Origin of the sequence: Micromonospora sp. NRRL B-16802 (assembly GCF_001279555.1) — a bacterium.
Classification (GTDB): Bacteria; Actinomycetota; Actinomycetes; order Mycobacteriales; family Micromonosporaceae; genus Micromonospora; species Micromonospora profundi.
On record NZ_LGEB01000065.1, the window covers coordinates 1 to 56,606 of the forward strand.

Consider the following 56,606-nt stretch of genomic DNA (forward strand, 5'->3'; position numbering starts at 1 on the left):
CCATCGCCGACTCCGCCAACCCCAACACCGCCTCCTACGACATCACCGTCGAGCACCTCGCCGACTGGATCGCCACCCGCGGCTACGCCACCAGCTGACACCACCCAACACGCACCACGCACCACGCACGACCGAAGGGCCGGACCCCACCAGGGGCCCGGCCCTTCGCCATGCCACCGGCGGTCCAGTGGTGCGCGTCCCGATACGAGAGCCTCGGGGCGTGATCAGGCGGGGCTGGTTTCGGCGGTGAGGACGGTCAGGATCTGGTCGCCGTACTTGGCGAGCTTGTTCTCACCAACCCCGCTGACCCGTGACAGCTCGGCCAGTGAGGCGGGCGCGTCGCTGGCGATCTGTCGCAGGGTGGCGTCGTGGAAGACCACGTACGCGGGCACGCCCTGCTCCTTGGCGGTCGCGGCCCGCCAGGCGCGCAGCCGTTCGAAGAGCGACGTGGCGGCCGGCGTCAGGTCGGCGACCACGGTGGCAGCGCCGCGCGGCTTCGACGAGCGACTCGACGTCGGCCGTTCCGGCTCGCGGCGCATTGTCACGACCCGTCGGCGGCCGAGTACGTCGGCGCTGGCCTCGGTGAGGGCCAGCGTGCCGTAGTCGCCCTCCACGGCGAGCAGCCCTTCGGCGAGCAGCTGCCGGACGACGCCGCGCCACTCGGCCTCGCTCAGTTCGGTGCCGATGCCGAAGACGGTGAGGGAGTCGTGACCGTACTGGCTGATCTTGTCGGTCTGTTTGCCGAGCAGGATGTCGATGCAGTGCCCGGCGCCGAACCGCTGGTTGCGTTCGCGGTCGAGGCGGAAGACCGTGGAGAGCAGCTTCTGGGCGGCGACCGTGCCGTCCCAGGACTCCGGTGGGTTGAGGCAGGTGTCGCAGTTGCCGCAGGCGGCCGTCGTGGTCTCGCCGAAGTATTCGAGCAGTTGGACGCGCCGGCAGCGCACCGTCTCGCAGAGCGCGAGCATCGCGTCCAGGTGTGCGGCGAGGTTGCGGCGATGGGCGAGGTCACCATCGGATGTCTCGATCATCTTGCGTTGCTGGACGACGTCCTGGAGCCCGTACGCCAGCCAGGCGGTGGACGGCAGACCGTCGCGGCCGGCGCGGCCGGTCTCCTGGTAGTAGCCCTCGACCGACTTGGGCAGGTCGAGGTGGGCGACGAAGCGGACGTCGGGCTTGTCGATGCCCATGCCGAAGGCGATGGTGGCCACCATGACCAGCCCGTCCTCGCGGAGGAAACGCTGCTGGTTGGTGGCGCGGGTGGCCGCGTCCAGCCCAGCGTGGTAGGGCAGGGCGGCGATGCCGTTGGCGGTGAGGAACTCCGCAGTCTTGTCGACCGAGGCGCGGGACAGGCAGTAGACGATGCCGGCGTCGCCGGGGTGCTCGTCGCGCAGCAGGGCCAGGATCTGCTTGCGGGGCTCCCGCTTCGGCACGATCCGGTACTGGATGTTGGGCCGGTCGAAGCTGGCCACGAAGTGCCGGGCGTCGTCGAGCTTGAGCCGGGTGGCGATCTCGGTGCGGGTGGCGCTCGTCGCGGTGGCGGTCAGCGCGATCCGGGGGACCTGCGGCCAACGCTCGTGCAGCATCGACAGCGCCAGGTAGTCGGGCCGGAAGTCGTGCCCCCACTGGGACACGCAGTGCGCCTCGTCGATCGCGAACAGGGAGATGCGACCCCGGTCCAGCAGAGCGAGGGTGGAGCGGACGCCGAGCGCCTCGGGTGCCAGGTAGAGCAGGTCCAACTCGCCGTTGACGAAGGCGGCCTCGACCCGACGCCGGGCGTCGAGGGTCTGGGTCGAGTTGAGGAATCCGGCCCGGACGCCGACGGCGGTGAGCGCGTCCACCTGGTCCTGCATGAGCGCGATCAGCGGGGAGACGACGACGGCGACACCGTCGCGGACCAGGGCCGGGATCTGGTAGCACAGTGACTTGCCGCCACCGGTGGGCATGAGCACCAGCGCGTCGCCTCCGGCGACGACATGGTCGATGACCTCCTGCTGGAAGCCGCGGAAGGCGTCGTAGCCGAACACCCGGCGCAGCGCGTCCAGCGCGGCCTCGGCTCGCACGTCGGTGGGGGAAGCCATCCGCGGAGTCTACGAGCCCACCCCGACACCGCCCGTCCGCCGCACCCGGTGGAGCGTCGGGCGGGCGGTTCCGCGGCCACCTGGGTGCAGACGACGTGGGTGAGCTGCTTGGCGAGCGGGCCAGATCACCCGCGTTGACAAGGGGCGGTTTTGTCGGGAGGGCGACCTGCTGCCCGGTGCCACCGCACGACCCGGCAGCGCGTGCCCGTCCGACCCCGGTCGGGGAGATAGAGTCGCTGATTGACCATTCGCGGCCGATGGCGGCCGCGGCGCCACGGCTTGGGGGTACGGGTGAGCGAGGGGCGCACAGTCGGTGACCGGATCGAGGACCCGGCGGTCACCGACGAGCAGTCGACAGCCGAGTCGGAAACCACCCTTGTGGTGGTCACTGGGCTCTCGGGCGGCGGCCGGAGCACCGTCGCGCGGGCGCTGGAGAACGTCGGCTACTACGTGGTGGACAACCTGCCGCAGGCGTTGATGCTGGACATGGCCGAGTTGGCGTTCAAGGCCGGTGGCGCGGCCCGGCGTACCGCGATGGTGCTTGACGTGCGCTCGCGGGCGTTCTCCACGGACCTTGTCGGGGCGATCCGTGAGCTCAAGGAGCGCGGCTTCTCGCCCCGGGTGGTGTTCGTCGACGCCGACGACGAGGTGCTGATCCGGCGGTTCGAGAGCGTCCGGCGTTCGCACCCGTTGCAGGGCGACGGGCGGCTTGCCGACGGCATCGCCGTGGAGCGTGGGCTGCTCGAGGAGGCCCGCGACCAGGCCGACGTGATCATCGACACGAGCCACCTCAACGTCAACCAGCTCCGTCGGCGCATCGAGGAGCTGTTCGGCGGCGAGGACGCCCGCCGGCTGCGGCTCACGGTGCTGTCGTTCGGCTTCAAGTACGGCCTGCCGCCGGACGCCGACTTCGTGTTGGACGCCCGGTTCCTGCCGAATCCGTACTGGGTGCCGGAGTTGCGGGAGCACACCGGGCGGGAGGAGGCGGTCAGCGCGTACGTGCTGGGTCAGGAGGGCGCGGACGCGTTCGTCGCCTCGTACGCCGACCTGGTCAACGCCACCACCACCGGCTTCGAGCGGGAGGGCAAGCGGTACCTCACTGTGGCGGTGGGCTGCACCGGCGGCAAGCACCGCAGCGTGGCCATCGCCGAGGAACTGGCCAGCCGGTTGCGCGACTCCGGGCTGGCGGCGAACGCCCAGCACCGCGACCTGGGGCGCGAATGACGGCGCGCCGGGTGGTGGCGTTCGGCGGTGGTCACGGGCTCTCCGCGTCTCTGCGCGCGTTGCGCCACTGCGCCCCCGAACTGGACCTGGACATCACCGCGGTGGTGACCGTCGGCGACGACGGTGGGTCCAGTGGTCGACTGCGCGCCGAACGGGGCGGCCTGCCTCCGGGTGACCTGCGGCAGGCGCTTGTCGCGCTGGCCGGCGACCATCCGGCCACCCGCCGCAGCGCCGGGCTGTTCCAGCACCGCTTCGCGGCCGCTCCGGCTGCGGGCGTACCCCAGACGGGCGGCACCGACCGGAACCCGGCGGCGGCGACTGACGGCCCTGAGCCCGACGGCCTGTCCGGGCACGCGGTGGGCAACCTGGTGCTCTGCGGCCTGATGGAGCTGCTCGGGGATCCGGTGGCGGCTCTGGAGCACGCCGGAGCGATGCTCGGCGCGGTCGGGCGGGTGCTGCCGATGTCCCGCCAGCCGGTCGGCATCGAGGCGCGGGTACGCGGCGCGGACCCGTCCGCTCCGGACGAGGTGTGCACCGTACGCGGCCAGCACCAGGTGGCGGTCACCACCGGCCGGGTCGAGTCGCTGCGGCTCACTCCGGCGGCCCCGGCGGCCTGCGCCGAGGCTCTCGCGGCGATCGGCGCGGCGGACTGGTTGATCTTCGGGCCGGGCAGTTGGTACACGAGTGTCCTGCCGCACCTGCTGGTGCCGCAGTTGGCCGATGCGATCGTGTCCAGCTCGGCCCGGCGGCTGGTCACCCTGAACCTGGCGGCGGAGAAGGAGACCCTCGGGCTGTCCGTCGCTGATCATCTGGCGGCGCTGCACTGGTACCTTCCCGAGCTCAAGGTGGATCTCGTGCTCGCCGACGCCAAGGCGGTGGGTGACCCCGAACCGGTCGAACGTGCGGCAGAATCGCTTGGTGCCCGCCTGGTCCTCGCTCCCGTCGCCGTCACCGACGGCACTCCCCGCCATGATCCGGCTGCCCTGGGCGCCGCGCTGGTGCCTGTCCTGGGTGCCGATCGTTAGACACGTACGTAATCTCCGGCGACACGCCGGAACAGGTCCGTGAGGGGACGCACAATGGCGATGACGGCCGCGGTCAAGGACGAGCTGAGTCGGGTCGACGTGCCCAAGCCCTGCTGCCGGCGGGCGGAGATGGCCGCCCTGCTGCGCTTCGCCGGTGGGCTGCACATCGTCTCCGGCCGTGTGGTGGTGGAGGCTGAGCTGGACACCGGGGCGGTGGCGCGCCGGTTGCGCCGGGAGGTCGCGGAGGTCTACGGCTATCCCAGCGAGATCCACGTGCTGGCCTCCGGCGGGCTGCGCAAGGGCAGTCACTTCATCGTCCGGGTGGTCAAGGACGGTGAGGCCCTCGCCCGGCAGACCGGCCTGTTGGACGTCCGTGGCCGGCCGGTGCGTGGGCTCCCCCCGCACGTGGTGGCGGCGAACGTCTGCTGCGCGGTGTCCGCGTGGCGGGGCGCGTTCATGGCGCACGGCTCGCTCACCGAGCCCGGTCGCTCCAGCGCCCTGGAGATCACCTGCCCCGGCCCGGAGTCGGCGCTGGCTCTCGTCGGGGCTGCCCGCCGGATCGGCATCACCGCGAAGAACCGCGAGGTACGCGGTGTGGACCGGGTGGTGGTGAAAGACGGCGACGCGATCGCGGCGCTGCTCACCCGCATCGGCGCGCACTCCAGCGTGCTGGCGTGGGAGGAGCGTCGGGTGCGCCGCGAGGTGCGAGCCACCGCCAACCGGCTGGCCAACTTCGACGACGCGAACCTGCGCCGCTCGGCGCGGGCGGCGGTTGCCGCGGCGGCCCGGGTGACGCGGGCGTTGGAGATCCTCGCCGACGAGGCGCCCAACCACCTGACCGACGCGGGCCGGCTGCGCCTGGAGCACCGGCAGGCGTCGCTGGAGGAGTTGGGGGCGCTTGCCGAGCCGCCGTTGACCAAGGACGCCATCGCCGGACGGATCCGCCGACTGCTGGCGCTTGCCGACAAGCGGGCCCGCGACCTGGGCATCCCGGATACCGAAGCTGCCGTCACGCCCGACATGCTCGTGGTCTGATAGGACGGTAGGGCCGCACGGTGCGCCCGGGAGCACGACCCGGCGCAGCGTGGTCCCGCACGCTCGGATATGGTCGCTGAGTACGGCAAGGGGGCCGACACAGGCACTCCTCGTCGTGCTCACCGCCTCGGGCGGTCAGGTCCTCAGACCGCGGCGGGGTGGCCGAGATGAACCGTCAACGGCCGGCTCCAGCGGTCGGCGCACACCACTTCGCCGGCCCGTTGTCGCAGCCGGCGGACCAGAACGCGAGGAGATGGGCCTGTGACCATCCGGGTTGGCATCAACGGCTTCGGCCGGATCGGCCGTAACTTCTTCCGGGCAGTACTGGCGTCGGGCGCCGACGTCGAGGTCGTGGCGGTGAACGACCTGACCGACAACGCCACGCTCGCCCACCTGCTCAAGTACGACAGCATCCTCGGTCGCCTGCCGCACGAGGTCAAGGCCACCGCCGACGAGATCACCGTCGGTGGCAAGACCATCAAGGCGTACGCCGAGCGGGACCCGTCGAAGCTCCCGTGGGGCGACCTCGGTGTCGACGTCGTCATCGAGTCGACAGGCTTCTTCACCGACGCCACCAAGGCCAAGGCGCACGTCGACGGCGGCGCCAAGAAGGTCATCATCTCCGCTCCGGCGAAGAACGAGGACGTCACCGTCGTCATGGGTGTCAACCAGGACACCTACGACCCGGCGAAGCACACCATCATCTCCAACGCTTCGTGCACCACGAACTGCCTCGCCCCGATGGCGAAGGTCCTGCACGACACGTTCGGCATCCAGCACGGTCTGATGACGACGATCCACGCGTACACCCAGGACCAGAACCTTCAGGACGCGCCGCACTCGGACCTGCGTCGTGCCCGGGCCGCCGCGCTGAACATCGTCCCGACCTCGACCGGCGCCGCGAAGGCCATCGGCCTGGTGCTGCCGGACCTGAAGGGCAAGCTCGACGGGTACGCGCTGCGGGTGCCGATCCCGACCGGCTCCGTCACCGACCTGACCGTCAACGTGGGTCGCGAGACCACCGTGGACGAGGTCAACGCCGCGCTGAAGGCCGCCGCGGACGGCCCGCTCAAGGGCATCCTGGTCTACAACGAGGACCCGATCGTCTCCAGCGACATCGTCACCGACCCGGCGTCGTGCATCTTCGACGCGCCGCTGACCAAGGTCGTCGGCAACCAGGTGAAGGTCGTCGGCTGGTACGACAACGAGTGGGGCTACTCCAACCGGCTCGTCGACCTGGTCAAGTTGGTCGGTAGCTCGCTGTGAGCATCCGGACCCTCGACGACCTGCTCGCCGAGGGGGTGTCGGGTCGGCGCGTGCTCGTGCGCGCCGACCTGAACGTCCCGCTCGACAAGCAGACCGGTGACATCACTGACGATGGACGCATCCGCGCGGTGCTGCCGACGCTCGGTGCGCTTGTCGAGGCCGGCGCGAAGGTGGTCGTCTGCTCGCACCTGGGCCGCCCGAAGGGCAAGCCGGACGCGCAGTTCAGCCTCCGCCCGGTCGCCGGGCGGCTCGGTGAGCTGCTCGGCGCGCCAGTGCACTTCGCCACCGACACGGTCGGCGACTCCGCACGCTCCACGGTGGAGGGCCTGGTCGACGGCCAGGTCGCCCTGCTGGAGAACCTGCGCTTCAACGCGGGGGAGACCAGCAAGGACGAGGCCGAGCGGGGCGCGTTCGCCGACCAGCTCGCCGCGTTCGGCGACGCGTACGTCGACGACGCGTTCGGCGCCGTGCACCGCAAGCACGCAAGCGTCTACGACGTGCCGGCGCGGCTGCCGCACGTCGCGGGTCGACTGGTGCTGCGCGAGGTCGAGGTGCTCTCCAAGCTCACCAGCGAGCCCGAGCGGCCGTACGTGGTGGTGCTCGGTGGGTCGAAGGTCTCCGACAAGCTGGCGGTGATCGAGGCGCTGCTGCCGACTGTCGACCGGCTGCTCATCGGCGGCGGGATGTGCTTCACCTTCCTCAAGGCCCAGGGCCTGGAGGTGGGCACCTCGCTGCTGGAGGAGGACATGGTCGAGACCTGCCGCAACCTGCTGGAGCGGTCCTCGGGCAAGATCATGCTTCCGGTCGACGTGGTTGTCGCTGACGCGTTCGCGCCGGACGCCGCGCACGACACGGTCCGCGTCGACGGCATCCCGAGCCACCGGCTCGGCCTGGACGTCGGCCCGGAGACGGTGGCCGGGTTCTCCGCCGCGCTGTCGCAGGCGAAGACCATCTTCTGGAACGGCCCGATGGGCGTGTTCGAGATGGCGGCGTTCGCGGCCGGCACCCGGGGCATCGCCGAGGCGATCACCAAGGCCGACGCCTTCAGCGTCGTCGGTGGCGGTGACTCGGCGGCGGCCGTGCGTGCCCTCGGGCTGGACGAGTCGAGTTTCAACCACATCTCCACCGGAGGCGGCGCCTCCCTGGAGTATCTCGAGGGCAAGGCCCTCCCCGGCATCGCGGCCCTGGAGAACTGAATGGCGAGCACGACCCGCCGGCCGTTGATGGCCGGCAACTGGAAGATGAACCTCAACCACCTCGAGGCCAACCTGCTGGTGCAGAAGCTGGCCGCGAGCCTCAACGAGAAGCAGCTCACCGAGGTCGAGACGGTGGTCCTGCCGCCGTTCACCGACCTGCGCACCGTGCAGACCGCGGTGGACGGTGACAAGCTGCTGATCGGCTACGGCGGGCAGGACCTGTCCCCGCACGCCGGGGGCGCGTACACCGGGGACATCTCCGGCTCGATGCTCGCCAAGCTCGGCTGCACGTACGTGGTGGTCGGGCACTCGGAGCGGCGGGCGTACCACCACGAGGACGACTCGGTGGTCAACGCCAAGGTCAAGGCGGCGCTCACGCACGGTCTGACCCCGATCCTGTGTGTGGGGGAGGGGCTGGACATCCGGGAGCAGGGCACCCACGTGGCGCACTGCTCGCAGCAGCTCGACGGGGGCCTCGCCGGGCTCACCGCCGAGCAGGTCCGCCAGGTCGTGATCGCGTACGAGCCGGTGTGGGCGATCGGCACCGGCAAGACGGCGACCCCGGAGGACGCCCAGGAGGTCTGCGCGGCGGTCCGTCAGCGGGTGGCGGAGCGCTTCGACCAGGAGACCGCCGACCAGGTCCGGGTCCTCTACGGTGGCTCGGTCAAGGCCTCGAACGTCGCCTCGATCATGGCCCAGCCGGACGTGGACGGGGGCCTGGTGGGTGGCGCCAGCCTGGACGCCGAGGAATTCGCTCAGATCTGCAGGTTCCCGGAGCACATCGCTCGCTGATCGCTCGGTATCCTGGACACCGCCCGTCCACCGGTCGGTGCCGCCGTGCCCGATCAGACCGGGCGAGGATCGCTACGAGAGGACTTCCCCCAGTCATGCCGACCTGGTTCGCATACGTGTTGATCGTGTTGCTGACGATCACCAGCTTCCTGCAAATCATGCTGATCCTGCTGCACCGCGGCAAGGGTGGCGGCCTGTCGAGCATGTTCGGCGGGGGTGTCAGTTCCAGCCTCGCCGGGTCCTCGGTGGCCGAGAAGAACCTTGATCGCTACACCGTTCTGGTGGGGATCATCTGGTTCGCCTGCATCGTCGGGCTCGGGCTCTGGCTCCGCCTTCAGATGAGCGGCGTTGCCTGAGCAGGCTCGCGAAGTCGTACAATCTGCGCGCGGTCCGTCACTCGACGGGCCGCGCGCAGGCTTTTCTCCGCTGCACACCGCGTCGCCCGCCGCCCATCCCTGACGGCTGCGGGTCCCCTCCGACGACAGGAGCGAGCAGCCGTGCCGAATGGCAACGTCATCCGAGGAGCCCGGGTCGGGTCCGCACCGATCCGCCCGGACGAGCGACACCATCCCGCCCCGCGCCGGGACGTCACCTACTGGTGCCGCAACGATCACCGTACCGACATCCGGATCGCGGCGGAGGCTGCGGCGCCGCCCCTGTGGGACTGCCCGCGCTGTGGGCTCCCCGCCGGCCAGGACGAACAGAACCCGCCCGGTCGGGTCCGCGCTGAGCCGTACAAGAGTCACCTGGCGTACGTGAAGGAGCGGCGTACCGCCGAGGAGGGTGAGGCGTTGCTGGCCGAGGCCCTCGCCGCGCTGCGTCGCCGTCGAGGCGAGTGAAAGGAAGGGCCCCTTGTTAGCGTCCAGACGCTAACAAGGGGCCCTTCCTTTCACTTAGCGCAGGCTGCGGAGGCGGGCCGGCACGTCGGCGGCTGCCGCCCGGTCGAGCAGCCAGCGGGTCCGGTGCACGCCGTGCACACCGGCGGCCGGCAGCTGCACCGGCCCGGCGCCGGCCAGCGCCATGCCCACCGCGCGTGCCTTGTCCGCGCCACCTGCCACCAGCCAGACCTCCTCGGCCGTGTTGATCGCCGGCAGGGTGAGCGTGGTCCGCACCGGCGGCGGCTTCGGGCTGCCCCGCACCGCGCTGCACGGCCGGGTCTCGTAGTGCACGGGATGCCCCGGAAAGACCGAGGCGACGTGGCCGTCCTCCCCGACGCCGAGCATCAACACGTCGAAGTGCGGCAGAGTGGCGTGCCCCGGCCGGGCGGCGCGGGCCAGCTCCTCGGCGTACCCGGCGGCGGCGGCCTCCGGGTCGTTGCCGGCCGGGCCGTCGGACGCCGGCATGGGATGCACCCGGGCCGGGTCCAGCGGAACCACGTCCAGCAGCGCGGCGCGGGCCTGCGTCTCGTTGCGCTCCGGGTCGCCGGCCGGCAGGAACCGCTCGTCGCCCCACCACACGTCGACCCGTGACCAGTCGACCGCGTCGCGGGCCGGCAGCTGCCCGACTGCCCGGTACACGGCCGCCGCGATCCGGCCACCGGTGAGCACCACAGCGGCCTCACCCCTGTCGGCCTGGGCGTCGAGCAGCTTCACCAGCAGCCGGGCCGCCACGGCCTGCGCCAGCATGTCGGCGTCGGCGTGGACGGCGACACTCGCCTCACTCATCGGTTGTGCCTTCGTTTCCCGACCGCGCACGGCGGTCGCTGTCGCATCGTGCCGGGGCGGGCTGCCCCGGAAGTGCCGCGGCGGGTGCCGGGGAAACGCCCCGGCCCCGCCCCGCTGACGTGACCCGGCTCAGCGCTCGCTCGTGCCGCTGTGCGCGGTCACACCGGCCTCGGCGCGCCGGGCGGTGGCCGGATCCTTCCAGACGTGCACCCGCTGCGGAGAACGCTGCTCCAGCCCATGCAGCCCCACAGTGGCGCCCAGCGCCTCCGCGTACACCTGGTCGGCGTCCAGCCGGCGCAGCTCCTCGGCCAGTTCGTCACCGAGCGGCCGACGGACGAGAGGCAGCGTCCGGTCGTCCTGGCCGGTCCGCCGGAACACCGCCATGCTGTCCTCGCGGGTGAGCGTCAGGCGGTCACCGTTGGCGCAGGTCAACTGCACCTCCCGCATCCGGGGGAACTCGTTGGTGTCCACCCGGACCGGCTGAATGCCGAGCCGGCTGGACAGCCAGCCCGCCATCAGCTCCGCGGTCGGGTCGGTCGGCGGCGCGACAACAGTCGCCTCGGTGACCTTCGCCTGGGTGGTGTCGAACGCCCCGGCGACGAGGGTCCGCCACGGGGTGATCCGCGTCCACGCCAGGTCGGTGTCACCCGGTGCGTAGTCGTGGGCCCGCTGCCGCAGGGCGGCGATCGGATCCGCGGCCTGTGCGCTGTCGGTGATCCGCCGGTCGGCGACCACGCCGAGGAAGTCGGTGGCGATCTCCGCCGGAGGCGGACCGTGCCACCAGGTCACCACAGGTACGTCAGGCACCAGCAGGGGCATCACCACCGACTCGGCGTGCAGGGCGAGCCGCCCGTACATCCGGGTGACGACAGCCTCGCACGGGCCGAGCCGGCCGCCGACCACGATCTCCGCGTCCAGCCGGTTGCGTTCCCGCTCGATGTCGGAGCGGACCACCACCAGCAGCCGGCACGGGTGGGCAGCGGCGGCGATCGTCGCCGCCGCCTCCGCCTCCCGTACCCGCTTCTCGTCGACCACCACGATGAGGGTGAGCGCCATACCACTGGCCACACCGCCGGCGCTGCGCCGCTCGGCGGCGAGCGCCTTGACCACCTCGTTGCCGGTGGTGTCCCACAGCCCGATCACTGGAGCCTCCTGGTCTGCTCGCTCACGCGCGTCGCCATGCCCGACCCTCGCGGGCCAACATCTCGTCGGCTGCCCGCGGCCCCCACTCACCAGCGCGGTACGGCTCCGGCGTCGTGCCCGCCCAGGCGTGCTCCAGCGGGTCGATGACCTGCCAGCTCTGCTCGACCTCGGCGGCGTCCGGGAACAGCGTGCGGTCGCCGATCAGCACGTCCAGCACCAGCCGCTCGTACGCCTCGGGGCTGGACTCGGTGAACGCCTCGCCGTACTGGAAGTCCATCGCGATGTCGCGGACCTCCATCGTCGTGCCGGGAACCTTCGAGCCGAACTTGAGCACCACACCCTCGTCGGGCTGCACCCGGATCACCAGCTGGTTGTTGCCCAGCGACTCCATGTCGGCGTCGTTGAACGGCAGGTGCGGCGCCTTCTTGAACATGATGGCGACCTCGGTGACGCGCCGGGGCAGTCGCTTGCCGGCCCGGATGTAGAACGGCACCTCGGCCCACCGGCGGTTCTGGATGCCCAGCCGCACTGCCACGTACGTCTCCGTGGTGGAGTCGCTGGGGACGTCCTGCTCCTCCAGGTAGCCGACAGCGCGTTCGCCGCCCACCCAGCCCGGCAGGTACTGGCCGCGCACGGTGTCCCGGGCCACGTCCTTCGGCAGGGTGATCGCCTTGAGCACCTTCAGCTTCTCGGCCCGGATCTCGTCGGCGTCGAAGCTCGTCGGCTCCTCCATGGCCACCAGGGCCAGAAGTTGGAGCAGGTGGTTCTGCAGCACGTCACGGGCGGTGCCGACGGTGTCGTAGAAGCCGGCGCGGGTGCCGATGCCGACGTCCTCGGCCATTGTGATCTGCACCGAGTCGACGTACTTGGAATTCCACAGCGGCTCGAACAGGTTGTTGGCGAACCGCAGGGCGAGGATGTTCTGGACCGTCTCCTTGCCCAGGTAGTGGTCGATCCGGAAGACGTCCTGCCTGGTGAACACGTCGTCGACCAGGTCGTTGAGCGCCTTGGCCGACGGCAGGTCGTTGCCGAACGGCTTCTCCACCACCACGCGGCGCCAGCCGCCGGACTTGTCGTTGTCGGCCATTCCGGTGCGGGCCAGCTGCTTGAGCACGACGGGGAACGCGGCAGGGGGGATGGAGAAGTAGAACGCCGCGTTGCCGGTGATGCCGTGGGTCTGCCGCAGACCGTCAAGCGTGGACGCCAGCTGGTCGAAGGCGGCGTCGTCGTCGAACGAACCGCCCACGAACTTGATGTTGCCGGCCAGCCGCGCCCACACCTCGTCCCGCCACGGCGTACGGGCGTGCTTGCGGGCCGCCTCGCACGCGAGGGTCTCGAAGTCGCCGTCACCCCAGTCGCGCCGGGCGAAGCCGAGCACCACGAAGCCGGGCGGCAGCAGACCCCGGTTGGCGAGGTCGTAGACGGCCGGAAGCAGCTTCTTGCGGGCCAGGTCGCCGGTCACCCCGAAGATCACCAGAGCGCATGGCTCGGGGATCCGGGGCAACCGGCGGTCCTGCGGGTCGCGCAGCGGGTTCACGCCGCCTTCTCGCTCCGCGTCTGTCACAGCGTCCATCCTCACGTCCGCAGCTCACCGGCCGCGTCGAGCAGTTGGGCGACGCCGGCCGCCCGGTCGGTCAGGTGCAGCCGCAGCACCGGGCGCTCCCGGCCCGCGAGGGCCTCCCGGTCGCCGGCGGCCTGCGCCGCCTGCAACTCCCCGAAGGTGTACGGCTTGCCGGGCACCGCCAGGTCCTCGGCGACAGCGCCGGTCACCTGCAGGTAGCTGCCCACCTGCGGGCCGCCCTTGTGGTACTGGCCGGTGGAGTGCAGGAACCGCGGCCCCCAACCGAAGGTGACCGGCCGGCCGGCAGCCTCGGCCAGCAGCGGCCGCAGCCGGGCCGCGTCGGCGTCGGCGAAGCGGTCCAGGTACGCCATCACGGCCAGGTAGCCGTCCTCGCCCAGCCCGTCCAGCAGCCAGCGCAGCACGCCGGCCAGGTCACCGGGGGCGCCCTGCGGCGCGTACACCTCGATCGCGCCCTCGGTGAACGACGGCGTCTCCGCCGGCAGACCCGAGGCCAGGATCTTGTTGGTGTTCTCCTTGGACTCGGTGACGTTCGGCTGGTTGAACGGGTCGATGCCGAGCACCACGCCCGCCACCGCCGTGGCGTACTCCCAGGCCAGGAACTGCGCGCCGAGCGGGCCGTTGACGGCCACGTCCGGGTTGGCGCCGCCGCCGGGCATGTCACCGGCGGCAAGCGCGCCGCCGTAGCTCACCGTCAGCACGTCCGGCCCGGTGGCGCCGGGGCTCTGCGGCGACTCCACCACCACCGGCAGGATGCCCACGCCGGCCTTGCCCGTCGACTCGGCGATCAGCTGCTCGGCCCAGTCGCCGAGCCCGTCGATGCCGGTGCCGTCGGACACCAGGGCGACCTTGTCGCGGGCCAGCGTCGCCGCGGCGCCCAGCGCGGCGCCCAGCGCCAGCGCCGGGTTGTCGCGGTCCCCGTCGAGCGACTGCGCCAGCGCGTCGGCCTGGTCGAGGAGTTCGGCGACCTCGACCCCGGCCAGCGCGGAGGGGACCAGCCCGAACGCGGTGAGCGCCGAGTACCGGCCGCCCACGTTCGGGTCGGCGAGCACCGTGAACGCGCCCATCTCGCTGGCGGTGGTCGCCAGCGGGGAACCCGGGTCGGTGACGATGACGAAGTGCCTGCCGGCCTCCGCCTCGCTCATCCCGGCGTCCAGGAACGCCTGCCAGTAGGCACGACGGTGGCTGTCGGTCTCCACGGTCGAGCCGGACTTGCTGGCCACCACCACGACGGTGCGCTCCAGGCGGTCACCGAGGGCCGCCCGGACCTGGCCCGGGTCGGTGGTGTCGAGCACTGTCAGCGGCCGGCCCAGCGTCCGGGTGATCACCTCGGGGGCCAGTGACGAGCCACCCATGCCGGCGAGGACCACGTGGTCCAGGTCGGCAAGCTCCGCGGTCAGCTCGGCCAGCTGCGCCAGCAACTCCCGGCTGTGCCGGTGGGTGTCCACCCAACCGAGCCGGATCTTCGCCTCGGCCTCGGCGTCCGGACCCCACAGGCCGGCGTCCTTTGCCGCCAACCTGCCCGGGACGCCCGCCTTGACCAGCGCGTCACGGGTCGAGGCGGGGGCGGACTTGTCCACGGCGTCCGCGCCGTACACGGCGAGACCACCGGCGGCCTCCACGGGCCCATCGAGAAGGTCGCTCATGCCGCCACTCCGCTTCGCTGCGTGCCGTCATGAGGCACATTTGCACCGAGCCTGCTGATTCGCTCGCTCCGCTCGCTCATGCGTTCCCACCGGCCTTCTCGGCGGCCTTGGCGTTGCCCTTGGCGGCCTTGTTCGGCGCGCCCTTGCCCTTGGCCGCTGCCTCCAGCGACTTGCGGACGCCGTCGAGCAGCTCCTGCCAGCTGGCCTCGAACTTCTCCACGCCCTCGGTCTCCAGGGTGGCGATCACGTCGGCCATGTCCACCCCCACCGACTCCAGGTCCGCGAAGACGGCGCGGGCCGCGTCGTAGGCGCCGGTGATGGTGTCCGCGCGGGTCTCGCCATGATCGGCGTACGCGTGGATGACCGGCTCCGGCATGGTGTTGACGGTGCCGGGGGCGATCAGCTCCTCGACGTAGATGACGTCGCGGTAGTCCGGGTTCTTCGTCGAGGTGGACGCCCACAGGGGGCGCTGCGGGTGCGCGCCGGCGTCCGCGAGGGCCTTCCACCGGTCGGAGGAGAACACCTTGGTGTAGCGCTCGTACGCCAGCTGGGCGTTCGCCACAGCGGCCTTGCCCCGCAGGGCCTTGGCCTGCTCGGAGCCGATCTTCTCCAGCCGCTTGTCGACCTCGGAGTCGACGCGGGATACGAAGAACGACGCCACCGAGCCGATGGTGGACAGGTCGTGGCCGTTGGCCTTGGCCTGCTCCAGACCGTCCAGGAACGCCTCCATCACCGCCGAGTAACGGTCCAGGCCGAAGATCAGCGTGACGTTGACGCTGATGCCCTCGGCGAGCGTGGCGGTGATCGCCGGCAGCCCGGCCTCGGTGGCAGGGATCTTGATGAAGAGGTTGGGGCGGTCGACAAGCCACCACAGCGCCTTCGCCTCGGCGACGGTCTTGTCGCTGTCGTGCGCCAGCCGGGGGTCCACCTCGATGGAGACCCGGCCGTCGACACCGTCGCTCGCGTCGTAGGACGGGTGCATCACGTCGCACGCCCACCGCACGTCGTACGTGGTGAGCATGCGTACCGATTCCTCGACGTCCACGCCACGGACGGCGAGGTCGTGCAACTGCCAGTTGTACTCGTCGGCGTCGCTCAACGCCTTCGCGAAGATCGTCGGGTTGGTGGTCACCCCGGCGACGTGCTGCTCCCGCCGGAGCTTGTCCAGCCCGCCGGAGCTGAGTCGTACCCGGGACAGATCATCGAGCCACACCGCCACACCGGCGGCGGTGAGTTCACTCAATTTGTCGGTCATGCCGTCCACGCTCCCTCAGTTGCCGGTCGTGAAACCGGTGATGTCGCCCACCCGGGCCAGCGAGGCGTGAGCCGCCGCCACGATCCGGTCGGGGGTGAACCCGAATTGCTCGAAGAGCACGGTGTGCGGGGCGCTCGCGCCGTAGTGCTCCAGGCTGACGCTCTCGCCGAGGTCACCGACGACGCCGCGCCAGGACATGGCGATGCCCGCCTCCACGCTCACCCGTGCCTTTACCCCGCGGGGGAGGACCGACTCCCGGTAGGCCTCATCCTGCTCGTAGAACCACTCCTGGCAGGGCATCGACACGACCCGGGTGGGGGTGCCGTCGGCCTCCAGCCGCTCCCGGGCGGTCAGGCAGAGCTGCACCTCGGAACCGGTGCCGACGATGATCACCTGCGGCTTGCCGTTGGACGCCTCGGCCAGCACGTAGCCGCCCTTGGCCACGCCGTCCACGCTGCCCAGGACGTCGCGGTCCAGGGTCGGCAGCGGCTGGCGGCTCAGCGCCAGGGCGGTCGGCCGGTCGGTGTGCTCAAGCGCCATCCGCCACGCCCAGGCGGTCTCGTTGGCGTCCGCCGGGCGGACCACGTCCAGGCCGGGGATGGCGCGCAGCGCGGTCAGGTGCTCCACCGGCTGGTGGGTCGGGCCGTCCTCGCCCAGGCCGATCGAGTCGTGCGTCCAGACGTACGTCACCGGCAGCTTCATCAACGCGGCCAGCCGCACCGACGGGCGCATGTAGTCGCTGAACACCAGGAACGTGCCGCCGTACGGACGGGTGCCGCCGTGCAGGGCGATGCCGTTGAGGATCGCGCCCATGGCGTGCTCACGGATGCCGAAGTGCAGCGTGCGGCCGTACTCGTGGCCCGGGAAGTCCTTGGTGGCGTGCGCGGCCGGAATGAACGACGGCTCGCCCTTCATCGTGGTGTTGTTGCTCTCGGCCAGGTCGGCCGAACCGCCCCAGAGCTCCGGCAGCACCGGCGCGAGGGCCTCCAGCACCTTGCCGGACGCCGCCCGGGTGGCCACGCCCTTGGCGTCGGCGGGGAAGGTGGGCAGCGCGTCGGTCCAGCCGTCGGGCAGCACCCGGCCGGCCATCCGCTCGTAGAGTGCCGCGCGCTCCGGGTTGGCCTTCTTCCAGGCGTCGAACGCGGTGGTCCACTCCTGCTGGGCGTCGGAGCCGCGGCCCATCACCTGCCGGGCGTGGCCGAGCACCTCCTCGTCGACCTGGAAAGTCTGCTCCGCGTCGAAGCCGAGGATCTCCTTGGTGGCCTTCACCTCGTCGGCACCGAGCGCCGAGCCGTGGATCTTGCCGGTGTTCTGCTTGTTGGGCGCCGGCCAGCCGATGATCGTGCGCAGCGCGATGAAGGAGGGGCGCCCGGTCTCGGCCTTCGCCGCCACCAGCGCCCGGTGCAGGGCCTCGGCGTCCTCGTGGTACTCACCCTGGTCGGCGTCACCGCTGCGCCAGTCGACGGTCTGCACGTGCCAGCCGTACGCCTCGTAGCGGGCGGCCACGTCCTCGCTCTTGGCGATCCGGGTGTCGTCCTCGATCGAGATCTCGTTGTCGTCGTAGATCACCGTGAGGTTGCCCAGCTGCTGGTGCCCGGCCAGGGCGCTGGCCTCGTGGCTGATGCCCTCCTCGATGTCACCGTCGGAGACGATGCACCAGATGTCGTGGTCGAAGACCGACGCGCCGGGCTCGGCCTCCGGGTCGAACAGGCCGCGTTCGCGGCGGGCCGCCATGGCCATGCCGACGGCGTTGCCGAGGCCCTGCCCGAGCGGACCGGTGGTGGTCTCCACGCCGGGCGTGTGGCCGTGCTCGGGGTGACCCGGGGTGAGCGAGCCCCACTGCCGCAGCGACTTCAGGTCCTCAAGGCTCAGCGGGTACCCGGACAGGAACAGCTGGATGTAGAGGGTCAGGCTGGAGTGCCCGGCGGAGAGCACGAACCGGTCGCGGCCGGGCCAGTTCGGGTCGGCCGGGTTGTGTCGCATCACCCGGTTGAAGAGAAGGTACGCAGCAGGTGCCAGGCTCATCGCGGTGCCCGGGTGACCGTTGCCGGATTTCTCCACGGCATCCATGGCCAGCACGCGGACGGTGTCGACAGCCCGGCGATCGAGGTCGGACCAGTTGAGTTCGGAGTGCGCGGGTCGGTTGGCAGCCACGATGGTTGTGCTCCTCGGCAGATGGGCGGAACCCTCACTGATGACCCTATCGAGCGCCCCTAAACGCCCGCCCGGGGATCTCTGCATGCTGTGCAATACGTGGCGCGGCGCGATTCGTTCAACCCCGGTGGTGTGACGGCCCGCACCGTTGTCGGGTCGGCCGGGCAGCCAAAACGACGACGCGTAGTGTGTGGGTCGGTGTGCAGGCCCGCAGCGGGCCAGCCGAACCGATCCCCGTGCCGATGCCGGAAGGTGGCAATCCGTGAGCATGATCACCGAGCGCCCCGCGAGCAACCCCGCCGGGCAACCCCCGGTGCGCTCGGTCGAGCGTCCGGTGGCCCGGCGGGACGTGCGCGCGGTCGTCTCGGCGTACGTGTCGCTCACCAAGCCGCGGATCGTGGAGCTGCTGCTGGTCACGACCGTCCCGGCGATGATGCTCGCCGAGGGCGGCATGCCGTCGCTGTGGCTGATGGCGGTGGTGTTGATCGGCGGCTCGCTCGCGGCTGGCGCGGCAAGCGTGCTCAACTGCTACATCGACCGGGACATCGACCAGTTGATGCGGCGTACCAAGCGACGGCCGTTGCCGGCGCACACGGTGTCCCCGCGCAGCGCGCTGGTCTTCGGTCTGGTGCTGGCGGCGATCTCGATCGCGTTGATGGCGGCGTTCACGAATCTGCTCGCCGCGGCGCTGACTCTCGCCGCGATCGTCTACTACGACGTCGTCTACACCCTGTGGCTCAAGCGCTCCACCCCGACCAACACGTTCTGGGGTGGCGCCTGCGGGGCGGCTCCGGTGCTGATCGGGTGGGCGGCGGTGACCGGCTCTCTGGCACCTGCCGCGTGGGGGCTGTTCGCGGTGGTCTTCTTCTGGCAGATGCCGCACTTCTACCCCCTCGCGATGAAGTACAAGGACGACTACGCGCGGGCCGGCATCCCGATGCTGCCAGTGGTGGCGTCCACCCGTCGGGTGAACGCCGAGATCCTGATCTTCGCCTGGCTCACGGTGCTCACCTCCCTGGCCGTCTGGCCGCTGGGGCTCAGCGCTATCTACGGCGTGCCGACCCTCGTGGTGGGCGCCATCTTCATCGTCGAGGCGCACCGGCTCTGCCGTCGGGCGACCCGGGGCGAGGCGATCAAGCCGATGCGGCTGTTCCACTGGTCGACGACGTACCTGACGATCGTCTTCGTGGCCGTCGCACTCGACGCCCTGATCTGACGCTTCCTCATCACGCGCGCGGCGCGGGTGTGGCCCGTTCGGTCCGGCGGTAGCGGAATCCAGTGACTAATCATGGCCATGGATGAGTTGTCCAGGTTTAACGTCACATCAGAGTAACTTTCGGCATGAGTCGGATCGGCTCAACCTGTGGCGCCTCAGGACTGATTTGGCGCGACGTTTCGCCAGTAAAAGTCCGGATATAAGCGGGCAGTTGACCTGTGCTCTTCCTTAAACCTGTAGGTAATTGGCATCACAAAAGCTTCATGGTTCTCGCCCGCACGAGTGGAACTCTGCTTAGGCTTCGCGTCATGGCAGATGGTTCCGATACGACGCTGACGGCCGAGCAGACCACCAGCGAGCAGGCGCCGCAGGGCTTGGTTGCGGGTCTCAGGTCGTTCGCCGCCGGGCACGGCGGCGCGAAGGCGGTCATCGAGTACGTCGGCAAGCGTGGCGCACGAATCGTCCTCGTGGGCTCCGACGGTGCGTGGGGCGACCAGTTCGCCGAAGACACCGTCACGGCTCGTGAGGCGTGCGCCCAGGCGGGAGTCACCGTCGAGAACGCCTGGGAGCGTGAACTGATGGACCAGATGCGGCCGAGCAACGACCTCTGGCGGTCGATGGCCCGACGCACGATGGCCCGCTGAAAATAGAAATCTGAAACTGACCGACCACCACAGTCGACCCGGGGGAAACCCCGGGTCGCTTTTTCGTCAGCCGTACCCCCGGCACCGAAGCCCGCCGGGTGCGGCGCGCCAGGGTGGTGCTGACGGGTGCGACGGCAGGGCGGTGCGCCACGCAGTGCCGGCGGGTGCGGTGCGCCGAGAGCTGCGCGTGTCCGGCGGTGACAGGGAGCGCAACTCGACCCACAGCCAGCGGTCAGACCGGCCGATCCGGGGGAGATCCACTCGGGTTCCTTGAAACCGGGGCATCCACCTCACCCGGAAACCCCGATATCAAGGAACGTGAGCCGATGGAAGGCGTTTCGGCGGTGAGGGGCCGTCAGGCGGTGACGGGGACGGCTGCGGCTTCGGCCGGGGCGGCGGCCCACGGGCTCGGCGCTTCGGCGGGGCGGCGCTCACGTGTCGACCACTGCATCGAGAGGGTGGCCAGCAGCACCAGGCAGGAGCCGAGCATGTGCGCGCCCACCAGGAGCGCCGGCACGTGGGTGAAGTACTGCACGAAGCCGATGACGCCCTGGGACAACTCCACCGCCAGCAGGACGATGGCGGCCCGGGTGGCCCCTGCCGCGCCGACAGCCCGGAACGCGAAGATCAACGCCACCGTCAGGCCGATCAGCAGGAAGACGACATCGGCGTGGACCTGGGAGATCGACTCCGGGTCGAGCCCGTTGCGGGCCGCGCCGTGGTCGCCGGCGTGCGGGCCGCTGCCGGTGACCCAGGTGCCGACGACGAGCACGGCGACGCTGACGCCTGTGGTGATCCGGGCAAGGGTGCGCAGCGGCGTGGGCACCACGGGCACCGTGGGGCCGTCCGGGTCGCCGATCCGCCGCCAGAGGGCGTACGCGGCGGAGATCACCGCCATCGAGGCGAGGAAGTGCAGCCCGACGACCCACGGGTTGAGGTTGGTGAGCACCGTGATGCCACCGATCACGGCCTGGGCGGGGATGCCCAGGAAGACGGCTACGGCCAGCGGAAGGAGCCCGCGCCGGCGCGGCCGGTGTGCCAGCACGGCCAGCAGGGTGGCCAGCGCGATGAGGCCCACCGCGAAGGTCAGCATCCGGTTGCCGAACTCGATCACCCCGTGTACGCCCATCTCGGCCGTGTTGACGTACGACGTGTCGGTGCACCGGGGCCAGGTGGGGCAGCCGAGGCCCGAGGCGGTCAGACGGACGGCCCCGCCGGTGACGACGATGCCGACGTTCGCGATGATCGAGGCGAGCGCGAGGCGGCGCAGCAGGGTGCCGGAGACCGGACGGGCGATTCGGTTCACGGCGCAAATCCTACGCACCGTAGTGATCGAGGTTCGTCCGACTCGGTGGGGTCGGTGGTTCGGATCACCGGCACCCGGGTTTGCGACCCTCCGGGTAATTACGTAACGTTGGCGTTGTGAAAAACGCGGCGGCGCTCTCGGGGCAGCAGCCGATGGCCGCTGCGGCCGTCGGCGGGTCCGTCGTGACCACGCCTGTCGCACTCGCGGCGACCGAGACCTCCACCCGCGACCGGGTCACCCAGTTGCTGCTGGAGCGGGGCGCCACCACCGCCGCACAGCTCGGCGTGGCGTTGGGCCTGAGCCCGGCGGCGATCCGCCGACACCTGGACGCGATGCTCGCCGACGGTGACGTCGTCGCCCGTGAGCAGACGGTGCGGGGCAGCCGCGGTCGGGGGCGCCCGGCCAAGGTGTTCCTGCTGACCGACGCGGCCCGGGGCCGCTGTGGCACCCACCACTACGACAACATGGCCACCGCCGCGCTGCGCTGGATCGCCCGCAGCGGTGGCTCGAACGCCGTCGAGGCGTTCGCCACGGAGCAGGTGTCCGCCCTGGAGTCGCGGTGCCGCGCCGCCATGGAGGACGCCGGCGACGACCCCCTCGCACGGGCGGAGGCACTCGCCGGAGCGCTCACCGCCGAGGGTTACGCTGCCAACGCGACCACGATCGCCTCCGGCGGCCAGCTCTGTCAGCACCACTGCCCGGTGGCGCACGTGGCCGCCGAGTTTCCCCAGCTGTGCGAGGCCGAGACCGCGGTGATCTCCCGCTTGGTCGGCACCCACGTGCAGCGCCTGGCAACCATCGCGCACGGCGACGGGGTGTGCACCACGCACATTCCGACCCAACCGAGCCGCGCACAGTCCGGTAATCCCGTCACCACTGTGAGGACAGATAGATGACCGAGCAGATCGTCCAGCCCCTGACGCAGGAAGAGCAGCTCGCCGCCCTGGGTCGCTACGAGTACGGCTGGTCCGACCCGGACGCCGCCGGGGCGGTCGCCCAGCGCGGCATCAACGAGGCGGTGGTGCGGGACATCTCGGCCAAGAAGAACGAGCCGGCCTGGATGCTCGACCTGCGCCTGAAGGGTCTGCGGCTGTTCGGCCGCAAGCCGATGCCGGCCTGGGGCGCGGACCTCACCGGCATCGACTTCGACAACATCAAGTACTTCGTGCGGTCCACCGAGAAGCAGGCCACCAGCTGGGAGGACCTGCCCGAGGACATCAAGAACACCTACGACCGGCTCGGCATCCCGGAGGCGGAGAAGCAGCGGCTGGTCGCCGGTGTCGCGGCGCAGTACGAGTCCGAGGTCGTCTACCACAAGATCCGTGAGGACCTTGAGGAGCAGGGCGTCCTGTTCCTGGACACCGACACCGCGCTGCGCGAGCACGAGGACGTCTTCAAGGAGTACTTCGGCACGGTGATCCCGGTCGGCGACAACAAGTTCGCCGCGTTGAACACCTCCGTATGGTCCGGTGGCTCGTTCATCTACGTGCCGAAGGGTGTGCAGGTGGAGATCCCGCTGCAGGCCTACTTCCGGATCAACACGGAGAACATGGGCCAGTTCGAGCGGACGCTGATCATCGTCGACGAGGGTGCGTACGTGCACTACGTCGAGGGCTGCACCGCGCCGCTCTACTCCTCCGACTCGCTGCACAGCGCGGTCGTGGAGATCATCGTCAAGAAGAACGCGCGTTGCCGCTACACGACCATCCAGAACTGGTCGAACAACGTCTACAACCTGGTCACCAAGCGCGCCGTCTGCCACGAGGGCGCGACGATGGAGTGGGTCGACGGCAACATCGGCTCCAAGGTGACAATGAAGTACCCGGCGGTCTACATGACCGGCGAGCACGCCAAGGGCGAGGTGCTCTCGGTGGCGATGGCCGGCGAGGGCCAGCACCAGGACGCGGGCGCCAAGATGGTGCACGCCGCGCCGCACACCTCCTCGAACATCATCTCGAAGTCGATCGCCCGGGGCGGCGGCCGCACCTCGTACCGGGGTCTGGTGCAGGTGCTGGAGGGCTCGCACCACAGCCGGAGCACTGTCAAGTGCGACGCGCTGCTTGTCGACACCATCTCCCGCTCGGACACCTACCCGTACGTCGACATCCGCGAGGACGACGTGTCGATGGGGCACGAGGCGACCGTCTCCAAGATCAGCGACGACCAGCTCTTCTACCTGATGAGCCGCGGCCTGAGCGAGGACGAGGCGATGGCCATGATCGTGCGTGGCTTCATCGAGCCGATCGCCAAGGAGCTCCCGATGGAGTACGCCCTGGAGCTCAACCGTCTGATCGAACTCCAGATGGAGGGCGCGGTCGGCTGACCCAGCCGGCTGACCCCGCCCGACCCGTCGGGCGAAACGCGGCCGGCCCGAGCCAGCTCAGCTGGGCGGACCGTGCCGCGACCAGCCCGACCGATCCTCCGATCAATCGCAGAACAGACCAAGGAAGACATGACTACCCAGGCTTCCGCGCCACCGCCCAGCACCAAGTCGCAGGCGCTGCGCTCGTACGACGTCGCCGACTTCCCGGCCCTCACCGGCCTGGAGGAGGAGTGGCGTTTCACCCCGCTCAAGCGCCTCCGCGGCCTGGCCACGGCTGACACCTCGGCCGCCACCGGTCGGGGCGTCACAGTGGAGCACCCGAACCTGCCGGCCGGAGTGTCGGTGCGGCTCGTCGAGCCGTCCGACGCCAGTGTCGCGTCGGTGCTGGTGCCGGTCGACCGGGTCAGCGCGCTGGCCCACGGCGGGGCGGCGCGGGTCGCGCTGGTCGAGGTGGCGGCCGAGGCCGTCGTGTCCGAGCCGGTGGTCGTGCGGCTGCTGGGCGCGTTTCCCGAGGAGCTGTCCCTGGCCCGCACCCAGGTGCAGGTGGGCCGGTTCGCGGAGGCCACCGTCGTGTTCTCCCAGGAGGGCTCGGTCACGCTCGCCGACAACGTCGAGGTGACGGTCGCCGACGGCGCCAAGCTGACCCTTGTCACCGTCGCGGACTGGGCCGAGGACGCGGTGCAGGCGCAGCACCTCAAGATCAAGCTGGGTCGGGACGCCCGGGTGGTGCACGTCCAGGTCACCCTCGGCGGCAACCTCGTCCGGCAGTTCACAAGCGTGGAATACACCGGTCGGGGTGGCGAGGCCGAGCTGTACGGCGTCTACTTCGCCGACTCCGGCCAGCACCTTGAGCACCGGCAGTTGGTCGACCACAACGTGCCGGACTGCCGCAGCTACGTCGGCTACCGGGGCGCCCTGCAGGGCGCGGACGCCCACACCGTCTGGGTGGGCGACGTGATCATCCAGGCCGAGGCGACCGGCACCGACACGTACGAGATCAATCGGAACCTGCTGCTCACCGACGGCGCGCGGGCGGACTCCGTACCTAATCTGGAGATCGAGACCGGCGAGATCGCCGGTGCCGGTCACGCCAGCGCGACAGGCCGCTTCGACGACGAGCAGCTGTTCTACCTGATGGCCCGGGGCATCCCGGAGGGTGAGGCCCGCCGCCTGGTGGTCCGCGGCTTCTTCGCCGAGCTGATCAACAAGATCCCTGTGGAGTCGCTGCGCGAGCGCCTCGGTGACGCCATCGAGGCCCGGCTCACCAAGGCCGGCGCCTGATGATCCGGATCTGTTCGACTGAGGACGTGCCGAAGGGCACCGCGATCAGCGCGGACGTCGACGGCACCCCGATCGCGCTTGTGCACGGCGAGGACGGCGAGTTCTACGCCGCGTACGACGAGTGCTCGCACGCCGCTGTCGCGCTGTCCGAGGGCGAGGTCGACGGCTGCACGCTGGAGTGCTGGCTGCACGGCTCCCGCTTCGACCTGCGCACCGGGCAGCCCACCGGCCTGCCGGCCACCGAACCCGTACCCGTCTACCCCGTCGAAGTCCGCGACGGCGACATCTACCTCAGCCTGACGCCGAGTAATGGAGTGACGCGATAATGAGCACCCTGGAGATCCGCGACCTGAAGGTGTCGGTCAAGCTGCCCGAGGGTGAGCTCAAGCCGATCCTGGCCGGCGTCGACCTGACCGTGAAGTCGGGGGAAACCCACGCGATCATGGGCCCGAACGGTTCCGGCAAGTCCACCCTGGCGTACTCGATCGCCGGTCACCCGAAGTACGAGATCACCGGCGGCACCGTCACGCTCGACGGCGAGGACGTGCTGGCCATGACCGTCGACGAGCGGGCGCGCGCCGGCCTCTTCCTGGCCATGCAGTACCCGGTCGAGGTGCCCGGCGTCTCGGTGGCCAACTTCCTGCGTACCGCGAAGACCGCCATCGACGGCGAGGCGCCGAAGCTGCGTACCTGGGGCGGCGAGCTGCGCGGCGCCATGGAGCGCCTGCAGATGGACCCGGCGTTCGCCCAGCGCAACGTCAACGAGGGCTTCTCCGGTGGTGAGAAGAAGCGGCACGAGATCGTCCAGCTGGAGCTGCTCAAGCCGAAGATCGCGATCCTCGACGAGACCGACTCCGGCCTCGACGTGGACGCGCTGCGCGTGGTGAGCGAGGGCGTCAACCGGGTCCGCGACAACGGCGACACCGGCGTGCTGCTGATCACCCACTACACGCGGATCCTGCGCTACATCAAGCCGGACTTCGTGCACGTCTTCGTGGCCGGCCGGATCGTCGAGCAGGGCGGCTCGGAGCTTGCCGACAAGCTCGAAGCCGAGGGCTACGAGCGGTACGCCGCCGGAGCTGGCACGGCCCGGGCCTGACCGAGAGAGGCGCTGCCGAGATGACCAGCATCGCGATCCCGCAGGGGATGCCGCAGTACGACGACGAGCCGCGTTTCGACGTGGCCCGGGTGCGCGCCGACTTCCCGATCCTGGAGCGGGAGATCAACGGTCACCCGCTGGTCTACCTCGACAGCGCCAACACCTCGCACAAGCCGCGGCAGGTGCTCGACGTGCTCGCCGAGCACTACGCGCGGCACAACGCCAACGTGTCGCGCTCGGTGCACACCCTGGGCACCGAGGCCACCGAGGCGTACGAGGGGGCACGGGCCAAGATCGCCGCGTTCATCAACGCGCCGAGCCCGGACGAGGTGGTGTTCACCAAGAACTCCACCGAGGCGATCAACATCGTGGCGTACGCCTTCTCCAACGCCTCGCTGCGCCCCGACGGTGACCCCCGGTTCCGGCTCGGTCCCGGCGACGAGGTGGTGATCTCCGAGATGGAGCACCACTCGAACATCGTTCCGTGGCAGCTGCTCTGCGAGCGGACGGGCGCGACCCTGCGCTGGTTCCCGGTCACCGACCAGGGCCGGCTCGACGAGTCGGGCCTGGACGACCTGGTCACCGAGCGGACGAAGATCGTTTCGCTGGTGCACATGTCGAACATCCTCGGCACTGTCAACGCCACCTCCCGGATCACCGCGCGGGTCCGCGAGGTGGGCGCCCTGCTGCTGCTGGACTGCTCGCAGTCGGTGCCGCACCTGCCCATCGACGTGGTCGACCTGGACGCCGACTACATCGTGTTCACCGGGCACAAGATGTGCGGCCCCACCGGCATCGGTGTGCTCTGGGGTCGGGGGGAACTGCTCGCGGCCATGCCGCCGGTGTTCGGCGGCGGCTCGATGATCGAGACGGTCACCATGGCCCGGTCGACGTTCGCCGCGCCGCCGGCCCGGTTCGAGGCGGGCACCCCGCCGATCGCCGAGGCGGTCGCGCTCGGCGCGGCGGTGGACTACCTGACCGGGATCGGCATGCAGGCCATCCAGTGGCACGAGAAGGAACTGACGGCGTACGCGCTGGAAGCCCTCGGCTCGGTGCGCGACCTGCGGATCTTCGGCCCGACAGTGCCTGTCGGCCGGGGCGGCACCATCTCGTTCGCGCTCGGTGACGTGCACCCGCACGACGTGGGCCAGGTGCTCGACTCGCTCGGCGTGCAGGTGCGGGTGGGCCACCACTGTGCCAAGCCGGTGTGCAGCCGGTTCGGTGTACCGGCGATGACCCGGGCCTCGTTCTACCTCTACACCACCACCGAGGAGATCGACGCTCTGGTGGCCGGTCTGGAGCAGGTGCGGAAGGTGTTCGACTGATGGTGCAGCTCGACCAGCTCTACCAGGAGATCATCCTGGATCACTACAAGCATCCGCACGGGCGTGGCCTGCGCGACGCCGACGACGCGGGTGACCGGGTCGCGGAGGCGCACCACGTCAACCCGACCTGCGGCGACGAGGTCACCGTCCGGGTGGCCACCGACGGCGCCGTGCTGCACGACATCTCGTACGACGGGATGGGGTGCTCGATCAGCCAGGCCTCGGCGAGCGTGCTGCACGAGTTGCTGCGCGGCCGGGACGCCGGGGAAGCTTTCGAGGTGCACGAGGCGTTCGTCGAGTTGATGTCCGGTCGTGGTCAGGTCACGCCGGACGAGGACGTACTCGGTGACGGGGTGGCTTTCGCGGGTGTTGCCCGCTATCCCGCCCGGGTCAAGTGCGCGCTGCTGCCGTGGATGGCGTTCAAGGACGCTGCGGCACGCGCCGGTGTGGGCGCGAGCCCGGAGGTGAAGGCGTGAGCGACCGGCAGCGCGGGAATCACAGGTGCAAAGCGGTGGTGCCGGATGGCATCACGCAGCGAAGCGGAGGGACGGCATGAGCGAGAACACCGCTACCGCGGCGACGCCGGAGGCTGGTGACGCCACCGCGGCGCCGCAGACCGACGCCGTGACGACCGACGGTGCCGCGACGCCGGGTGCCGGCGACGCCGCCACCCCGACGGCCGGCGTCAGCAAGGCCATGATCGCCGACATCGAGGAGGCGATGAAGGACGTCGTCGACCCCGAGCTGGGCATCAACGTGGTCGACCTCGGCCTGGTGTACGGCGTGCACGTCGACGACGAGAACGTCGCCACCCTGGACATGACGCTCACCTCGGCGGCGTGCCCGCTGACCGACGTGATCGAGGACCAGACCCGGCAGGCGCTTACCACCGGCCCGGGCGGCGGCCTGGTCAACGACATCCGGATCAACTGGGTGTGGCTCCCGCCGTGGGGGCCGGACAAGATCACCGACGAGGGTCGGGACCAGCTCCGTTCCCTCGGCTTCAACGTCTGAGCAGGCCACACCCGGTCAGCTCTGCCCGTCGAGCGCGATGCCCCACCAGGGCGTCGCGCTCGACGCGTTCCAGAGCCGCACCAGCACCGAACGTGCTGCCCTCTGAGCCCGCAGGCAGCACTTTTCCCGCCAACATCTTCAGGTGAGGGCGGGTCGCCGGGGAAATCGGTGGCAGGGGCGTGGGGTGGGGATGCAGGATGCGCTTGTGATTGAGGCGTACCCGACCCAGACCCCTGTTCGTGCGGCGACTGCCGTGCGGCGACAGCGGCTGGCGCGGGCACGCGTCTCGGTCCGGCACCGACGTCGGTGAGCGTCTTCCTGGCCGGCACGGTGGCTGGCTACGGCGTCGCCATCCCGGTCGGTGCGATCGCCGTCCTCATCCTCGGGCTCAGTGCCCGTACCTCGTTCCGGGTCGGTGCGGCGGCGGCGCTCGCGGTGGCGACGGCTGACGGCCTGTACGCGGCGGTCGCGGTGGTCGGCGGCGCCGGCCTGGCGGGTGCCATCGCGCCGGTCGCCGGCCCGCTGCGGGTGCTCGCCGCGGTGGTCCTGTTGGGGCTGGCCGCACACGGTCTCTGGCGGACCTGGGCGGCCCACCGCTCGGAGCATTCGTCCGCGCCGGTGGTGGGCAGGTCCTCGCCGAGCGGTCGGGGTTTGAGCACTCCGGGGCGGGCCTACGCGGCGGTGCTCGGGTTGACCCTGTTGAACCCGATGACAGTGCTGTACTTCGCCGCGCTGGTGCTGGGCCGTTCGGGAACCGCCGACGTGGGCATGATCGACGCGACGCTGTTCGTGACCGGTGTGTTCCTGGCGTCGGCGAGCTGGCAACTGCTCGTCGCGGGCGGCGGCACGATGGTCGGGCGGGCGCTGACCGGACCGCGCGGGCGGCTGGTCACCGGTCTGGTCTCCAGCGCGCTCATCGCCGCGCTGGCGGTGGCCGCCATGCTGCCCGGCTGACCGGTCCGCGCCGCTGTCGTCACCCGCACCTGTCAGTCGGGTCCCTGTCGAGCCGCGCTCGGCCGGCCCACGACGCCGGCGTCGTCCTCGTCGCTCAGCGGCCAGCCCTGGATGAAGGCTCGCCCGGGCGCTACGCCGACGCCTTCGGGAGGCCACACCCGGGCTGTCATGATCAGACGAGCGGTCGTCTGCCCGGTGCGCGCGTCGAGCACTGTGACGAGGTAGGCCGTGCGCTTGTCGCCGATCAGGGGATGCCCGGCGAGTTCGGTGAGCCTGGCGTTCAGTACGGAGGTCACCACGACGGTTCCGTTCCCGACGCCAGGTGGAAGGTTTCCGGGCGCATCTTGGGTCCAGAGTTCCCTGCCAGTGGCGGCGTCCACAGCGGTGAGTCGCGAACCGCGCCGCTCGACCCAGATGTCGTCGCCAGCCACGCCTGCCGTGGCCGCCGGCAGTGTGTAGTCCGAGCTGGCCGTCAGGAGCGGGCCGGTCATGCGCCACTGCCCGTCGTCGAGGTTGACGGTGGCGGTGCCGGTCATCTCGCCGTCTGTGAACGTCGGCAGGTAGAGACGGCTCTTGTAGTAGCGCGGGGGGTGGGTGCGGTCGCCCGTGCGTTCCTCGCAGGGCATGCCCCGGGTGGTCCAGAGGATCTGACCTCCCCGGGCGGCGGCGAACTGGCAGTCGCCGACGTCCAGCACCACAGTGTCGCCGATGACGGCTTTCGCGTCGCCGCGTGTGGTGCCGATCACCTGGTCGTCGGCCCCGCCTACCACTGTCGACCCGGGCACGCGCGATCCCCAGACTTTCTCCTGAGCGGGCATCACGACGACTGTGGGAGCGACGGTGATGCCGTCGGTGGTGAGTGATTTCCGGTGGGACATGGCGCCGATCACGGGCTTGCCGTCGTGGCCCGACACCGTCCACACCACGCCCCCGGTGGTCCCGTACCCGGTGTAGGCGCATCCGGGGCCGGGGAGGAGGCAGTCGCGCAGCACGACGATGCCGGTGCCCATGGCGACCACTTCCTGGCGAAAGACCCTGTCTGTGGTGGATCCATGAGAGGGCATCGGTCGCTCCCACAGCAGCGAGCCCTGGGCGTCGAAGTACCTGCTCTGCTCGTTGTTCTGCACGAAGATGCCGCCGTCCGGGCCGACGTAGACCCGGCCGTTCTTCCTCTGGATCGTGAAGAGCTCCGCACCCGTCTCCGGGTCGTGCCCCCACAGCTTTCCGTCGTTGCTCGTGAGCAGCACATGTGGCAGGACCTCGACTTCGAAGACGGGTCCCGGCCGGTCCGATACAGCAATCGGTCGGCGGGAGCGTACTAAGGACAGTCAATGTCCCGACGCTGACGGATCAGGCCGACGCTCTGCCTCCAGCGCGTCACCACGGCGCTCGGCCGGGCGATGGGGTGGCCGGGCGGGCCGCAGGCACTGCGGTGCCGTAGGTTCGGGCACATGAGCAGCCGACCCGCAGCCGGAGGGGGCCGCTGGGTCGAGGTCGACCCGGCCCGCGTCGGGCGCTGGGTCGAGGGCTTCGCCGACCGGCACGGCCCGCCCACCACGACCATCCAGGGGTACGGGCTGCTGCTCACCGCCCCCGACGGGGCCACAGCCGAGCTGCACGCCCCGCCCGGCGCGGACCCCGGCGGCGACCTGCAGGGGTTTCTCGCCGCTGCCGCCGCCCCACGCCGGATCGGGCTGTTGCTGGCGCGGAAGAGCGCCGTGGCGATGGGCGTGGCTGCGGGGGAGGGCCTGGTCGTCTCCAAGGTGGACAGTCGCTACGTGCAGGGTCGTACCGCTGCCGGCGGCTGGTCCCAGCACCGCTTCGCCCGTCGGCGCGACAACCAGGCGAAGGCCGCGCTCGGCGAGGCTGTCGAGCTCGCGGTACGGCTGCTGCTGCCGGAGGCCGGCTCGCTCGACTCCGTGGTGGCCGGAGGCGATCGGCGTACTGTCGACGGCATCCTCGCCGACCGGCGCCTGGCTCCGCTGGCCGCGCTGCGGGCCGAGCGGTTGCTTGACGTTCCCGAGCCTCGACACGCTGTGCTTGTCGCCTCGGTGGTGGCCGCCCGGGCGGTCCGCATCCTGGTCCGGGATCCCGCTCCGCCCGCCTGACCAGGCTTCGGCTGCGCGGCGAGACCGAGCCCGGTGATGCGAAAGGGCGCCCCGACGGCCGGTCCCGGCCGTCGAGACGCCCGCGTCGGCGTCGTCGACCCGTCAGAGCTGGTCGGTGCCGAAGGTGTCGCAGGCCTTCGGGTCGCCCCGGTCGTAGCCCTGCTGGAACCAGCGCTGCCGCTGCTCGGAGGTGCCGTGGGTGAACTGGTCGGGGTTGACCTGCCCACCGGAGCGCTCCTGGATGCTGTCGTCGCCGATCGCCTCGGCGGCCTGCATGGCCTCGCTGATGTCGGCCTGCGTGATCGACTTGAACAGCGGCTCCTGGCCGGTCTTGTCCTTGCTCTCGGTGGCGTACTTGGCCCAGGCTCCGGCGTAGCAGTCGGCTTGCAACTCAAGGCGTACGGAGGCGGAGCGGGGGCCGCTCTGGTCGCCCCGGCCGGCCTTCTCGTTGGTGCCGAGCAGGTTCTGGACGTGGTGGCCGTACTCGTGGGCGAGCACGTAGGGCTGGGCGAACTCACCCTTGGCGCCGAACCGGGAGGCCAGCTCGTCGTAGAAGCTCAGGTCGATGTAGACCTGCCGGTCGGCCGGGCAGTAGAACGGGCCCACACCCGAGTCGGCCTGCCCGCAGCCGGTGTTGACCGCAGCCTGGAAGAAGTTGGTGTCGGTCGGCTCGTACTTCCCGTTGCCCACCTCCGGGTACGCCTTCTGCCAGTACGCCTGGATGCTGTTGACGTAGAGCACGTTGCGGCACCGTACGTCGTCGAAGCGCTGGGGGTTGTCACGCGAGCACAGCTGTTCCAGGTCGGTGCCGCCGGCCTGACCGCCGCCCTCGTCGCCGTTGGTCATGGCGTTCAGGCCGAACCCGCCACCGAGGAGCGCGATCAGGACGGTCACCACGATGCCGATGATCCCGCCGCGCCCACCGCCGCCGGGCAGGGGAATGCCGAGGCCACCGCCGCCTCCGCCGCCGCGTCCCCGGTCGTTGACCTGGGACGTGTCGAGTTCGGCCCGCTCGTTGAGTTCCATGCTGACCCCGATCGCCGTATGCCGGTGAATGTCTTTTTGATGTCGTTCTCTCATGGCTGTCCGGAAGGGGGTCCGGACAGCGGTTCCGGTACCCGATGATCTTGATTGGTAATCCGGCAGGGCATCCAGCCGCGCCCGGTACACTTGTCGGGTGCTGCGCTGCGAAGGCTGAACCGCCCCGCGCCGTCGGGCCCTTGAGCCCGCCGGCCGTTTCGCGTGCCCCGAGTCAGCCTTCCGGACCCCGAGAGCGAGCCCCAAACAGATGATCACTGCCACCGGCCTGGAACTGCGCGCCGGTTCCCGGATCCTGCTGTCCGACACCACGCTGCGCGTGCAGCCCGGTGACCGGATCGGCCTGGTCGGCCGCAACGGCGCCGGCAAGACCACCACACTCAAGGTCCTCGCCGGCGAGGGTCAGCCGTACGGCGGTCAGATCGACAAGCGCAGCGCCATCGGCTACCTGCCGCAGGACCCGCGTACCGGCGACCTGGACGTGACCGGCCGCGACCGGGTGCTCTCCGCCCGCGGCCTCGACGTGCTCATGGCACAGATGCAGGAGATCGAGGCCCAGCTCGCCGAGGACGCCACCGAGAAGCTGGTCCGCCGCTACGGCGCGCTGGAGGACCAGTTCGCCGCCCTCGGTGGGTACGCCGCCGAAGCCGAGGCCGCACGGATCTGCGCCAACCTGGGCCTGCCGGACCGCGCGCTCGCGCAGACGATCGGCACCCTGTCCGGCGGTCAGCGGCGGCGCATCGAGCTGGCCCGGATCCTGTTCCGCGACGCCGGCGAGAACGGCGGCGGCATCCTGCTGCTCGACGAGCCGACGAACCACCTCGACGCCGACTCGATCACGTGGCTGCGGGGCTTCCTCGCCAACCACAAGGGCGGCCTCATCGTGATCTCCCACGACGGCGCGCTGCTGGAGTCGGTGGTCAACAAGGTCTGGTTCCTCGACGCCACCCGATCCGTCATCGACGTGTACAACCTGGGCTGGAAGGCGTACCTGGAGGCACGCGAGACCGACGAGCGCCGCCGCCGCCGGGAGCGGGCCAACGCCGAGAAGAAGGCCGGCGCGTTGATGGCGCAGGCCGACAAGATGCGGGCCAAGGCCACAAAGACCGTCGCTGCGCAGAACATGGCACGCCGCGCCGAGAAGCTCATCTCCGGCCTGGAGGAGGTGCGGGTCGCCGACCGGGTGGCCAAGGTGCGCTTCCCCAGCCCCGCGCCGTGCGGCAAGACGCCGCTCACCGCGACCGGCCTGTCCAAGTCGTACGGCTCGTTGGAGATCTTCACCGACGTCAACGTGGCGGTCGACAGGGGGTCCCGGGTGGCAATCCTGGGCCTCAACGGCGCTGGCAAGACGACGCTGCTGCGGATGCTCGGCGGGCTGCTCACCCCGGACACCGGCGAGGTGCATGCCGGGCACGGGCTGCGGCTGGGCTACTACGCGCAGGAGCACGAGACGCTCGACGTGGAGCGGACGGTGTTGGAGAACATGCGGGCCGCCGCCGTCGAGCAGTCCGACACCGACCTGCGCAAGATCCTCGGCGCGTTCCTGTTCTCCGGCGACGACGTGAACAAGCCGGCCGGGGTGCTCTCCGGTGGAGAGAAGACCCGGCTGGCCCTGTCCACCCTTGTCTGCTCCGGCGCCAACGTGCTGCTGCTCGACGAGCCGACGAACAACCTCGACCCGGTCAGCCGGGAGCAGGTGCTCGACGCCATCGCCAACTACCCGGGTGCGATCGTGCTTGTCACGCACGACACGGGCGCTGTGCTGGCGCTCAAGCCGGACCGGGCCATCCTGCTGCCCGACGGCGACGAGGACGCCTGGAGCGACGACCTCCTCGAACTGGTCGAGCTGGCCTGACCGCGCGCCGGACCGGAGCTGGTCCGACCGCGCCGAGCCGAGGGCTGGTCCGACCGCGCCGAGCCGGAGCTGACTGACAGCGCGCCCCACCGAGGTGGGTTGGGCGGTCAGTGGTCGGTCTCCGGCGGCTCAGCCGAGCAGGTCGACGAGTGCGCCGAGCACGCCGGAGCTGACCAGGATCACCACCCCGATGGCGACGAAGATCGCCGGCACCAGCCAGTGGCCGGCGCGCTCGACCAGGCCGACCACCTTCCGGTGCCCGCCCAGCCATGCCGCGACGGCGCACCACGCCGCGATGAGCAGCGCGAAGACCAGCAGGAACACCGCGCTGTCGGCGGCGCCGAGGGCCCGGAACACGGGTACGTAGACGGCCACGTTGTCGGCGCCGTTGGCGATCGTGACCCCGGCGACACCGAGCGTTCCGGTGACGACAGTGGCCGGCGCGTCGTCGTCGGAGCCGCGCAGCGCGCGGACGCCGAGCGCGATAGGCAGCAGGCCGAGGAGCCCGGTCCACGGGTCCGGCACCACAAGCAGCCCGGCGGCGACCACCACGCTCGCCAGCGCTAGTGCACTGATGCCGAGGTATTGGCCGGCGACGATCTGCCAGGTGTGTGGTCGGCCGGTGGTGCGGGCAGCGACAAAGAAGATCGTCAGGATGACGATGTCGTCGATGTTTGTGGCGGCGAAGACCACGGCGGCGCCGGCCGCGGTGCCCAGCAGGTCGATCACGGCCGAAGGCTACGGTCTGCGGCTCGATGTCGCCGTACCCGGCCGGCGCGCGGGGAGTCGATTGTGAGGATCACTCTATCGGGAAGCTGACATTGCATAGCGTGTCGGTTGGCGAAGAGTTGATATCTGGCGCATGATCGTTCAAGGCGGTCTAATAGGTGGGACCGTATCCGAACCGCACAGTCTGGGACGTGAGGACACAGCATGGCAGCCACTGGCACAGCCACCAGCACTGAGAAGGGTCGCCGGATCGTCGGAGCCGAGCGTCAGACGCTCGCCAAGGACCTGGTAAAGCGGTACACCTCGGGGGAAAGCATCCGCGCGCTGGCGGCCTCGACCGGCCGTTCCTACGGGTTCATCCACCGAGTGCTCACTGAGTCCGGGGTGCAGCTGCGCCAGCGCGGCGGCGCCCGTCGCCGCAAGAAGGCGTGACCCGCCACTCCGCGTCGTTCACCAGCGCCGCGCCCCGGGCCGCCCGGTGACCGCCGAGGCGACCGGGGTTCGGCTGGCCTGCGACGGGCCGGTCGCCACGGTGACGTTGTGCCGGCCCGACGTGCTCAATGCCCAGACGCCCGCGATGTGGCGAGCGATGAGCGACTTCTCCCGCGACCTGCCCGGTGATGTGCGGGTCGTGGTGGTCCGTGGCGAGGGGCGTGCGTTCTCCGCCGGCCTCGACCTCGCGGTGGCCGGCGCGTCCGGCCCTGGCTCGTTCGCCGAGCTGGCCACGCTGTCCGAGCAGGAGTGCGCGGCCCAGATCGCCGAGCTTCAGGCCGGCTTCACCTGGCTGCACCGACCGGACATCATCTCCGTCGCGGCCGTGCAGGGCCACGCGATCGGCGCTGGATTCCAGCTCGCGCTCGCCTGTGACCTGCGCGTCCTAGCCGCCGACGCGAAGCTGTCGATGGCCGAGGTGACCCTGGGTCTGGTGCCTGACCTGGCCGGTACGAAGCGTCTCGTCGAGCTTGTCGGCTACTCCCGGGCTTTGGAGATCTGCGCGACCGGCAGACGGTTGGACGCCGCCGAGGCGGACCGGATCGGGCTGGCCACACTCGTCGTACCCCCGGGTGATCTTGACGGCGCGGTCCGTGACCTCACGGCGGGCCTGCTCGCCGGCGCCCGTGACGCGGTGGTGGAGATCAAGGCGCTGATCGCCGGCGCGGCCGGGCGGTCGCACGCCGATCAGCAACGCGCCGAGCGGGAGGCGCAGACCCGCCGACTGCGGGACCTCGCCGGCCGCGGCGAATAGTAAGGGACGTCCGGGAAGATCCGGGTTACGACTGAGGTTGTCACACTCGTCGAGAATTGGCCTGACGGTGCGGTGCGCCCGATGACCCGGAGGTGAGCGGTGTCCAACCCGATGTCCGGCGGTGGCATGGCCGGGTGGAGCATGCTCCGGTCGCTGCGCAACCGCGACGAGGTCTCCACCCACCGCCTCAAGCGCGGGGTGGCCCGGCGCATCGTGGCGTTCGCCCAGCCCTACCGGCGCGACATCATCGTCTTCCTGGTCACAGTGGTCCTGGCCGCCATCATCGGCGTGGCGACCCCGGTGCTCGCCGGTGACGTCATCAACGCGATCAACAGGGGTGGCACCGAGGCCGGCCGGCTGGTGATCAGGCTGGCGCTGTTCATCGCCGCGCTCGCGGTCGCCGACGCGCTGCTCTCGCTGGCCCAGCGGTGGTATTCGGCCCGCATCGGCGAGGGCATCATCCTCGACCTGCGCACCCGGGTCTACGACCACGTGCAGCGGATGCCGTTGCAGTTCTTCACCCGCACCCAGACCGGCGCCCTGGTCAGCCGGCTCAACAACGACGTCCTCGGCGCCCAGCGGGCGTTCACCTCCACCCTGTCCGGCGTGGTCAGCAACGTCATCCAGTTGGTCCTCACCGCCGCGGTGATGTTCACCCTCTCCTGGCAGATCACCGCCCTGTCGCTGGTACTCCTGCCGATCTTCATCATTCCGGCCCGTCGGGTCGGCCGGCGGCTTGCCGACATCACGCGCGAGGCGTACAACCTCGACGCCAAGATGAACGCCACGATGACCGAGCGGTTCGGCGTGGCCGGCGCGCTGCTGGTGAAGCTGTTCGGGCAGCCCGACATCGAAGCCCGCCGGTTCGCCGGCCGGGCCGAGCGGGTGCGCGACATCGGCATCCAGTCCGCCATGTACTCGCGGACGTTCTTCGTGGCGATGCTGCTTGTCGCCTCGCTGGCGCAGGCGCTCACCTACGGCCTCGGCGGTTGGCTCGCCGTGACCGGTGGTGTCAGCGCGGGCACAGTGGTGACCCTCGCGCTGCTGCTGACCCGCCTGTACGGGCCGCTCACCGCGCTCTCCAACGTCCGGGTGGACGTGATGAGCGCGCTTGTCTCCTTCGACCGCGTCTTCGAGGTGCTCGACCTCGAGCCCGGCATCGTGGAGAAGCCCGACGCCGTGCCGGTGCCCCGCGGCAGCGGCCGGGTCGACTTCCGCGACGTGCGGTTCCGCTACCCGAGCGCCGCCGAGATCTCCCTCGCCTCCCTGGAGGAGGTCTCCACCCTCGACCGGACGGTCAACGAGCCGGTACTCAGGGGCGTCTCGTTCAGCGTCGAGCCGGGGCAGATGGTCGCCCTTGTCGGCCCGTCCGGCGCCGGCAAGTCGACGCTGTCGATGCTCATCTCCCGGATCTACGACGTGACCGACGGTCAGGTGCTGGTCGGCGGCGTGGACGTCCGCGACGCCACGCTCGCCTCCCTGCGCGACGAGATCGGCGTCGTCACCCAGGATTCGCACCTGTTCCACGAGACGATCGCCGAAAATCTGCGCTACGCCAAGCCGGACGCCACCGACGACGAGATCTGGGCCGCGCTCGCCGGTGCCCAGGTCGCCGACCTGGTCCGGTCGTTGCCCGACGGGCTGGACACCACTGTGGGGGAGCGCGGCTACCGGTTCTCCGGTGGCGAGAAGCAACGCATCGCCATCGCCCGGCTGCTGCTCAAGGCCCCGTCGATCGTGATCCTGGACGAGGCGACAGCGCACCTGGATTCCGAGAGCGAGGCGGCCGTGCAGCGGGCGCTGGCGGTGGCGCTGGCCGGGCGTACGGCGCTGGTGATCGCGCACCGGCTCTCCACAGTCCGCGACGCCGACCAGATCCTGGTCCTCGACGGTGGGCGGATCGTCGAGCGGGGTCGCCACGACGAGCTGGTAGCGGTCGGCGGGCTCTACGCCGAGCTGTACCGCACCCAGTTCGCCGTCGCCGACTCGCCCCGGCCGTTCGTCGACGCGACAGGCCCCGAGCCGATCGTCATGCCGCTGGGCACGTACGTCGCCGACGAAGCGATGCCGCCCGCCGCCGCCAACTGACCCGAGGGTCCGCGCATCTGCCGGTGAGCAGAACGCTCACGCCTGGCGGCGGTCGGGCAGGCCAGTGGCCACCCGCAGCTCGGCGAACGCGGCACCCAGCGTGACAGGCGTGAAGTGGGCGTTCAGGCCACTCGGATTGGGCAGCACCCACAGCCGTGCCCCGGCCAGCGACTCCGGCTGCGGCCCGAAGGTGGCCTTCGGCCTGCCGAAACCGATCCGGTACGCGGTCACGCCGACCACCGCCACCCAGCGCGGGCGGTAGCGGGTCACCTTGTCGGCGAGGATCGCGGCGCCGTCGAGGAGTTCCTCGGCGTTGAGCTCGTCGGCGCGGGCGCTGGCCCGGGCGGCCATGTTGGTGATGCCGAGTCCGAGGGCGGGCAGTTCGTCCTGTTCGCTCGGGTGCAGCAGTCGCGGGGTGAACCCGCCCGTGTGCAGCGCCGGCCAGAACCGGTTGCCGGGTCGGGCGAAGTGCCGGCCGGTGGCGGCCGACCAGAGGCCGGGGTTGATCCCGACGAAAAGCACCGCCAGGCCGGGCGTGAGCACGTCGGGGATGGTCCGGTCGGCGGCGGCGGCGAGATCCGCGCGGCTCGGCCGGAGGTGCGCGGCGGCCGGCAGATCCGCGCTCGTCGGTCGGGCTCGGTCGGTGGACGACCGTGCCCGCGTCGGCGGTTCGGTGCCGGCGGTGTCGGAGCGCCGGCCCGCGCCCGCTGTCACAGGCCGCGCAGCGCGCCACCGTCGACCGGCACGGTGAGGCCGGTCAGGTAGCTTGCGGCGGGGGAGAGCACGAAGGCTGCCACGCGGCCGAACTCGGCAGGGTCGCCGATGCGCCGCAGCGGGATGCTGGCCTCGGCCTCGGCGCGGGCCTGCTCGGGGTCGCCGGTGGCGGCGAAGAGTTCCCGGTTGCGGTCGGTCATGATCCGGCCGGGGAGCAGACCGACGACGCGTACGCCGCGCGGGCCGTAGTTGTCGGCGATGTCCTTGGCGACACCGACCAGGCCGGGCCGCAGGCCGTTGGAGATGCCGAGGCCGGGCACCGGGCCGCGGGCCGAGGTGGAGAGCACCAGCCCGATCGCGCCGCCCTCGGGCAGGGCGGCGGCGACAGTACGCGCCGCGCGGACGGTGCCGAGGAAGACCGTCTCGAAGGAGTGCCGCCACTGCTCGTCGGTGATCGACGCGGCGTTGCCGGGCGGTGGGCCGCCGACCGAGATCAGCGCGCCGTCGAGCCGACCGAAGTGCTCACGCGCCGCCGCGACGAGCTGCTCAGGGGTTTCCGGGGCGGCCAGATCGGCGGCCAGCCCGACAGCGTGCTCCGGGCCGCCCAACTGCTGGGCGGCAGCGGCCACCGCGTCGGCGTCGCGGGCCGACAGCACCACCCGCGCCCCGTCGGCGACCAGGCACTGCGCCGTCGCATAGCCAAGGCCGCGGGAGGCGCCGGTGAGCACGTACACCCGGTCGGTCAGTCCGAGATCCATGCGGCCGATACTGCCGCATCCGGTGCGCCATCCTCAACGGGGGCCGGTGGGCGTGGGGCGGGGCGCAGCAGACGTACCCGACCGGCGATCTGCACCGCGACGGCGCCGCCGGCGCGGCCCACGGACGGCAACCGGCGCGGACGCGGCGTCTGTCGCCCGTCGTAGCGTTGGCCCGCCTCCCGGATGGCCAGTTCCTCGGCGCCCGCCGGGGGCAGCGCGTTCCGCTCGCGGAGGTGCCGGGCCAGGTCCCACCCGTCGCGCAGCGAACCGGCGGTGGGGCGGCCGTCGGCCCAGCCGGCGAACGTCGCCCACCAGAGGTTGCCGAGGCCGGCGGCGAGAAGCGGCCAGTGCCGGGCCACGTCGCCGGCACGCTTGCGCAGCAGCGCCGTTCGAGTGGCGGCAAGCGGCCCCGGGGCGAACCCGGCCGGCGGCGGGCCTCCGGCGACAAGCGCCGCCACCAACTCCGCCTGCCGCTCGGCGAGGCGGCCCCCGGTCTGCCCGCCGTCGGTGGGCGGGGGAGCGCCTGTCATGTCACTGCCGGGAAGCCCGCAGCCGCGGCCAGGGCGTCCAGTTCGGCGCGCAGCTCGTCGGCCGGCGGATAGCCGCCGTCGCGTTCGAGGAGCAGCGCCGGTGGCCGCTTGCGGGCGCAGAGCGCGCCGACAAGCGCCAGCACCTCCTGCGGCACCGGATCGGTGTGCGTGTCGTGGTAGAAACCGCCGTGCTCCGCCCCGCCGGCCACGTGCACGTAGCCGATCCGTTCCAGCGGCAGCCGGTCGAGCAGCGCGAGTGGGTCGGTGCCGCGGTTACGCGCGTTGGCGTGCACGTTCGCGATGTCCAGCAGCAGCAGGGCGCCGGTCCGGTCCAGGATCTCGGTGAGGAAGTCGGCCTCGTCCAGCTCGTCGTCGGGCCAGTCGAGCAGCGCGGCGATCGGTTCCAGCGCGATCGGCACCGGCAGGTCGGCCTGTGCGCGGGCCACGTTGGCGCAGACCGCGTCGACCGCCTCCCGGCTGCGCGGCAACGGCAGCAGATGCCCGGCCTCCAGCCCGCCGGCCCGGACGAACGCGATGTGCTCGCTGACCAGCGGCGCTTCCAACCGCTGCGCCACCTCCGCCAGGTGGGCGACACGGGCCGGGTCGACCGGCTCGGCACCGCCGAGGGAGAGCCGCACCCCGTGCGGTACGACTGTGACGTCGCGCTCGCGCAGCTGCGCCAGCCCTGGCGGGAGCGGCCCGGTAGCGGGCACCGACTCGGCCACCACCTCGACGAAGCGCAGCCCCGGCAGCTCGGCCACGAAACCGGCGATCTCCGGGCGCCAGCCGATGCCGACGCCGTACGGGCCGGTCATCCGCCGCACCCACCACCGCCGCAGCCACCACCTCCGCCACCGCCGCAGGAGCTGCCGCCCCCGCAGGAACTGCCGGAACTGCCCGACGAGCCGGTGCCCGACGACCAGCCGCCGGCGAGGGCCTGGCGCTGGATCTCGGCCTGCTCGGCGAAGCCGGGGTCGATCGCCCAGAGCGACGCGGCACCGTACAGGGCCACGCCCATCGCCGCGCCGGCCGCACCGTAGGTGGCGTAGGCGGGCGCCGAGCCGGGAGCCAGGTGGGTGTGCTGACGACGCAGGTCGCGCAACGCCGCCCGACCGGCACGGGTGGTCTGCGGTACGCGCCAGAGCAGCAGGACCGCCACCAGTACGCCGAACAGGGTGGTCGCCAGGTAGCCCACCGGGCGGCCGTTGAACAGACCGGCTGCCAACCGCACCACACCGAGCACCAGCAGGACGGCGAGGATCCGTACCCACCGACGTGCGGTGGCCCGCCGCGCCGGGGTCGGCAACAGCCCGCGCTCCTCCAGGCCGGTGCGGAGCTGGTCGAGTGCGGTGCGTACCCGCTGCTCCCGGCCCAGGTCCCGCGCCCGGGAACGCTGGTGGGCGGCCCAGTGGATGGCCTGGTCCAGCGGGGTGAGCCCGGCTGGCGCCGGGCCGGTGGTGAGCAGCCGACGGTCCGGCCCGACACCGATCGCACCGCTGCCGCGCAGCCCGCCGAGCGCGGCGTGTACGGCGAGACCGGGCCCACCGTTGAGGTACGCCGCCTGCTGCGGGCCGAGCGGATCGACGAAGGCGCTCCGGGGGCCGGCTGCCAGCCGGACCCGGTGCCACACCGCGAGCGCGACGACAACCGCGGTCGCGATCAGGTAGTACCGGAGGAAGGTCGGGCCGGGAATGCCCCAGGTGTCGCCCGACGCGGCGTGGACGATCATCGGCTGCTCCTGTCGCCGGAGGGATCGGCGGCCTCATTGTGGAGCACCGCCGCCACGCGGCGAAACGGGCTCAGCGGCGGCGGACGGCCTCCTCGACGAGGTCGAGCACCGGGCCCAGGTCGCCGGCCGGTCGGCCCATCGCCAGGTGCAGCACCAGGCCGTCGTAGGCCAGCTCCAGGAACTGCGCCAGCACGTCGATCGGTACGTCCTCGCGCAGCACACCGGCGTCGCGCTGGCGGGCCAACCGGTCGCGGGTGGCCTCGGCGATGGCGGCGGACCGCTCCGCCCAGCGCCGGGCGAACGCCGGGTCGGTGCGCAGGCGGCGGGAGACTTCCAGTTGGCTGCCGAGCCACCCGGTGGTGTCGGGGGAGACGGCGCGGGCCAGCAGATCGCGCATCACCTGCACGAGACCGTTGCGGGCGACAGTCTCGACCATGGCGGCGGCGTCGTCCTCGGCGACGGCGAGGAAGAGCGAGTCCTTGTCCCGGAAGTGGTGGAAGATGGCGCCCCGGGAGAGCCCGGTGGCTTCCTCCAGGCGGCGAACGGTCGCCCCCTCGTAGCCGTGCCGGGCGAAACACGCCCGCGCGGCGGCGAGGATCTCCTGCCGGCGCGCGTCGAGCTGGTCCTGGCTTACTCTGGGCACGGGTCGATCGTCGCAGGTCACACCCCGCCGTGCAAACCGTACGTACGGCTTGGTATTTCGCCGTGGTCGGCATCGCTACCATCGCCCGGTGACTCCCACAGTGCCCGCCGCGTCGCTTACCGTCGCCGCCGTCCAGGCCACACCCACCCCCGGCGATGTCGCCGGCAACGCGAGCGCCGCTGCCGATCTGGTCCGGCAGGCGGCCGGGCAGGGTGCCAGGGTGGTCGTCCTGCCCGAGCTGTACCTGTGCGCGTACCACCCGCCGATCCTCGCCGCCGACCCGAGCGGCACCGACATCGCCGTCGACCCCACCGGAGCGGTCGCCGACCCCCGGCTCGACCCGCTGCGCCACGCGGCGCGTACGGCCGGGGCCACAGTGGTGGTCGGCGCCGCGGCCCGGCACCCGGACGGCCGGCGGACCATCGCCGCGCTGGTGGCCGACCGGACCGGCGTCATCCGGCTCGGGTACGACAAGCAGCAGCTGTGGGGCAGCGAGCGCGACCTGTTCACGCCGGGCGGGCGGGGCGCCACGCTGCTCGTCGACGACTGGCGACTCGGGTTGGGCATCTGCTACGACGGCTGCTTCCCCGAGCACGGCCGCGCCGCTGCGCTCGACGGCGCGCACGCCTACCTCTGCCCCAGCGGCTACCTGGCCGGCTCCGAGCACCGCCGGGACCTGTACTACGCGGCGCGAGCACTGGACAACACCATGTTCGTGGTCTTCGCCAACGCGGTCGGAGGCGACGACCCCTGGCGGTTCAACGGCGGCGCGGCGGTCTACGACCCGCAGGGACGGGCCCTGGCCAGGGGTGCCGACGAGGGTACGGCGGTGCTGGTGGCGACGCTGGACCCGGCCGTCCTCGCGGCCACCCGGGAGGCCCATTCGATGCTCGCCGACCGGCTGCCGAGCCAGGGTGGCCCACGGGTGTCTATAAACTGTTAAGTCGGCGTCAGGTCGAAACACGCGGTATCTGTTGGCGGACACGTCGGTCCCGTAGGGTGCCCGAGTGCCACTGCTCCTGCTGGACCTGGACAACACCCTGCTGGACCGGGCCGGGCCGTTCCGCCGCTGGGGTGAGCGCTTCCTGGACGGCATCGGTGCGCCCCCCACCGACATCGACTGGCTGATCTCCCTCGACGCCGACGGGCTCACCGACCGGTGGGACCTGGCCGACGCCATCCGGGACCGGTACGAGCTGCGCATCCCCTCGATCGACCTGGTCGAGGAGTTGCACGACGGGGTGGTGGCGCAGACCCGCCTCGACTCGCTGACCGCCTGCGCGTTGCGCATCGCCGACGACGCCGGCTGGGTGCCTGTGGTGGTCTGCAACGGCACCGTACGCGTCGAGGACGCCAAGATCCGCCGGACCGGGCTGGACCGCTACGTCGCCGACTGGGTCATCTCCGAGGAGGCCGGGGTCAGCAAACCCAACCCGCGGATCTTCGCGCTCGCCGCGCAGAGGGTCCGGATGCCGCTGCGTGGCGCCTGGGTGGTCGGCGACAGCCCGGAGGCGGACATCGGCGGCGCGGCAGCCGTCGGGCTGCCCAGCGTCTGGCTGCACCGGGGACGGACCTGGTCGGACGTGCGGTTCGCGCCGAGCCGCACCGTGGACGGCCTGATCGCGGCCGTCGCCACTGTGCTCGCGAGCTGACGCTCCGCGCCCGTGCGGTGCGGTAATTCGGTTGCCTTGTCGTTCGGGCCGCCGCGAGGATTGGCGGCGCATCGTGCACCCGGGTGTTGGCCCGGTTCGAGGAGAGGGGGTCGGTCATGGCCGTCTTCGCAGGTCGCTTCCAGCTGCCTAACCAAGCCTCGACCAAGGGAACCTCACCACAGTGCGCGATCATGACTTGCCGGCGCTGGAGCGCCGGAGCCGCGGCAAGAGCCGCTTCGACGACGACGAACCGCAGTATCTGAAGCGCGGGCGGCCGATCGAGCTGCCCGCTGACCCCGACGACGCACCCGACCCCGACACGGGCGAGCGGTGGTCGTCCTGGGACGACGCCGTACACGGGCCGGAGCCACACCCGCAGTGGCTGGTCACCGAGTTGGCAGCCAAGGACACCGAGTTGGGTGTGCTGAAGACCGGCAAGGAGGCGGACGTCCACCTCGTCCGCCGGGCGGTGCCGGGCACTGACCGTTCCTGCCTGCTGGCCGTGAAGCGGTACCGGGACGCCGAGCACCGGTTGTTCCACCGCGACGCGGGCTACCTGGAGGGCCGCCGGGTACGCCGGTCCCGGGAGAACCGTGCGATGGCCGGCCGGACGGCGTTCGGCCGGCAGATGATCGCCGGGCAGTGGGCGGCGGCCGAGTTCGCGGCGCTGGCCCGACTCTGGGAGATCGGCGCCGGGCACGACCGGATCGCCGTGCCGTACCCGGTGCAGTTGCGCGGCACCGAGCTGATGCTGGAGTTCGTCGGCGACGCCGCGTCGGGGCAGGCCGCGCCCCGGCTGGCCCAGCTGCGTCCCGGCCCGACCGAGCTACGCGACCTGTGGGGTCAGCTGGGGGAGGCGCTGCGGGTGCTGGCGCGGGCCGGCTACGCGCACGGCGACCTGTCGCCGTACAACCTGCTCGTGCACTCGGGGCGGCTGATCGTCATCGACCTGCCGCAGGTGGTGGACGTGGTGGCGAACCCGCAGGGGCCGGAGTTCCTGGCCCGCGACGTCCGGGTGGTCAGCAACTGGTTCCTGGCCCGGGGGTTGACCGCCGAACAGGTCGACGTCGGCGTGCTGACCGGGGATCTGCTGCGCGAGGCGGGCCTGCGCTGATCGGGGCGGGTCGGGCGACCCGAGCGGCCCCCCGACCCGCCCCGCCGGTCACTGGAGGTAGCGTTCCACCTCGGGCTTGGGGCGTTCGCCCTGTGCGTCGGGGTCGCCGTGGGTCTCCCGCGCGGCCCGGCGGCGGCGCAGCAGGTCCCAGCACTGGTCGAGGGACTCCTCCAGGTCGCGTAGCCGTTCGCTGGTCTCGCCCTCGGTGCCCGACTCGTGGGCCTGAGCCGCCGCGCGCAGCCGGTGCTCCTCGTCGACGAGTTCGGAGATCCGGTTCAGGATGGTCTTGTCGTCCATGCTGAGAGCCTGGCACAGGGTGCCCGACATCGCCCGGATTCGCAGGGACCGGTGCGTCCCGGCTCACGCGCGCCGGCGCTGCTCGCCCCCCGGGTGATCCCGCAGGCGCCGCCGACCGCTGAGACCCGATGGCCACGGCACCCATTCGCCGCCGTCGGTGTCCGCGATGCGGTACGGGACCCCAGCGGGCTGTGCCGACGACGCGTTGTTGCTGCGGACCGGCATGGCGCGCTCCGGGGACAATTCCGGTTTTCTGTCAAGCGGCGCGACCTGCGCCGGAGCCCAGAGTGATCGTCCACTCTAGACGCTTGTGTGCCGTCCGCGTCGCGGTAGGCCCGGCCCGGACGTGGAATCTCACCGGTCAGAGGTCTAGAGGTGCCCCGGATTTGGTGAGATGCTTCCGACGCCCAGAAGGTGAAAGTTCCACAGCTCCGACCGGCCGAAGTGGACAGCGGAGGCCGCCGGACCGACGAGGAGACGCCATGCCCCAGGTGTCCGATGCCGGCCCCGCCCCCGTCAGCACCGAGCCCCGGATGATCCCGCTCCGTCGCGTCCTGCCCGCGCTGATCCGCGACCCGCTCGGCGCGTTGGTCGGCTTCGCGGACGACTCCGGCGGCGAGGTCGTCCGGCTCAACCTCGGCTCGTTCCGCCCCTACCTGGTCAGTCATCCGGAGCATTTGCAGCGCGTCCTGAGGGACAACGTTGCCAACTACACCCGCGACGGGGACGGCCTGCTCTGGCGGCCGGTCCGCCGGATCGTCGGCGACGCCATCCTGGTCGCCGAGGGCGAGGTGTGGGAATCCAGCCGGGGGGCGCTGCAACCGCTGTTCACCGCGAAGCGGGCCGAGACGCTCGTCGACAAGATGGCCGAGGCGATCAACGAGGCCGTCGACGAGTGGCTGGAGCCCGCCCGGGAGGGCCGGCCGATCGACGGCGGCGCCGAACTGACCAAGATCGTGCTGCGAACCACCATGCGGGTGCTCTTCGCCGACCGGATCTCGGTGCCCGACGCGCTACGGATCAGCGCCGCGCTGGACACCCTCACCACCGCGATGCTCCCGCGCCTGCTGGTGCCCTTCGTGCCGTACGCGGTGCCGATGCCCCGCGACCGCGCCTTCAACGAGGCGGTACGGACCATCGACGAGGTGGTGCTGCCGATCATCCGGGAGGCCCGGGCCCGACCCACCGACGGCGACGACATCATCTCCACCCTCTGCCGGCCGCGCGCCGACGGCAGCGAACCCGACGAGTACGCGATCCGCGGCGACGTGGTGGCCATGTTCTCCACCGCCACCGAGACCACGATCGCCCTGCTCTCCTGGCTCTGGCCGGTGCTGGCGTCCCGACCCGACGTGGCCGAGCGGATGACCGACGAGATCGAGCAGGTGGTCGGCACCGAACGGGTCGGCCGCGCACACCTGCCCGAGCTGCGGTACGGCCGGATGGTCCTCGACGAAATGTTGCGGCTCTACCCTGCCGGCTGGATGATCCCCCGGACCGCGGTCGGCGACGACGTGCTCGGCGGCGTCCGGATCAAGGCCGGTGGCACCGTGCTGGTCAGCCCGTACGTCACCCAGCGGATGTCGACGTTCTGGACCGACCCGGCGCTCTTCGACCCGGAGCGGTTCGCGCCGGAGCTGCCCCGGCGGCGCTACCGCTACTCCTACTTCCCGTTCGGCGGGGGCCCGCACCAGTGCCTCGGGCAGTACCTGTTCCTGCTGGAGGCGCAGCTCATCGTCAGCACCGTGCTGAGCCGCTACCGCTTCCGGCTGCGCGGACCGGTCGACCTGACTCCCCGGATGGGCGCCTCGCTGCAACCCAAGCAGCGGGCCGAGCTGATCCTCACCCCGGTCGCCGGCACGGTCGTACCGTGACCGGCGCACCGTGGCCGGTGCAGACCGGTCCCGATCCGGTCGCCGAGCAGGGCCGGGTGTGCGCGCTCGCCGTGCGCGGTGTCCGCGACCTCCAGGGCGTCACCGCCGCCCACCCGGAGCTGTTCGACGCGGCACCGTTCGACCCGGCGCTGCTCAGCTCGGTGGCCACCGTGGTCGCCTTCATCGCGCCGTGGCACACCGCCGCCGAACTGCGGATCACCACCCGTACCGTGCTCTGGGTCTTCGCGGCCGACTGGCAGATCGACTACCTCGCCCGGTCCGTGGACGACGTCCGGCAGGTGGTGACCGACTGCCTGGCGGTGGCCGACGGCGCGGCGCCCCCACCGGGGCGACACCTGGCCCGGCTGCTGGCGGATCTGCGCGACGAGCTGGCCACCGTGCCGGCGTTCGCCCGGCTGCGCCCGATCTGGCGCGACGAGTTGGCCCGGATGCTCGCCGCCGCGGCTCGGGAGTGGGACTGGAAGAACCTGCCGACCGACCCGACCACCGGGCGACGCCTGCCGGACCTGGACCGCTACCTGGAGAACGCCGACAACTCTGGCAGTTCCTTCGTCAACGTCACCCACTGGATAGCCACCGGCGACGAGAAGACCCTCGCGCAGCTGACCGACCTGTTGGACGCCGGACGTGGCGTCCAACGGGTGCTGCGGCTGGTCAACGACCTGGCCACCCACGACCGCGACGCCGAGTGGGGCGACCTGAACGCCCTGCTGCTTGTCGACGACCCGGCGCAGGTGCACGCCCGACTGGCCGAACTGACCACCCGCTCCCGGGGAGACCTGGCCGCCCTCGCGCAACGGTGCCCCCGCCAGGCGGACTACCTGCACCGGCAGATCTCCTTCACCGGCGGCTTCTACCAGGTGTCGGACTTCTGGGGGGAACGCGATGAGTGACGGCGCCTTCCACGTCCTGGCCGACCCCGCCACCGGCCGCGACCCGGCGACCGACGCCGCCCGTGAGCTGATCGCCGGCCTGGCGCTTCGGCCGTGGGGGCAGGTGGCCGCCTCGGTGTACGAGAGCGCCCGCCTGGTCGCCGACGCGCCCTGGCTGCCCGGGCACGACGAGCGGATCGGGTTTCTCCTGCGGACGCAGCGCCCGGACGGCGCGTGGGGGCCACCCGAGGGGTACGCCCTGGTGCCCACGCTGAGCGCCACCGACGCGCTGCTCGCCGCGCTGGCCGACGGTGGAGGGACCAGGACGCACCTGCTCGCCCCGGCGGCCAGAGGGCTGGTGGTGCTCAGCGGCCGGCTGCTCGCCGCCGACGCGCGGACGCTGCCGGACACCCCGGCACTGGACCTCATCGTCCCGGCGCTTGTCGAGTCGATCAACGACCGGCTGGACCGGGTGACCTGGGAGCAACTGCCCACCCCGCCGCTGACGCTGCCCCCGGGCCTCGGGGTCGGCCGGCTGCGGGCGGTGCGGGCGGCGGTGGCCGCCGGGGCGGCACTGCCCACGAAGCTGGCTCACTTCTACGAGGTGCTCGGCGCGATGCCCACCGACGCTGGCCCCACCCTCACCGCCGTCGGCGCGTCACCGGCGGCGACCGCCGCCTGGTTGAGCGCGGCCGGCCCGGACGCCGGTCCCAGCGCCCACGCGTTCCTGCGGGAGTTGATCCGGGACGGCCGTGGCCCGGTGCCCTGCCCGACCCCGATCACCGTGTTCGAGCGGGCCTGGGTGCTCAGCGGGCTGCGACGGGCCGGCGTCGCTGTCAACCCGCCGGCCGCCGTGTTGGACACCCTGACCGCGGCCGCCACCGCCGCGACGGGCGTGGCCACCGGCGAAGGGCTGCCCACCGACGCCGACACCACCTCGGTGGCCCTGGACGCGCTGGCCCGACTCGGTCGACCCGCCGACCCGGCCGGGCTGTGGGCGTACGAGACGACGGACGGTTTCTGCACCTGGCCGGGGAGCGAGGACGGCTTCTCGGTCACCACCAACGCGCACGTGCTTGACGCGTTCGGCCAGCACGTGGCGGCGTATCCCGACGCCGACGCGCGATACCACAGGACGGTCGAGCGACTCAGCGCGGTGCTGCCCGCCCACCAACTCGCCGACGGTCCCTGGCAGGACCGCTGGCACGCCTCCCCGTACTACGCCACGGCCTGCTGCGTGCTGGCGCTGGCTGAGTTCGGCCGGGGTGGCGCGGCGGCCGAGGCCGTGGACCGGGCGGCCGGCTGGGTGCTGGCCAACCAACGCGCCGACGGCTCGTGGGGACGGTGGGGCGGCACCGCCGAGGAGACCGCGTACGCCCTGCAGGTGTTGCTGGCGGCGCCGACGGGTGCGCCACGGGTCACCGACGCGGTGGCCCGCGGGCATGCCTACCTGCACAGACCGGCGGGTCCCGAGCACCCTCCACTGTGGTACGGCAAGGAGCTGTACTGTCCTACCGCCATCGTCCGCTCGGCGGTGCTCGCCGCCTGCCGGCTGGCCGCCGTTCACGTCCCGGGTGCCGACCGTTCGGTGGTGGATTGTGGTTACCAGGCAACAAAAACATCGACTTGAGGGGTTGTGGGGACACTGCTAGCGTACGCAGAGCCTCAGCCCCGTATGCCCCGCCGTGGCGGGGACGATGCATCCATGATCACCCGTTGATGAGCTGAGTCAACGCCCGGCCTGGGACGGTTCAATGCGTTCTCGCGGTACGAGTATCCGCACCAAGGTTGTCGCCCTGCTGCTCTCCCTGGTCGCGCTCTGGATGTTCTCGGCGTGGATCACCCTGCGGGACGGCTTCAACCTGCTCGGTGTCCAGGTGATCAACAGCAGGGTCTACGCGCCCAGTGAGCCGCTGCTGCAGGAGCTCCAGTTGGAGCGGCGCCTGACGCAGGCGTACCTGAGCAACCCCAGCGCCGAGCAGCGCGCGGCGCTGGAGGCCGAGCAGCGCAAGGCCACGCAACTCGCCGAGAAGTTCGCCGACTCGGTCCGTCACTGGCAGGTCGACGTGGCCGGCAGCAAGGCCCTCGACGCCCAGTTGGATGCCTCGATCGCCCAGATCGACGCCCTCGAGCAGACCCGCGCCGAGGTGCTCGGCCGCTCGGTCGACAGGGTCTCCGCGGCCGACGCCTACACCGGCGCCATCGAGTCGATCTTCCAGATCTACGACGTCACCGGCAGCCTCGACGACAAGGCGATCGCCGCCGACGCGGCCGCCCTGATCCAGCTCAACCGCATGAAGGAGCTGATCTCCCAGGAGGACGCGCTGCTCAGCGGCCTGTTCGGCAACGGCCGGATGAGCGGGCCCGAGTACGCCCGCTACGTCTCCCTGGTCGGCGCGGAGCGGTTCCTCGGCGAAGAGACCCGCTCCCGGCTCGCCGACGCCGACCAGCGCCGCTACCAGCAACTCGTCGAGGGTGAGGCGTTCACCAGGCTGCGCGCCGTACAGGACAGCATCATCCGCGAGGGCCGACCGGCGACCCAGCTGCCGGTCAGCGCCGAGCAGTGGCGCGGCACCGTCGAGCCGGCGCTGGCCGAGGTGAACGACGTGGTCGTCGCCGGCGGTGAGGGCATCGTGGACCGGGCGACCGGCGTGGCGGTGATGGTCGTCGTCCGGCTCGTGCTCGCCACCGGTCTGGGTCTGCTCGCCGTCATCGCCTCGGTCGTCGTCTCGATCACCACGGCCCGGACCCTGCTGCGCCAGTTGGAGAGGCTGCGCCAGGCGGCCTGGCAGCTCGCCGACGAACGGCTGCCCCGCGTGGTGGAACGACTCGGTCGCGGCGAGGAGGTCGACGTCGCCACCGAGGCACCTCCGCTGGAGTTCGGCACCGACGAGATCGGCCAGGTCGGCAAGGCCTTCAACGCGGTCCAGGAGACCGCTCTGCGCACCGCCGTGGAGCAGGCCGAGCTGCGTCGCAACGTCCGTGACGTCTTCCTCAGCCTGGCCCGGCGCACCCAGGCACTGGTGCACCGCCAGCTCACCCTGCTCGACGCCATGGAGCGCCGTGAACACGACGCGGAGGAGTTGGAGGACCTGTTCCGGGTCGACCACCTGGCCACCCGGATGCGGCGTAACGCCGAGAACCTGATCGTGCTCTCCGGCTCCACTCCGGGTCGGGCCTGGCGGCGCAACGTCCCCATGGTCGACGTGGTGCGCGGCGCGGTGGCCGAGGTGGAGGACTACACGCGGGTCAACGTGCTGCCCCTCGGCCCTGTCTCCCTCGCCGGCCGGGCGGTCGGCGACATCATCCACCTGCTCGCCGAACTCATCGAGAACGGCCTGTCGTTCTCGCCACCGCACACCACGGTGGAGGTCCGCGGTCAACTGGTGGCCAACGGGTTCGCCATCGAGATCGAGGACCGGGGCCTCGGCATGAGCGAGGAGGACCTGGCCGCGGCGAACCACCGCATCGTCGACCAGTCCGAGTTGAACCTCGCCAACGCCGCCCGGCTCGGGCTCTACGTGGTGAGCCGGCTGACCGAACGGCACGGCGTGCGGGTCCGACTCAAGGAATCGGCGTACGGCGGCACCACCGCCGTCGTGCTGATCCCGCTGGAGCTCGTCACCGAGAACGGGGTCGCCCCGGAGGACACCGGCACACCTCCGGCCGGGACGCCCATCGCGCTGCCGGCGGCACCGATCTCCGGTGCGGGCGACGCCGGCCGTCCCGCCCTGGGCTCACCGGTCGCCCTGGCCACACCGGCACCGGACACGGCCGCGTCGGGCACGAACACACCGGACGCGCCGCAGCTGGTGACCTTGGCAACGGCCGGCAGCGCCGCCGACCAGGCCGACGGTGACGTCGTACTCCCCACCCGGCAACGGACGACCCCACCCGGCGGGCTGCCGGAGCTGCCCACCCGGACCCGGCGGCCCCTGAACCAGTCGGCCCTGGAAGGGCCCACGGTCGCCACCGGCCTGCCCGCTATCGACCGCACGGAGCCGGCGACCGGCCCCGGCGAACCGACAGTCGACGGCGGCCCGATGCCGGCCCGGTCGGAGACCGACCGGACCGACTCCGGCCTGCCGGTCCGGATCCGGCAGGCGAACATCGTGCCCGAGCTTCGCGACGACCCGGCGGCGACGGAGTCCGACGAGGAGGACGTGGTACGCCCGCCGGAGCAGGTGCGCCGGATGATGAGTTCCTACCAGAGCGGCACCCGACGTGGTCGCACCGACGCGGCACGACTGCTCGGCGGAGCGTCCGGCGCGTCGCCTGCGGCGACGCCCGAGCCGACCGACGAGGAACCGCAAGCCACCTGACCGAGCGTCGGCGCTGCGGTTTCCGCGCGGTGTGACGGTCAGACCCAAGACGAGTACGGCGCAAACTGCCGGGCGAGAAGAGGACGACGAAAGTGGCCCAGAAGACGGCTTCGAGTGCCGACCTGACGTGGTTGCTGGACGATCTGGTGGGGCGGGTGAAGCAGGCCGAGCACGCGGTCGCGCTCTCCTCCGACGGGCTGTTGATGGCTTCCTCGCAGGGATTGAGCCGGGATGACGGCGAGCACCTCGCGGCGATGGCGGCCGGCATCCAGAGCCTGGCCCGGGGCGCCGGCAAGCGCTTCGGTGGCGGGCAGGTGCAGCAGACCATCATCGAGATGCAGTCGTCCTTCCTGTTCGTCACCGCGGCCGGCCGCAACGCCTGCCTGGCGGTTCTGGCCAGCGAGGACGCCGACGTCGGCCTGATCGCGTACGAGATGGCGATGCTTGTCACCCGGGTCGGCAAGTACGTTGCCTCGCCCTCGCGGGACACCGCCCAGCCGGCCGGCGAGAGGTAACAGCAATGACGGTGCAGGGAGAGTCCGCGGACCACCAGTGGGTGGACGACCATGCGGGCCCGGTGGTCCGCCCGTACGCGGTGACGCGCGGGAGGGCCCGCCCGGTCACCGGCACGTTCGACCTGATCTCCCTGGTCACCGCGACCCGAGCCGACGTCACACCGGAGGCCGGCCTCGGACCCGAGCACCTGGCGATCGTCGGCCTGTGCCAGCGAATACAGTCAGTCGCCGAGATCGCCGCCCACCTCGACCTGCCGGTGGGCACCATCCGGGTCCTCCTCGGCGACCTCGCGGCCCGCAGCCTGGTGCAGGTACGCGAACCACAGACCACGGCCGGTCTTCCCGACAACAGCATCTTCGAGGCGGTAATCAATGGACTACGGGCACTCTGACCGGCCGGCGGGAGCGACCCCACTGCCCACCGCGATCAAGATCCTTGTCGCCGGTGGCTTCGGCGTGGGCAAGACCACGATGGTCGGTGCGGTGAGCGAGACCCGGCCGTTGCGCACCGAGGAGGTGTTGACCGAGACCGGGGTCGGCATCGACGACCTGTCCGGGGTGGAAGGCAAGACCACCACCACAGTGGCAATGGACTTCGGCCGGATCACCATCAGCGACGACCTGGTGCTCTACCTGTTCGGTACGCCCGGGCAGGACCGGTTCTGGTTCGTGTGGGACGAGTTGGCGTTGGGTGCGATCGGCGCGGTCGTGTTGGCCGACACCCGCAGGCTGGCCGACTGCTTCCCCTCGATCGACTACTTCGAGGGCCGGGGCACCCCGTTCGTGGTGGCGGTGAACTGCTTCGAGGGTGCCCGGAACTACCGACTCGACGAGGTGCAGGCCGCGTTGAACCTCGACCCTGGGGTGCCGGTGCTGCTCTGCGACGCCCGCCAGCGCGAGTCGAGCAAGGAGGTGCTCGTCACGCTGATGGAGCACGCCATGAAGACCCGCGAGGCCCGGCGCCGCGCCGCCGCTGGGGACTGACCGAGAATCCGGGGAAATTTTGTCGGCCTCGCTGTCCGGTACGGCCCCGGCCGACCGTCATGCTGACGAGACCCGGACCCACGAGGGAGCGTCAGTTGAAGTACATGATGTTCGTCTGCACCGACAGCGAGCCGGACACCGACCCGACCGAACTACCCGACGTCGAGAAGTGGGTGACGGACAACGACGCCAGGGGTCGCCGCATCACCGGCGACCGACTGGCGCCGGTCTCGGCGGCCACCACCGTCCGGGTACGCAACGGTGAACTGCTCACCACCGAGGGGCCGTTCGCCGAGACCACGGAGGTGATCGTGGGCTTCGACCTGCTGGAATGCGCCGACCTGGACGAGGCCATCGAGGTGGCCCGCGCGCACTCGATGGCACGTGAGGGGCGGCTGGAACTGCGCCCGCTCATGATCGTGTCCGACTGACCGGGTGGCCGGGATCGACGCCCCGACCGGCGGGCACGACCGGACCGGCACGGGTACGCACGACCCGGCCGACGGGCACGTCAACGGGGGTGTGGCCGCGGCGGCGCAGGCCGCCGCGGCCGCCGGCGTGCACGCGTACCCCCGGATCGTCGCGACCCTGATCCGCGTGACCGGCGACTGGTCGCTGGCGGAGGACTGCACCCAGGAGGCGCTCACCGCTGCCCTGGAGCGCTGGCCCGCCGACGGCGTGCCGGCCAACCCGGGCGGCTGGCTGATGACTGTCGCGCGCAACCGGGCGATCGACGTGCTGCGCCGGGCCGCCGTGGAGCGCCGCAAGCTGCACGATCTGGCGGTTCTCACACCGGTCGACGGGCAGCCCGAACCCGAGGCGGGGGAGGACGTGGTGGACGACCGACTACGACTGATCTTCACCTGCTGTCACCCCGCGTTGGCCATCGAGGCGCGGGTGGCGCTGACACTGCGGACCGTCTGCGGCGTGCCGACCGCCGACATCGCCCGACTCCTGCTGGTAAGCGAATCGACGATGACCCGACGGCTGACCCGTGCGCGGACCCGCATCGCGCAGGCGGGCATCCCGTACCGGGTGCCGAGCGGGCCGGCGCTCGCCGAGCGGCTGCCCGGCGTGCTCGCCGTGCTGTACCTGCTGTTCACCCGGGGCTACCTCCCCGACGGCGAGCCGGCCTTCGCCGACGAGGCGGTCCGGCTGGCCCGGCTGCTCGACCGGTTGATGTCGGAGCAGTCCGAGGTCGTCGCGCTGCTGGCGCTGCTGCTGTTCCAGCACTCCCGCCGGGACGCCCGTCGGGACGCCGCAGGCAACCTGCTTACCCTGGAGCGGCAGGATCGCGCGCGGTGGGACCGCGCGGCCATCGCCGAGGGCCTGGCCGCCCTTGTCCGGGTACGCCACGACGGGCCGTACGCGTGGCAGGCCCGCATCGCCGCCTGCCACGCCACCGCCGCCTCGTTCGACGCCACCGACTGGCCGACGATCGCGCGAGCCTACGACGCGCTGGCCGACATCCGGCCCTCCCCGGTGATCGCGCTCAACCGTGCGGTCGCGCACGGCTACGCGTACGGGCCGGTGGCCGGGTTGGGTCTGCTCGACGCGATGCAGGCCGGGGGAGGGTTGGACGGCAACCCGCTCGCCGTGGCGGCGCGGGCCGATCTGGTCGCGCGGCAGGGTGACCGGCTGCGAGCCGCCGCGCTGTTCCGGGAGGCCTCCGGGATGGCCGGCCCGACCGCCCAGCGCCGTGCACTGCTCGACCGGGCGGACGACCTCGCGAGGTAGCCGGATCCTCCGGGTCAGCCGCGCTCGGCAGCACCAGGGAATCGGGTCCAGGCCGCCGGGTCGCGCATCCTGTGGGGCGCAGCCGGCCACCGATATGGTGACCAGATGGAATTGCCATTCGCCATTGCTCTGCGCGGTTATGACATGCGTCAGGTCGAGAATCTCTTTGCCGAGGTCGATGGGGCGCTGGCTACTGACAGCGCGGTGTCACGGGCTGCCGCGCGAGACGTGCTTCGGGCGGCAAGCCTGCGACGGCGGCTACGTGGCTACGACGTCGGGGACGTGGATGCGGCGATAGACCAACGGCTGGCTGCCCTCGCGCTCCCGGGGGACCGGAGCGGACCGGCGTAACCAGTTGGCATCCCGCCCGTGCCGTTCGCCGTTGCTCCGGGCGCTCTGACCGCAAGCCTTCCTCGGTTTGAACGGGGAAGGCCGCCCCCGCCGAAGCGGGAGCGGCCTTCGACCAGCCGTACGCGATCAGTTGGCGATCATGCGGCGTAGCACGTACTGCAGGATGCCGCCGTGCCGGTAGTAGTCCGCCTCACCGGGGGTGTCGATCCG

The 56,606-nt window shown here is 71.4% G+C and carries 56 protein-coding genes and 1 pseudogene (1 of these 57 running past the window's edge); 38 read left to right on the forward strand and 19 right to left on the reverse strand.

All coding sequences use genetic code 11. The features are described from left to right. A pseudogene (locus ADK66_RS31495) lies at positions 1–98 on the forward strand (phytochelatin synthase); the annotation flags it as partial. Between the two features lie 126 nt (positions 99–224). Here ADK66_RS31495 and recQ read toward each other — a convergent pair. Beyond that, positions 225–2,078: a DNA helicase RecQ gene (gene recQ, locus ADK66_RS18390; RefSeq protein WP_053656978.1), complete on the reverse strand. Its 1,854-nt coding sequence runs from the start codon at positions 2,076–2,078 to the stop codon at positions 225–227. 321 nt (positions 2,079–2,399) lie between these two features. Here recQ and rapZ point away from each other — a divergent pair, with 321 nt between their 5' ends. The 8 genes from rapZ (at position 2,400) to ADK66_RS18430 (ending at position 9,455) form a co-directional block, all read left to right on the forward strand. Next, positions 2,400–3,302, forward strand: a complete 903-nt coding sequence (gene rapZ, locus ADK66_RS18395) for an RNase adapter RapZ (RefSeq protein ID WP_053657067.1) — start codon at positions 2,400–2,402, stop codon at positions 3,300–3,302. Next, the gene (locus tag ADK66_RS18400; protein WP_053656980.1) at positions 3,299–4,327 is read left to right on the forward strand and encodes a 2-phospho-L-lactate transferase CofD family protein; all 1,029 of its coding nucleotides are present in this window, start codon (positions 3,299–3,301) and stop codon (positions 4,325–4,327) included. Before rapZ ends, ADK66_RS18400 begins: the two co-directional genes overlap by 4 nt. Before the next feature lie 54 nt (positions 4,328–4,381). Then, positions 4,382–5,362, forward strand: coding sequence for a DNA-binding protein WhiA (whiA, locus tag ADK66_RS18405; protein WP_053656981.1), 981 nt, complete (start codon positions 4,382–4,384; stop codon positions 5,360–5,362). A 261-nt stretch (positions 5,363–5,623) separates the two neighbouring features. Next, complete coding sequence (gene gap / locus ADK66_RS18410) at positions 5,624–6,628, forward strand: type I glyceraldehyde-3-phosphate dehydrogenase (protein ID WP_053656983.1); 1,005 nt, start codon at positions 5,624–5,626, stop codon at positions 6,626–6,628. Next, on the forward strand, positions 6,625–7,824 hold the full coding sequence (gene pgk, locus ADK66_RS18415; RefSeq protein WP_053656985.1) for a phosphoglycerate kinase: 1,200 nt from the start codon (positions 6,625–6,627) through the stop codon (positions 7,822–7,824). The genes gap and pgk overlap by 4 nt, the downstream gene beginning before the upstream one ends. Beyond that, a complete protein-coding gene (gene tpiA / locus ADK66_RS18420; protein ID WP_053656988.1) occupies positions 7,825–8,616 on the forward strand; it encodes a triose-phosphate isomerase in 792 nt (263 codons plus the stop codon). It begins immediately after the preceding gene. 95 nt (positions 8,617–8,711) lie between these two features. After that, positions 8,712–8,972: a preprotein translocase subunit SecG gene (secG, locus tag ADK66_RS18425; RefSeq protein ID WP_053656990.1), complete on the forward strand. Its 261-nt coding sequence runs from the start codon at positions 8,712–8,714 to the stop codon at positions 8,970–8,972. A gap of 141 nt (positions 8,973–9,113) precedes the next feature. Then, positions 9,114–9,455, forward strand: coding sequence for an RNA polymerase-binding protein RbpA (locus tag ADK66_RS18430; RefSeq protein ID WP_053656993.1), 342 nt, complete (start codon positions 9,114–9,116; stop codon positions 9,453–9,455). 54 nt (positions 9,456–9,509) lie between these two features. Here ADK66_RS18430 and pgl read toward each other — a convergent pair whose 3' ends face one another. From pgl to tkt, 6 genes are all read right to left on the reverse strand, one after another. Beyond that, entirely contained in the window at positions 9,510–10,280 is a 771-nt protein-coding gene (pgl, locus tag ADK66_RS18435) for a 6-phosphogluconolactonase (RefSeq protein ID WP_053656995.1), read from the reverse strand. A gap of 129 nt (positions 10,281–10,409) precedes the next feature. Continuing rightward, positions 10,410–11,423: a glucose-6-phosphate dehydrogenase assembly protein OpcA gene (locus ADK66_RS18440; protein ID WP_053656997.1), complete on the reverse strand. Its 1,014-nt coding sequence runs from the start codon at positions 11,421–11,423 to the stop codon at positions 10,410–10,412. 22 nt (positions 11,424–11,445) lie between these two features. After that, positions 11,446–12,996: a glucose-6-phosphate dehydrogenase gene (gene zwf, locus ADK66_RS18445; protein WP_053656999.1), complete on the reverse strand. Its 1,551-nt coding sequence runs from the start codon at positions 12,994–12,996 to the stop codon at positions 11,446–11,448. Between the two features lie 2 nt (positions 12,997–12,998). Beyond that, positions 12,999–14,648: a glucose-6-phosphate isomerase gene (locus ADK66_RS18450; RefSeq protein ID WP_053657001.1), complete on the reverse strand. Its 1,650-nt coding sequence runs from the start codon at positions 14,646–14,648 to the stop codon at positions 12,999–13,001. Positions 14,649–14,724: 76 nt separating this feature from the next. After that, positions 14,725–15,903, reverse strand: coding sequence for a transaldolase (tal, locus tag ADK66_RS18455; RefSeq protein WP_053657069.1), 1,179 nt, complete (start codon positions 15,901–15,903; stop codon positions 14,725–14,727). Positions 15,904–15,918: 15 nt separating this feature from the next. Then, positions 15,919–18,057 (reverse strand): transketolase, encoded by a 2,139-nt coding sequence (tkt, locus tag ADK66_RS18460; RefSeq protein WP_053657002.1) that lies wholly within the window; start codon positions 18,055–18,057, stop codon positions 15,919–15,921. Positions 18,058–18,319: 262 nt separating this feature from the next. Here tkt and ADK66_RS18465 point away from each other — a divergent pair, with 262 nt between their 5' ends. Further along, positions 18,320–19,273: a heme o synthase gene (locus ADK66_RS18465; protein ID WP_053657005.1), complete on the forward strand. Its 954-nt coding sequence runs from the start codon at positions 18,320–18,322 to the stop codon at positions 19,271–19,273. Between the two features lie 308 nt (positions 19,274–19,581). After that, entirely contained in the window at positions 19,582–19,917 is a 336-nt protein-coding gene (locus ADK66_RS18470) for a hypothetical protein (protein WP_053657007.1), read from the forward strand. A 355-nt stretch (positions 19,918–20,272) separates the two neighbouring features. Here the strand turns inward: ADK66_RS18470 and ADK66_RS18475 are convergent, their stop codons facing one another. Further along, positions 20,273–21,241 carry a heme A synthase gene (locus ADK66_RS18475; protein WP_157552643.1) on the reverse strand — a complete coding sequence of 323 codons (969 nt, stop codon included), beginning with the start codon at positions 21,239–21,241 and terminating at the stop codon, positions 20,273–20,275. A 98-nt stretch (positions 21,242–21,339) separates the two neighbouring features. Between ADK66_RS18475 and ADK66_RS18480 the strand changes: the two genes are divergently transcribed. The 9 genes from ADK66_RS18480 (at position 21,340) to ADK66_RS18520 (ending at position 29,219) form a co-directional block, all read left to right on the forward strand. Next, the gene (locus tag ADK66_RS18480) at positions 21,340–22,119 is read left to right on the forward strand and encodes a metalloregulator ArsR/SmtB family transcription factor (RefSeq protein ID WP_053657011.1); all 780 of its coding nucleotides are present in this window, start codon (positions 21,340–21,342) and stop codon (positions 22,117–22,119) included. Next, positions 22,116–23,546 (forward strand): Fe-S cluster assembly protein SufB, encoded by a 1,431-nt coding sequence (gene sufB, locus ADK66_RS18485; protein WP_053657013.1) that lies wholly within the window; start codon positions 22,116–22,118, stop codon positions 23,544–23,546. Before ADK66_RS18480 ends, sufB begins: the two co-directional genes overlap by 4 nt. Positions 23,547–23,675: 129 nt before the next feature. Further along, positions 23,676–24,827 (forward strand): Fe-S cluster assembly protein SufD, encoded by a 1,152-nt coding sequence (sufD, locus tag ADK66_RS18490; RefSeq protein WP_053657015.1) that lies wholly within the window; start codon positions 23,676–23,678, stop codon positions 24,825–24,827. Further along, positions 24,827–25,153, forward strand: coding sequence for a non-heme iron oxygenase ferredoxin subunit (locus ADK66_RS18495; RefSeq protein WP_053657017.1), 327 nt, complete (start codon positions 24,827–24,829; stop codon positions 25,151–25,153). Before sufD ends, ADK66_RS18495 begins: the two co-directional genes overlap by 1 nt. Beyond that, positions 25,153–25,926, forward strand: a complete 774-nt coding sequence (gene sufC / locus ADK66_RS18500; RefSeq protein WP_053657019.1) for a Fe-S cluster assembly ATPase SufC — start codon at positions 25,153–25,155, stop codon at positions 25,924–25,926. Before ADK66_RS18495 ends, sufC begins: the two co-directional genes overlap by 1 nt. Positions 25,927–25,946: 20 nt before the next feature. Then, a complete protein-coding gene (locus ADK66_RS18505; RefSeq protein ID WP_053657021.1) occupies positions 25,947–27,251 on the forward strand; it encodes a cysteine desulfurase in 1,305 nt (434 codons plus the stop codon). A gap of 2 nt (positions 27,252–27,253) precedes the next feature. Further along, entirely contained in the window at positions 27,254–27,727 is a 474-nt protein-coding gene (gene sufU, locus ADK66_RS18510; RefSeq protein ID WP_053657071.1) for a Fe-S cluster assembly sulfur transfer protein SufU, read from the forward strand. A gap of 76 nt (positions 27,728–27,803) precedes the next feature. After that, a complete protein-coding gene (locus ADK66_RS18515; RefSeq protein ID WP_053657023.1) occupies positions 27,804–28,265 on the forward strand; it encodes a metal-sulfur cluster assembly factor in 462 nt (153 codons plus the stop codon). Positions 28,266–28,571: 306 nt separating this feature from the next. After that, positions 28,572–29,219, forward strand: coding sequence for a LysE family transporter (locus ADK66_RS18520; RefSeq protein ID WP_053657025.1), 648 nt, complete (start codon positions 28,572–28,574; stop codon positions 29,217–29,219). Between the two features lie 32 nt (positions 29,220–29,251). Here ADK66_RS18520 and ADK66_RS18525 read toward each other — a convergent pair whose 3' ends face one another. Then, complete coding sequence (locus tag ADK66_RS18525) at positions 29,252–30,466, reverse strand: PQQ-binding-like beta-propeller repeat protein (RefSeq protein WP_053657027.1); 1,215 nt, start codon at positions 30,464–30,466, stop codon at positions 29,252–29,254. A 204-nt stretch (positions 30,467–30,670) separates the two neighbouring features. Between ADK66_RS18525 and ADK66_RS18530 the strand changes: the two genes are divergently transcribed. After that, on the forward strand, positions 30,671–31,327 hold the full coding sequence (locus ADK66_RS18530) for an acVLRF1 family peptidyl-tRNA hydrolase (protein ID WP_053657029.1): 657 nt from the start codon (positions 30,671–30,673) through the stop codon (positions 31,325–31,327). A 102-nt stretch (positions 31,328–31,429) separates the two neighbouring features. On the opposite strand, the gene ADK66_RS18535 is transcribed toward ADK66_RS18530, so the two are convergent. Beyond that, positions 31,430–32,353, reverse strand: a complete 924-nt coding sequence (locus ADK66_RS18535; RefSeq protein ID WP_053657031.1) for a neutral zinc metallopeptidase — start codon at positions 32,351–32,353, stop codon at positions 31,430–31,432. Positions 32,354–32,615: 262 nt separating this feature from the next. On the opposite strand from ADK66_RS18535, the gene ADK66_RS18540 reads away from it, so the two are divergent. Then, positions 32,616–34,220 carry an ABC-F family ATP-binding cassette domain-containing protein gene (locus tag ADK66_RS18540; protein ID WP_053657033.1) on the forward strand — a complete coding sequence of 535 codons (1,605 nt, stop codon included), beginning with the start codon at positions 32,616–32,618 and terminating at the stop codon, positions 34,218–34,220. A 129-nt stretch (positions 34,221–34,349) separates the two neighbouring features. On the opposite strand, the gene ADK66_RS18545 is transcribed toward ADK66_RS18540, so the two are convergent. Beyond that, positions 34,350–34,949 carry a cadmium resistance transporter gene (locus ADK66_RS18545; protein WP_082377537.1) on the reverse strand — a complete coding sequence of 200 codons (600 nt, stop codon included), beginning with the start codon at positions 34,947–34,949 and terminating at the stop codon, positions 34,350–34,352. 204 nt (positions 34,950–35,153) lie between these two features. Here ADK66_RS18545 and ADK66_RS18550 point away from each other — a divergent pair, with 204 nt between their 5' ends. From ADK66_RS18550 to ADK66_RS18560, 3 genes are all read left to right on the forward strand, one after another. Continuing rightward, positions 35,154–35,381 (forward strand): helix-turn-helix domain-containing protein, encoded by a 228-nt coding sequence (locus ADK66_RS18550; RefSeq protein WP_007462679.1) that lies wholly within the window; start codon positions 35,154–35,156, stop codon positions 35,379–35,381. A gap of 46 nt (positions 35,382–35,427) precedes the next feature. After that, positions 35,428–36,195: an enoyl-CoA hydratase/isomerase family protein gene (locus tag ADK66_RS18555; protein WP_053657035.1), complete on the forward strand. Its 768-nt coding sequence runs from the start codon at positions 35,428–35,430 to the stop codon at positions 36,193–36,195. 111 nt (positions 36,196–36,306) lie between these two features. Next, on the forward strand, positions 36,307–38,283 hold the full coding sequence (locus ADK66_RS18560) for an ABC transporter ATP-binding protein (RefSeq protein ID WP_053657076.1): 1,977 nt from the start codon (positions 36,307–36,309) through the stop codon (positions 38,281–38,283). Positions 38,284–38,319: 36 nt separating this feature from the next. Here ADK66_RS18560 and mug read toward each other — a convergent pair whose 3' ends face one another. From mug to ADK66_RS18590, 6 genes are all read right to left on the reverse strand, one after another. Next, a complete protein-coding gene (gene mug, locus ADK66_RS18565) occupies positions 38,320–38,898 on the reverse strand; it encodes a G/U mismatch-specific DNA glycosylase (RefSeq protein WP_053657078.1) in 579 nt (192 codons plus the stop codon). Positions 38,899–38,993: 95 nt separating this feature from the next. Further along, on the reverse strand, positions 38,994–39,755 hold the full coding sequence (locus ADK66_RS18570) for an SDR family oxidoreductase (RefSeq protein WP_053657037.1): 762 nt from the start codon (positions 39,753–39,755) through the stop codon (positions 38,994–38,996). Continuing rightward, positions 39,740–40,285, reverse strand: a complete 546-nt coding sequence (locus ADK66_RS18575) for a hypothetical protein (protein WP_053657039.1) — start codon at positions 40,283–40,285, stop codon at positions 39,740–39,742. The genes ADK66_RS18570 and ADK66_RS18575 overlap by 16 nt, the downstream gene beginning before the upstream one ends. Continuing rightward, complete coding sequence (locus tag ADK66_RS18580; protein ID WP_053657080.1) at positions 40,282–41,100, reverse strand: DUF692 domain-containing protein; 819 nt, start codon at positions 41,098–41,100, stop codon at positions 40,282–40,284. Before ADK66_RS18580 ends, ADK66_RS18575 begins: the two co-directional genes overlap by 4 nt. Next, positions 41,097–42,014 (reverse strand): TIGR04222 domain-containing membrane protein, encoded by a 918-nt coding sequence (locus ADK66_RS18585; RefSeq protein WP_053657041.1) that lies wholly within the window; start codon positions 42,012–42,014, stop codon positions 41,097–41,099. Before ADK66_RS18585 ends, ADK66_RS18580 begins: the two co-directional genes overlap by 4 nt. A gap of 70 nt (positions 42,015–42,084) precedes the next feature. Further along, the gene (locus ADK66_RS18590) at positions 42,085–42,657 is read right to left on the reverse strand and encodes a TetR/AcrR family transcriptional regulator (protein ID WP_053657043.1); all 573 of its coding nucleotides are present in this window, start codon (positions 42,655–42,657) and stop codon (positions 42,085–42,087) included. Between the two features lie 88 nt (positions 42,658–42,745). Between ADK66_RS18590 and ADK66_RS18595 the strand changes: the two genes are divergently transcribed. The 3 genes from ADK66_RS18595 to ADK66_RS18605 all read left to right on the forward strand — a co-directional run bounded on the left by ADK66_RS18595 (position 42,746) and on the right by ADK66_RS18605 (position 45,423). Next, positions 42,746–43,600, forward strand: a complete 855-nt coding sequence (locus tag ADK66_RS18595) for a carbon-nitrogen hydrolase family protein (RefSeq protein ID WP_231640090.1) — start codon at positions 42,746–42,748, stop codon at positions 43,598–43,600. Between the two features lie 64 nt (positions 43,601–43,664). Next, positions 43,665–44,309 (forward strand): HAD family hydrolase, encoded by a 645-nt coding sequence (locus ADK66_RS18600; protein ID WP_053657048.1) that lies wholly within the window; start codon positions 43,665–43,667, stop codon positions 44,307–44,309. 181 nt (positions 44,310–44,490) lie between these two features. After that, positions 44,491–45,423, forward strand: a complete 933-nt coding sequence (locus ADK66_RS18605; protein ID WP_053657050.1) for an RIO1 family regulatory kinase/ATPase — start codon at positions 44,491–44,493, stop codon at positions 45,421–45,423. Between the two features lie 48 nt (positions 45,424–45,471). On the opposite strand, the gene ADK66_RS18610 is transcribed toward ADK66_RS18605, so the two are convergent. Continuing rightward, positions 45,472–45,720: a DUF2630 family protein gene (locus ADK66_RS18610; protein WP_053657052.1), complete on the reverse strand. Its 249-nt coding sequence runs from the start codon at positions 45,718–45,720 to the stop codon at positions 45,472–45,474. Positions 45,721–46,256: 536 nt separating this feature from the next. Between ADK66_RS18610 and ADK66_RS18615 the strand changes: the two genes are divergently transcribed. The 10 genes from ADK66_RS18615 to ADK66_RS18660 all read left to right on the forward strand — a co-directional run bounded on the left by ADK66_RS18615 (position 46,257) and on the right by ADK66_RS18660 (position 56,396). Continuing rightward, a complete protein-coding gene (locus ADK66_RS18615; protein ID WP_197281567.1) occupies positions 46,257–47,594 on the forward strand; it encodes a cytochrome P450 in 1,338 nt (445 codons plus the stop codon). Beyond that, on the forward strand, positions 47,591–48,508 hold the full coding sequence (locus tag ADK66_RS18620; RefSeq protein ID WP_082377538.1) for a terpene synthase family protein: 918 nt from the start codon (positions 47,591–47,593) through the stop codon (positions 48,506–48,508). The genes ADK66_RS18615 and ADK66_RS18620 overlap by 4 nt, the downstream gene beginning before the upstream one ends. Next, the gene (locus ADK66_RS18625) at positions 48,501–50,117 is read left to right on the forward strand and encodes a prenyltransferase/squalene oxidase repeat-containing protein (protein ID WP_082377539.1); all 1,617 of its coding nucleotides are present in this window, start codon (positions 48,501–48,503) and stop codon (positions 50,115–50,117) included. Before ADK66_RS18620 ends, ADK66_RS18625 begins: the two co-directional genes overlap by 8 nt. A gap of 124 nt (positions 50,118–50,241) precedes the next feature. After that, a complete protein-coding gene (locus ADK66_RS18630) occupies positions 50,242–52,809 on the forward strand; it encodes a nitrate- and nitrite sensing domain-containing protein (protein WP_053657056.1) in 2,568 nt (855 codons plus the stop codon). 92 nt (positions 52,810–52,901) lie between these two features. Next, entirely contained in the window at positions 52,902–53,324 is a 423-nt protein-coding gene (locus ADK66_RS18635; RefSeq protein WP_053657058.1) for a roadblock/LC7 domain-containing protein, read from the forward strand. Positions 53,325–53,329: 5 nt separating this feature from the next. After that, positions 53,330–53,716 carry a DUF742 domain-containing protein gene (locus ADK66_RS18640; RefSeq protein WP_053657059.1) on the forward strand — a complete coding sequence of 129 codons (387 nt, stop codon included), beginning with the start codon at positions 53,330–53,332 and terminating at the stop codon, positions 53,714–53,716. Next, complete coding sequence (locus tag ADK66_RS18645; RefSeq protein WP_053657061.1) at positions 53,697–54,308, forward strand: ATP/GTP-binding protein; 612 nt, start codon at positions 53,697–53,699, stop codon at positions 54,306–54,308. The genes ADK66_RS18640 and ADK66_RS18645 overlap by 20 nt, the downstream gene beginning before the upstream one ends. 95 nt (positions 54,309–54,403) lie before the next feature. Further along, positions 54,404–54,739: a YciI family protein gene (locus ADK66_RS18650; RefSeq protein ID WP_053657063.1), complete on the forward strand. Its 336-nt coding sequence runs from the start codon at positions 54,404–54,406 to the stop codon at positions 54,737–54,739. 4 nt (positions 54,740–54,743) lie between these two features. After that, positions 54,744–56,045 carry an RNA polymerase sigma factor gene (locus tag ADK66_RS18655; protein WP_369814808.1) on the forward strand — a complete coding sequence of 434 codons (1,302 nt, stop codon included), beginning with the start codon at positions 54,744–54,746 and terminating at the stop codon, positions 56,043–56,045. A gap of 105 nt (positions 56,046–56,150) precedes the next feature. Continuing rightward, complete coding sequence (locus ADK66_RS18660) at positions 56,151–56,396, forward strand: hypothetical protein (RefSeq protein WP_053657065.1); 246 nt, start codon at positions 56,151–56,153, stop codon at positions 56,394–56,396. A gap of 126 nt (positions 56,397–56,522) precedes the next feature. On the opposite strand, the gene ADK66_RS18665 is transcribed toward ADK66_RS18660, so the two are convergent. Next, a protein-coding gene (locus ADK66_RS18665; RefSeq protein ID WP_053657086.1) for an aconitate hydratase crosses the window boundary here: on the reverse strand, positions 56,523–56,606 show its 3' portion. Its footprint extends 2,769 nt past the window's final position; the window shows 84 of its 2,853 coding nt (coding positions 2,770–2,853); its start codon lies beyond the right edge, outside the window — the gene reads right to left on this strand; the stop codon is at positions 56,523–56,525.

Coding starts and splice junctions, on each gene's coding strand:
- recQ (WP_053656978.1), bottom strand. CDS start 2,078: ATGGCTTCCCCCACCGACGTGCGAGCCGAGGCCGCGCTGGACGCGCTG.
- ADK66_RS18400 (WP_053656980.1), top strand. CDS start 3,299: ATGACGGCGCGCCGGGTGGTGGCGTTCGGCGGTGGTCACGGGCTCTCC.
- whiA (WP_053656981.1), top strand. CDS start 4,382: ATGGCGATGACGGCCGCGGTCAAGGACGAGCTGAGTCGGGTCGACGTG.
- tpiA (WP_053656988.1), top strand. CDS start 7,825: ATGGCGAGCACGACCCGCCGGCCGTTGATGGCCGGCAACTGGAAGATG.
- secG (WP_053656990.1), top strand. CDS start 8,712: ATGCCGACCTGGTTCGCATACGTGTTGATCGTGTTGCTGACGATCACC.
- pgl (WP_053656995.1), bottom strand. CDS start 10,280: ATGAGTGAGGCGAGTGTCGCCGTCCACGCCGACGCCGACATGCTGGCG.
- zwf (WP_053656999.1), bottom strand. CDS start 12,996: ATGGACGCTGTGACAGACGCGGAGCGAGAAGGCGGCGTGAACCCGCTG.
- ADK66_RS18450 (WP_053657001.1), bottom strand. CDS start 14,648: ATGAGCGACCTTCTCGATGGGCCCGTGGAGGCCGCCGGTGGTCTCGCC.
- tal (WP_053657069.1), bottom strand. CDS start 15,903: ATGACCGACAAATTGAGTGAACTCACCGCCGCCGGTGTGGCGGTGTGG.
- ADK66_RS18470 (WP_053657007.1), top strand. CDS start 19,582: ATGGCAGATGGTTCCGATACGACGCTGACGGCCGAGCAGACCACCAGC.
- sufB (WP_053657013.1), top strand. CDS start 22,116: ATGACCGAGCAGATCGTCCAGCCCCTGACGCAGGAAGAGCAGCTCGCC.
- sufD (WP_053657015.1), top strand. CDS start 23,676: ATGACTACCCAGGCTTCCGCGCCACCGCCCAGCACCAAGTCGCAGGCG.
- ADK66_RS18495 (WP_053657017.1), top strand. CDS start 24,827: ATGATCCGGATCTGTTCGACTGAGGACGTGCCGAAGGGCACCGCGATC.
- sufC (WP_053657019.1), top strand. CDS start 25,153: ATGAGCACCCTGGAGATCCGCGACCTGAAGGTGTCGGTCAAGCTGCCC.
- ADK66_RS18505 (WP_053657021.1), top strand. CDS start 25,947: ATGACCAGCATCGCGATCCCGCAGGGGATGCCGCAGTACGACGACGAG.
- ADK66_RS18515 (WP_053657023.1), top strand. CDS start 27,804: ATGAGCGAGAACACCGCTACCGCGGCGACGCCGGAGGCTGGTGACGCC.
- ADK66_RS18530 (WP_053657029.1), top strand. CDS start 30,671: ATGAGCAGCCGACCCGCAGCCGGAGGGGGCCGCTGGGTCGAGGTCGAC.
- ADK66_RS18535 (WP_053657031.1), bottom strand. CDS start 32,353: ATGGAACTCAACGAGCGGGCCGAACTCGACACGTCCCAGGTCAACGAC.
- ADK66_RS18540 (WP_053657033.1), top strand. CDS start 32,616: ATGATCACTGCCACCGGCCTGGAACTGCGCGCCGGTTCCCGGATCCTG.
- ADK66_RS18550 (WP_007462679.1), top strand. CDS start 35,154: ATGGCAGCCACTGGCACAGCCACCAGCACTGAGAAGGGTCGCCGGATC.
- ADK66_RS18560 (WP_053657076.1), top strand. CDS start 36,307: ATGTCCGGCGGTGGCATGGCCGGGTGGAGCATGCTCCGGTCGCTGCGC.
- ADK66_RS18570 (WP_053657037.1), bottom strand. CDS start 39,755: ATGGATCTCGGACTGACCGACCGGGTGTACGTGCTCACCGGCGCCTCC.
- ADK66_RS18575 (WP_053657039.1), bottom strand. CDS start 40,285: ATGACAGGCGCTCCCCCGCCCACCGACGGCGGGCAGACCGGGGGCCGC.
- ADK66_RS18580 (WP_053657080.1), bottom strand. CDS start 41,100: ATGACCGGCCCGTACGGCGTCGGCATCGGCTGGCGCCCGGAGATCGCC.
- ADK66_RS18585 (WP_053657041.1), bottom strand. CDS start 42,014: ATGATCGTCCACGCCGCGTCGGGCGACACCTGGGGCATTCCCGGCCCG.
- ADK66_RS18610 (WP_053657052.1), bottom strand. CDS start 45,720: ATGGACGACAAGACCATCCTGAACCGGATCTCCGAACTCGTCGACGAG.
- ADK66_RS18625 (WP_082377539.1), top strand. CDS start 48,501: ATGAGTGACGGCGCCTTCCACGTCCTGGCCGACCCCGCCACCGGCCGC.
- ADK66_RS18630 (WP_053657056.1), top strand. CDS start 50,242: ATGCGTTCTCGCGGTACGAGTATCCGCACCAAGGTTGTCGCCCTGCTG.
- ADK66_RS18640 (WP_053657059.1), top strand. CDS start 53,330: ATGACGGTGCAGGGAGAGTCCGCGGACCACCAGTGGGTGGACGACCAT.
- ADK66_RS18645 (WP_053657061.1), top strand. CDS start 53,697: ATGGACTACGGGCACTCTGACCGGCCGGCGGGAGCGACCCCACTGCCC.
- ADK66_RS18660 (WP_053657065.1), top strand. CDS start 56,151: ATGGAATTGCCATTCGCCATTGCTCTGCGCGGTTATGACATGCGTCAG.